At 53.5% G+C, this 54052-nt stretch carries 65 protein-coding genes and 1 pseudogene (2 of these 66 running past the window's edge); 42 read left to right on the forward strand and 24 right to left on the reverse strand.

Annotated elements, in window-relative coordinates:
• The 3 genes in view from L2Y54_RS00940 to L2Y54_RS00950 are tightly spaced (at most 16 nt apart) and all read right to left on the reverse strand, a layout consistent with a single transcriptional unit that may run on beyond the window.
• Positions 1 to 87, reverse strand: partial view of a hypothetical protein gene (locus L2Y54_RS00940; protein WP_236499241.1) — the beginning only. Its footprint begins 213 nt before the window's first position; the window shows 87 of its 300 coding nt (coding positions 1-87); it begins with the start codon at positions 85 to 87; its stop codon lies beyond the left edge, outside the window.
• A gap of 16 nt (positions 88 to 103) precedes the next feature.
• Complete coding sequence (locus L2Y54_RS00945) at positions 104 to 733, reverse strand: hypothetical protein (protein ID WP_236499243.1); 630 nt, start codon at positions 731 to 733, stop codon at positions 104 to 106.
• 11 nt (positions 734 to 744) lie between these two features.
• The gene (locus tag L2Y54_RS00950) at positions 745 to 1737 is read right to left on the reverse strand and encodes a LysR family transcriptional regulator (protein ID WP_236499245.1); all 993 of its coding nucleotides are present in this window, start codon (positions 1735 to 1737) and stop codon (positions 745 to 747) included.
• Between the two features lie 132 nt (positions 1738 to 1869).
• Between L2Y54_RS00950 and L2Y54_RS00955 the strand changes: the two genes are divergently transcribed.
• The 5 genes from L2Y54_RS00955 to L2Y54_RS00975 all read left to right on the forward strand — a co-directional run bounded on the left by L2Y54_RS00955 (position 1870) and on the right by L2Y54_RS00975 (position 4991).
• On the forward strand, positions 1870 to 2814 hold the full coding sequence (locus L2Y54_RS00955) for a sodium-dependent bicarbonate transport family permease (protein ID WP_236499246.1): 945 nt from the start codon (positions 1870 to 1872) through the stop codon (positions 2812 to 2814).
• A 3-nt stretch (positions 2815 to 2817) separates the two neighbouring features.
• Positions 2818 to 3111, forward strand: a complete 294-nt coding sequence (locus L2Y54_RS00960) for a P-II family nitrogen regulator (protein ID WP_236499248.1) — start codon at positions 2818 to 2820, stop codon at positions 3109 to 3111.
• 28 nt (positions 3112 to 3139) lie between these two features.
• Positions 3140 to 3946, forward strand: coding sequence for a CbbQ/NirQ/NorQ/GpvN family protein (locus tag L2Y54_RS00965; RefSeq protein ID WP_236499250.1), 807 nt, complete (start codon positions 3140 to 3142; stop codon positions 3944 to 3946).
• Positions 3947 to 4069: 123 nt separating this feature from the next.
• Complete coding sequence (gene tsaC / locus L2Y54_RS00970; protein ID WP_236499251.1) at positions 4070 to 4633, forward strand: L-threonylcarbamoyladenylate synthase type 1 TsaC; 564 nt, start codon at positions 4070 to 4072, stop codon at positions 4631 to 4633.
• A gap of 106 nt (positions 4634 to 4739) precedes the next feature.
• The gene (locus L2Y54_RS00975) at positions 4740 to 4991 is read left to right on the forward strand and encodes a hypothetical protein (protein WP_236499253.1); all 252 of its coding nucleotides are present in this window, start codon (positions 4740 to 4742) and stop codon (positions 4989 to 4991) included.
• A gap of 47 nt (positions 4992 to 5038) precedes the next feature.
• Here the strand turns inward: L2Y54_RS00975 and L2Y54_RS00980 are convergent, their stop codons facing one another.
• The 5 genes from L2Y54_RS00980 to L2Y54_RS01000 form a co-directional block, all read right to left on the reverse strand.
• Positions 5039 to 5437 carry a diacylglycerol kinase gene (locus L2Y54_RS00980; RefSeq protein ID WP_236499255.1) on the reverse strand — a complete coding sequence of 133 codons (399 nt, stop codon included), beginning with the start codon at positions 5435 to 5437 and terminating at the stop codon, positions 5039 to 5041.
• Positions 5434 to 6030 (reverse strand): phosphatase PAP2 family protein, encoded by a 597-nt coding sequence (locus L2Y54_RS00985; protein ID WP_236499256.1) that lies wholly within the window; start codon positions 6028 to 6030, stop codon positions 5434 to 5436. Before L2Y54_RS00985 ends, L2Y54_RS00980 begins: the two co-directional genes overlap by 4 nt.
• Positions 6031 to 6089: 59 nt before the next feature.
• Positions 6090 to 6365 (reverse strand): hypothetical protein, encoded by a 276-nt coding sequence (locus L2Y54_RS00990; RefSeq protein WP_236499257.1) that lies wholly within the window; start codon positions 6363 to 6365, stop codon positions 6090 to 6092.
• Between the two features lie 129 nt (positions 6366 to 6494).
• The gene (locus L2Y54_RS00995; protein WP_236499259.1) at positions 6495 to 6794 is read right to left on the reverse strand and encodes a DDE-type integrase/transposase/recombinase; all 300 of its coding nucleotides are present in this window, start codon (positions 6792 to 6794) and stop codon (positions 6495 to 6497) included.
• Positions 6727 to 7644, reverse strand: a complete 918-nt coding sequence (locus L2Y54_RS01000; protein ID WP_236499261.1) for a hypothetical protein — start codon at positions 7642 to 7644, stop codon at positions 6727 to 6729. The genes L2Y54_RS00995 and L2Y54_RS01000 overlap by 68 nt, the downstream gene beginning before the upstream one ends.
• 169 nt (positions 7645 to 7813) lie before the next feature.
• Between L2Y54_RS01000 and L2Y54_RS01005 the strand changes: the two genes are divergently transcribed.
• From L2Y54_RS01005 to L2Y54_RS01065, 13 genes are all read left to right on the forward strand, one after another.
• Positions 7814 to 10450 (forward strand): calcium-translocating P-type ATPase, PMCA-type, encoded by a 2637-nt coding sequence (locus L2Y54_RS01005; RefSeq protein WP_236499263.1) that lies wholly within the window; start codon positions 7814 to 7816, stop codon positions 10448 to 10450.
• Positions 10451 to 10598: 148 nt separating this feature from the next.
• A complete protein-coding gene (locus L2Y54_RS01010) occupies positions 10599 to 12017 on the forward strand; it encodes a form I ribulose bisphosphate carboxylase large subunit (RefSeq protein ID WP_236499264.1) in 1419 nt (472 codons plus the stop codon).
• Positions 12018 to 12034: 17 nt separating this feature from the next.
• Positions 12035 to 12364: a ribulose bisphosphate carboxylase small subunit gene (locus L2Y54_RS01015; RefSeq protein ID WP_236499265.1), complete on the forward strand. Its 330-nt coding sequence runs from the start codon at positions 12035 to 12037 to the stop codon at positions 12362 to 12364.
• A gap of 22 nt (positions 12365 to 12386) precedes the next feature.
• Complete coding sequence (locus tag L2Y54_RS01020; protein WP_236499267.1) at positions 12387 to 14948, forward strand: CsoS2 family carboxysome shell protein; 2562 nt, start codon at positions 12387 to 12389, stop codon at positions 14946 to 14948.
• 11 nt (positions 14949 to 14959) lie between these two features.
• The gene (locus tag L2Y54_RS01025) at positions 14960 to 16519 is read left to right on the forward strand and encodes a carboxysome shell carbonic anhydrase (protein ID WP_236499269.1); all 1560 of its coding nucleotides are present in this window, start codon (positions 14960 to 14962) and stop codon (positions 16517 to 16519) included.
• A complete protein-coding gene (locus tag L2Y54_RS01030) occupies positions 16516 to 16767 on the forward strand; it encodes an alpha-carboxysome shell vertex protein CsoS4 (protein ID WP_093066212.1) in 252 nt (83 codons plus the stop codon). Before L2Y54_RS01025 ends, L2Y54_RS01030 begins: the two co-directional genes overlap by 4 nt.
• A gap of 10 nt (positions 16768 to 16777) precedes the next feature.
• The gene (locus L2Y54_RS01035) at positions 16778 to 17023 is read left to right on the forward strand and encodes a carboxysome peptide B (RefSeq protein WP_236499270.1); all 246 of its coding nucleotides are present in this window, start codon (positions 16778 to 16780) and stop codon (positions 17021 to 17023) included.
• Positions 17024 to 17072: 49 nt separating this feature from the next.
• A complete protein-coding gene (locus tag L2Y54_RS01040; RefSeq protein ID WP_210229965.1) occupies positions 17073 to 17390 on the forward strand; it encodes an alpha-carboxysome major shell protein CsoS1 in 318 nt (105 codons plus the stop codon).
• A 42-nt stretch (positions 17391 to 17432) separates the two neighbouring features.
• Entirely contained in the window at positions 17433 to 17723 is a 291-nt protein-coding gene (locus tag L2Y54_RS01045; protein ID WP_210219281.1) for an alpha-carboxysome major shell protein CsoS1, read from the forward strand.
• Between the two features lie 73 nt (positions 17724 to 17796).
• Positions 17797 to 18057 carry a 4a-hydroxytetrahydrobiopterin dehydratase gene (locus L2Y54_RS01050; RefSeq protein ID WP_210219282.1) on the forward strand — a complete coding sequence of 87 codons (261 nt, stop codon included), beginning with the start codon at positions 17797 to 17799 and terminating at the stop codon, positions 18055 to 18057.
• A 26-nt stretch (positions 18058 to 18083) separates the two neighbouring features.
• Positions 18084 to 18314 (forward strand): hypothetical protein, encoded by a 231-nt coding sequence (locus L2Y54_RS01055; RefSeq protein WP_236499272.1) that lies wholly within the window; start codon positions 18084 to 18086, stop codon positions 18312 to 18314.
• A 16-nt stretch (positions 18315 to 18330) separates the two neighbouring features.
• Positions 18331 to 18798, forward strand: coding sequence for an SgcJ/EcaC family oxidoreductase (locus L2Y54_RS01060; RefSeq protein ID WP_210229971.1), 468 nt, complete (start codon positions 18331 to 18333; stop codon positions 18796 to 18798).
• A gap of 67 nt (positions 18799 to 18865) precedes the next feature.
• Positions 18866 to 21199 carry a nitric oxide reductase activation protein NorD gene (locus L2Y54_RS01065; RefSeq protein WP_236499274.1) on the forward strand — a complete coding sequence of 778 codons (2334 nt, stop codon included), beginning with the start codon at positions 18866 to 18868 and terminating at the stop codon, positions 21197 to 21199.
• Positions 21200 to 21206: 7 nt separating this feature from the next.
• Here the strand turns inward: L2Y54_RS01065 and yrfG are convergent, their stop codons facing one another.
• Complete coding sequence (gene yrfG / locus L2Y54_RS01070; protein ID WP_236499275.1) at positions 21207 to 21875, reverse strand: GMP/IMP nucleotidase; 669 nt, start codon at positions 21873 to 21875, stop codon at positions 21207 to 21209.
• Positions 21876 to 21925: 50 nt separating this feature from the next.
• Between yrfG and L2Y54_RS01075 the strand changes: the two genes are divergently transcribed.
• From L2Y54_RS01075 to cysQ, 3 genes are read left to right on the forward strand one after another with little or no spacing between them, the layout of a single operon-like run.
• The gene (locus L2Y54_RS01075) at positions 21926 to 23995 is read left to right on the forward strand and encodes a beta-propeller domain-containing protein (RefSeq protein WP_236499277.1); all 2070 of its coding nucleotides are present in this window, start codon (positions 21926 to 21928) and stop codon (positions 23993 to 23995) included.
• A 14-nt stretch (positions 23996 to 24009) separates the two neighbouring features.
• Positions 24010 to 24558, forward strand: a complete 549-nt coding sequence (nudE, locus tag L2Y54_RS01080) for an ADP compounds hydrolase NudE (protein WP_236499279.1) — start codon at positions 24010 to 24012, stop codon at positions 24556 to 24558.
• A 14-nt stretch (positions 24559 to 24572) separates the two neighbouring features.
• Positions 24573 to 25364: a 3'(2'),5'-bisphosphate nucleotidase CysQ gene (gene cysQ, locus L2Y54_RS01085; RefSeq protein ID WP_236499281.1), complete on the forward strand. Its 792-nt coding sequence runs from the start codon at positions 24573 to 24575 to the stop codon at positions 25362 to 25364.
• Here the strand turns inward: cysQ and L2Y54_RS01090 are convergent.
• On the reverse strand, positions 25356 to 25751 hold the full coding sequence (locus L2Y54_RS01090; protein ID WP_236499283.1) for an SseB family protein: 396 nt from the start codon (positions 25749 to 25751) through the stop codon (positions 25356 to 25358). The two genes, cysQ and L2Y54_RS01090, sit on opposite strands and share 9 nt — an antisense overlap.
• Positions 25752 to 25929: 178 nt before the next feature.
• On the opposite strand from L2Y54_RS01090, the gene L2Y54_RS01095 reads away from it, so the two are divergent.
• Positions 25930 to 27408 (forward strand): S1C family serine protease, encoded by a 1479-nt coding sequence (locus L2Y54_RS01095; RefSeq protein ID WP_236499285.1) that lies wholly within the window; start codon positions 25930 to 25932, stop codon positions 27406 to 27408.
• A 22-nt stretch (positions 27409 to 27430) separates the two neighbouring features.
• Here the strand turns inward: L2Y54_RS01095 and L2Y54_RS01100 are convergent, their stop codons facing one another.
• A complete protein-coding gene (locus L2Y54_RS01100; protein ID WP_236499287.1) occupies positions 27431 to 28696 on the reverse strand; it encodes a serine hydrolase domain-containing protein in 1266 nt (421 codons plus the stop codon).
• A 219-nt stretch (positions 28697 to 28915) separates the two neighbouring features.
• Here L2Y54_RS01100 and L2Y54_RS01105 point away from each other — a divergent pair, with 219 nt between their 5' ends.
• Both L2Y54_RS01105 and L2Y54_RS01110 read left to right on the forward strand, forming a co-directional pair.
• Entirely contained in the window at positions 28916 to 29074 is a 159-nt protein-coding gene (locus tag L2Y54_RS01105) for a hypothetical protein (RefSeq protein WP_236499289.1), read from the forward strand.
• Positions 29075 to 29136: 62 nt separating this feature from the next.
• The gene (locus tag L2Y54_RS01110; RefSeq protein WP_236499291.1) at positions 29137 to 29853 is read left to right on the forward strand and encodes a sulfite exporter TauE/SafE family protein; all 717 of its coding nucleotides are present in this window, start codon (positions 29137 to 29139) and stop codon (positions 29851 to 29853) included.
• A gap of 38 nt (positions 29854 to 29891) precedes the next feature.
• Here the strand turns inward: L2Y54_RS01110 and rsgA are convergent, their stop codons facing one another.
• A complete protein-coding gene (gene rsgA, locus L2Y54_RS01115; protein ID WP_236499292.1) occupies positions 29892 to 30962 on the reverse strand; it encodes a ribosome small subunit-dependent GTPase A in 1071 nt (356 codons plus the stop codon).
• A gap of 195 nt (positions 30963 to 31157) precedes the next feature.
• Positions 31158 to 31598, reverse strand: coding sequence for a hypothetical protein (locus tag L2Y54_RS01120; RefSeq protein WP_236499294.1), 441 nt, complete (start codon positions 31596 to 31598; stop codon positions 31158 to 31160).
• 185 nt (positions 31599 to 31783) lie between these two features.
• On the opposite strand from L2Y54_RS01120, the gene L2Y54_RS01125 reads away from it, so the two are divergent.
• Positions 31784 to 32992 carry a hypothetical protein gene (locus L2Y54_RS01125; RefSeq protein ID WP_236499295.1) on the forward strand — a complete coding sequence of 403 codons (1209 nt, stop codon included), beginning with the start codon at positions 31784 to 31786 and terminating at the stop codon, positions 32990 to 32992.
• A 60-nt stretch (positions 32993 to 33052) separates the two neighbouring features.
• Here the strand turns inward: L2Y54_RS01125 and L2Y54_RS01130 are convergent, their stop codons facing one another.
• Together L2Y54_RS01130 and L2Y54_RS01135 are read right to left on the reverse strand one after the other, a co-directional pair.
• The gene (locus L2Y54_RS01130; protein WP_236499297.1) at positions 33053 to 33388 is read right to left on the reverse strand and encodes a hypothetical protein; all 336 of its coding nucleotides are present in this window, start codon (positions 33386 to 33388) and stop codon (positions 33053 to 33055) included.
• 69 nt (positions 33389 to 33457) lie between these two features.
• Positions 33458 to 33712, reverse strand: a complete 255-nt coding sequence (locus tag L2Y54_RS01135; protein ID WP_236499299.1) for a YdeI/OmpD-associated family protein — start codon at positions 33710 to 33712, stop codon at positions 33458 to 33460.
• 198 nt (positions 33713 to 33910) lie between these two features.
• Between L2Y54_RS01135 and L2Y54_RS01140 the strand changes: the two genes are divergently transcribed.
• From L2Y54_RS01140 to L2Y54_RS01170, 7 genes are all read left to right on the forward strand, one after another.
• Entirely contained in the window at positions 33911 to 34249 is a 339-nt protein-coding gene (locus L2Y54_RS01140; protein ID WP_236499301.1) for an ArsR/SmtB family transcription factor, read from the forward strand.
• On the forward strand, positions 34246 to 34740 hold the full coding sequence (locus tag L2Y54_RS01145; protein ID WP_236499303.1) for an SRPBCC domain-containing protein: 495 nt from the start codon (positions 34246 to 34248) through the stop codon (positions 34738 to 34740). The genes L2Y54_RS01140 and L2Y54_RS01145 overlap by 4 nt, the downstream gene beginning before the upstream one ends.
• Positions 34737 to 35096 carry a DUF1428 domain-containing protein gene (locus L2Y54_RS01150; RefSeq protein ID WP_236499304.1) on the forward strand — a complete coding sequence of 120 codons (360 nt, stop codon included), beginning with the start codon at positions 34737 to 34739 and terminating at the stop codon, positions 35094 to 35096. Before L2Y54_RS01145 ends, L2Y54_RS01150 begins: the two co-directional genes overlap by 4 nt.
• A 13-nt stretch (positions 35097 to 35109) precedes the next feature.
• Positions 35110 to 35583, forward strand: coding sequence for a VOC family protein (locus tag L2Y54_RS01155; RefSeq protein WP_236499305.1), 474 nt, complete (start codon positions 35110 to 35112; stop codon positions 35581 to 35583).
• Positions 35584 to 35602: 19 nt separating this feature from the next.
• Positions 35603 to 35989 (forward strand): VOC family protein, encoded by a 387-nt coding sequence (locus L2Y54_RS01160; protein ID WP_236499307.1) that lies wholly within the window; start codon positions 35603 to 35605, stop codon positions 35987 to 35989.
• A gap of 92 nt (positions 35990 to 36081) precedes the next feature.
• Positions 36082 to 36459: a VOC family protein gene (locus L2Y54_RS01165; RefSeq protein ID WP_236499308.1), complete on the forward strand. Its 378-nt coding sequence runs from the start codon at positions 36082 to 36084 to the stop codon at positions 36457 to 36459.
• Positions 36460 to 36468: 9 nt separating this feature from the next.
• Positions 36469 to 37158: a helix-turn-helix transcriptional regulator gene (locus L2Y54_RS01170; RefSeq protein ID WP_236499310.1), complete on the forward strand. Its 690-nt coding sequence runs from the start codon at positions 36469 to 36471 to the stop codon at positions 37156 to 37158.
• A 1-nt stretch (position 37159) separates the two neighbouring features.
• On the opposite strand, the gene L2Y54_RS01175 is transcribed toward L2Y54_RS01170, so the two are convergent.
• The gene (locus L2Y54_RS01175) at positions 37160 to 37792 is read right to left on the reverse strand and encodes a hypothetical protein (RefSeq protein ID WP_236499312.1); all 633 of its coding nucleotides are present in this window, start codon (positions 37790 to 37792) and stop codon (positions 37160 to 37162) included.
• Positions 37793 to 37984: 192 nt separating this feature from the next.
• Between L2Y54_RS01175 and L2Y54_RS01180 the strand changes: the two genes are divergently transcribed.
• Positions 37985 to 39580 carry an AAA-like domain-containing protein gene (locus L2Y54_RS01180; RefSeq protein ID WP_236499314.1) on the forward strand — a complete coding sequence of 532 codons (1596 nt, stop codon included), beginning with the start codon at positions 37985 to 37987 and terminating at the stop codon, positions 39578 to 39580.
• A 33-nt stretch (positions 39581 to 39613) separates the two neighbouring features.
• Here the strand turns inward: L2Y54_RS01180 and L2Y54_RS01185 are convergent, their stop codons facing one another.
• Together L2Y54_RS01185 and L2Y54_RS01190 are read right to left on the reverse strand one after the other, a co-directional pair.
• Positions 39614 to 40375 carry an arylamine N-acetyltransferase family protein gene (locus L2Y54_RS01185; protein ID WP_236499316.1) on the reverse strand — a complete coding sequence of 254 codons (762 nt, stop codon included), beginning with the start codon at positions 40373 to 40375 and terminating at the stop codon, positions 39614 to 39616.
• A gap of 33 nt (positions 40376 to 40408) precedes the next feature.
• Entirely contained in the window at positions 40409 to 41218 is an 810-nt protein-coding gene (locus tag L2Y54_RS01190) for a PhzF family phenazine biosynthesis protein (protein ID WP_236499318.1), read from the reverse strand.
• A 248-nt stretch (positions 41219 to 41466) separates the two neighbouring features.
• On the opposite strand from L2Y54_RS01190, the pseudogene L2Y54_RS21945 reads away from it, so the two are divergent.
• Positions 41467 to 42335: pseudogene (locus L2Y54_RS21945) on the forward strand (IS982 family transposase).
• 133 nt (positions 42336 to 42468) lie between these two features.
• On the opposite strand, the gene L2Y54_RS01205 reads toward L2Y54_RS21945, so the two are convergent.
• Complete coding sequence (locus L2Y54_RS01205; protein ID WP_236499319.1) at positions 42469 to 43653, reverse strand: hypothetical protein; 1185 nt, start codon at positions 43651 to 43653, stop codon at positions 42469 to 42471.
• Between the two features lie 121 nt (positions 43654 to 43774).
• Between L2Y54_RS01205 and L2Y54_RS01210 the strand changes: the two genes are divergently transcribed.
• A complete protein-coding gene (locus L2Y54_RS01210) occupies positions 43775 to 45226 on the forward strand; it encodes an aminotransferase-like domain-containing protein (protein ID WP_236499321.1) in 1452 nt (483 codons plus the stop codon).
• A gap of 30 nt (positions 45227 to 45256) precedes the next feature.
• Here L2Y54_RS01210 and L2Y54_RS01215 read toward each other — a convergent pair whose 3' ends face one another.
• The 3 genes from L2Y54_RS01215 to L2Y54_RS01225 form a co-directional block, all read right to left on the reverse strand.
• On the reverse strand, positions 45257 to 46456 hold the full coding sequence (locus L2Y54_RS01215) for a methionine gamma-lyase (RefSeq protein ID WP_236499323.1): 1200 nt from the start codon (positions 46454 to 46456) through the stop codon (positions 45257 to 45259).
• Positions 46457 to 46616: 160 nt separating this feature from the next.
• Positions 46617 to 47837 carry a winged helix-turn-helix domain-containing protein gene (locus L2Y54_RS01220; protein WP_236499325.1) on the reverse strand — a complete coding sequence of 407 codons (1221 nt, stop codon included), beginning with the start codon at positions 47835 to 47837 and terminating at the stop codon, positions 46617 to 46619.
• 35 nt (positions 47838 to 47872) lie between these two features.
• Positions 47873 to 48250, reverse strand: a complete 378-nt coding sequence (locus L2Y54_RS01225; RefSeq protein ID WP_236499327.1) for a HopJ type III effector protein — start codon at positions 48248 to 48250, stop codon at positions 47873 to 47875.
• 181 nt (positions 48251 to 48431) lie between these two features.
• On the opposite strand from L2Y54_RS01225, the gene L2Y54_RS01230 reads away from it, so the two are divergent.
• Positions 48432 to 48770 carry a NifB/NifX family molybdenum-iron cluster-binding protein gene (locus L2Y54_RS01230; RefSeq protein WP_236499329.1) on the forward strand — a complete coding sequence of 113 codons (339 nt, stop codon included), beginning with the start codon at positions 48432 to 48434 and terminating at the stop codon, positions 48768 to 48770.
• An 87-nt stretch (positions 48771 to 48857) separates the two neighbouring features.
• Here the strand turns inward: L2Y54_RS01230 and L2Y54_RS01235 are convergent, their stop codons facing one another.
• Positions 48858 to 49730: a DMT family transporter gene (locus L2Y54_RS01235; RefSeq protein ID WP_236499331.1), complete on the reverse strand. Its 873-nt coding sequence runs from the start codon at positions 49728 to 49730 to the stop codon at positions 48858 to 48860.
• Between the two features lie 106 nt (positions 49731 to 49836).
• On the opposite strand from L2Y54_RS01235, the gene L2Y54_RS01240 reads away from it, so the two are divergent.
• The 6 genes from L2Y54_RS01240 (at position 49837) to L2Y54_RS01265 (ending at position 53178) form a co-directional block, all read left to right on the forward strand.
• A complete protein-coding gene (locus L2Y54_RS01240) occupies positions 49837 to 50388 on the forward strand; it encodes a pyridoxamine 5'-phosphate oxidase family protein (protein WP_236499333.1) in 552 nt (183 codons plus the stop codon).
• Positions 50373 to 50945 carry a transglutaminase-like domain-containing protein gene (locus L2Y54_RS01245; RefSeq protein WP_236499334.1) on the forward strand — a complete coding sequence of 191 codons (573 nt, stop codon included), beginning with the start codon at positions 50373 to 50375 and terminating at the stop codon, positions 50943 to 50945. The genes L2Y54_RS01240 and L2Y54_RS01245 overlap by 16 nt, the downstream gene beginning before the upstream one ends.
• Positions 50946 to 50959: 14 nt before the next feature.
• Positions 50960 to 51265, forward strand: coding sequence for a DUF1272 domain-containing protein (locus L2Y54_RS01250; protein ID WP_236499336.1), 306 nt, complete (start codon positions 50960 to 50962; stop codon positions 51263 to 51265).
• A gap of 86 nt (positions 51266 to 51351) precedes the next feature.
• The gene (locus tag L2Y54_RS01255) at positions 51352 to 51954 is read left to right on the forward strand and encodes an FMN-binding negative transcriptional regulator (RefSeq protein WP_236499338.1); all 603 of its coding nucleotides are present in this window, start codon (positions 51352 to 51354) and stop codon (positions 51952 to 51954) included.
• A 37-nt stretch (positions 51955 to 51991) separates the two neighbouring features.
• Positions 51992 to 52678, forward strand: a complete 687-nt coding sequence (locus L2Y54_RS01260; RefSeq protein WP_236499340.1) for a zinc metallopeptidase — start codon at positions 51992 to 51994, stop codon at positions 52676 to 52678.
• Positions 52679 to 52803: 125 nt separating this feature from the next.
• Positions 52804 to 53178: a hypothetical protein gene (locus L2Y54_RS01265; protein ID WP_236499342.1), complete on the forward strand. Its 375-nt coding sequence runs from the start codon at positions 52804 to 52806 to the stop codon at positions 53176 to 53178.
• A gap of 22 nt (positions 53179 to 53200) precedes the next feature.
• Here L2Y54_RS01265 and L2Y54_RS01270 read toward each other — a convergent pair whose 3' ends face one another.
• On the reverse strand, positions 53201 to 54052 hold the 3' portion of the coding sequence (locus tag L2Y54_RS01270) for a DMT family transporter (protein WP_236499344.1). 60 nt of this gene lie beyond the right edge of the window; the window shows 852 of its 912 coding nt (coding positions 61-912); its start codon lies beyond the right edge, outside the window — the gene reads right to left on this strand; it ends in the stop codon at positions 53201 to 53203.

Raw genomic sequence — 54052 nt, forward strand, 5'->3', positions numbered from 1 at the left:
AAACACCCAAGCATCGCGGATCAGCCGCCCGACCGGACTCATGCCAAATTGTGAATCGTTATCCAAACCTTCGTATTTTCCGCTCATGGTATTCCTGCCTGTATTAATTGGTAGCCCGTGCATTGATATTAGCAACGGCTTGTTCCGCTGCGCGTAGGGCTTGCGCCATTTCCGCCTCACTGCCCATCATGATCAGTCGCCCGAATGCGCCATAGGCTTTCACATCGACCAAGGTGACGTGGGCGGCTTTTTCGGCTTCGTTGGCAACGTAAACGATGTAACCGGCGGGTTCGGTTTCAAAAATGAACATGCTCTTGCCCGGTTGTAACATCGAGCCGTGGCGCATTTGCCGGTTGATCAGGGTGGCGTGGTCGGGGGTAATGGCACGGATGATTTCTTTCCAAGCGACGCGGCACGCCATGCGGCTTTCGACATCGGCATAGATTTCACGCAAAACCGCTTCACCCGCCGCGCTGACTTCACTCTGGTTGCGGTAGTGAACTTCCATTGAACCAAAGGCGCGTTCCACTACCTGTTGACCGAGACGTACATTGCTGGCTTTGAGGGCAATGTCGCTAAGACGGTGGACTGCCATGCCCGGTGCGACTTCAATCCACAAACAGGCGTCGCCGGGAATCGGCAAGAACCCCTGTGAAGACGTTCCCAGATAGGAGGCAAGCTGGGGTTGCAGCGAGTCAATGAAGGAATACACACGTAAGGTCACATTATTCATCGGTATCAGGCTCAAGTGTTAGGGTCAGTCAGCGACATCAGGTTCGGGTAATCGGCCGGTAAGTGTAAACGATTACTGTGGTTAGTACTTTCCCAAATTCGCGCACCGTCTTGCACTAGAAAATCGAGAAAGCGCTTGGAGGTATTGGAGAGTTTTTTGCCTCTCAGATGCACGGCATACCATTGGCGCATCATCGGGAAGTGTTGCACATCCAGCACGGTCAGCAAGCCCGCTTCGAGTTCCAGCCGCAGGTTGTGCAATGATAAAACCGAGATGCCCAAGCCTGCCATCACCGCCTGCTTGATGGCTTCGCTACTGCCGAGTTCCATATAAATATTGGTTTCCAAGCCGTGTTCGGCAAACAAACGGATGCGAGCAGCGCGTGTGCCTGAACCTTCCTCCCGTGATAGAAAGCGTTCCTGTGCAATGCGTTCCAGCGTAATATTTTGCTCGCCAGCCAATGGGTGGTTGGGTGGGGCAATCACCACAATGGGATTATGCAGGAAGGACTCTGCGGTCAGGTCGAGGTTATTATTGTTTGGAACAGTACCCATGATCACCAAGTCATCGAGATTGTCTTCCAGACGCCGGATGACATTGGCGCGGTTGGTAATGGTCAGGCGCGGCTCCACCCGTGGGTAATCCTTGAGGAAGGTGCCCAGCAGGTGCGGCATGAAATATTCGGCAGTGGTCGTGGCACAAGCATTCAAGGGGCCTTTGACACCTTCTTCCATGCCAATCATGTCTTCGTTGAGTACCCGCAAGCGATCCAAGACATCGCGTGTTGCCTCAAACAGTTCACGTCCGGCTTCGGTGAGGAACAAACGCTTGCCAATTTGCTCACTCAGGGGGATGCCGACACTTTCCTCCAACCGCTTGATTTGGATAGAGACCGCCGGTTGGGTCAAGTGCAATTCTTCCGCTGCACGGGTAAAGGACAAGTGTTTCCCTACGCTATAAAACAGGCGCAACTGGTGCAAGGTGATATGGCGCAGATTCATCATTAATTCCGTTTTATCGAAGGTATTTACATTTACCTAGGTTAATCCAACTAATATTAACGATTAACTTCAGTTCATTGTCAAGATAATTTATACTCCACCGCAATACTGAAGTTAGCCAAGAGAAGTGCCGTCATGAGCTTAGAACCTGTCGTCCTGTTTTTCGTACTGGGTCTTGCTGCGGGATTATTGCGCTCTGATCTGAAAATTCCCGGCAGTATTTACGACGCCCTTTCCATCTACCTGCTGTTGGCTATTGGGCTGAAAGGCGGGGTCAAACTGGCGGAGCAAGCCACGCCGGGGATGTTGCTAGATGGTGTGTTGATTATCGGTGCAGCCATCTTGATACCCTTGGTGGCTTTTCCGATTTTGCGTTACCTCGGTAAGTTGAAACGTGCGGATGCGGCGTCGCTTGCAGCACATTACGGCTCGGTCAGTGTGGTGACATTCTCTATCGGGGTGGCATTCCTGGCACAAGCTGCGCAAGAATACGAAGGCTACCTGATTGTATTTCTGGTATTACTGGAAGTACCTGCCTTGGTGATCGGGGTGATATTGGCTCGCTATGGCGCAGGGCAGGTGCGTTGGGGGCGGATGTTGCATGAGGTTTTTTTCGGCAAGAGTATTTTTCTGCTGTTAGGTGGGATGATTATTGGCTATGTCGCCGGGCCTCAAGGCATTGAGCCACTGGATAAAGTGTTTTTTGATTTGTTCAAAGGCGCGTTAGCGATCTTTTTGCTGGAAATGGGGTTGGTAGCCGCCGGTAGACTAGCCGATTTACGTGCTTATGGGGTATTTTTAATAGGCTTTGGGATTGTGATGCCGATATTGTCTGCTTCATTAGGCACGGCGGTGGGCTGGATGTTGGGTTTATCGGTCGGTGGTACGATGTTGTTGGCAGCGTTATATGCCAGTGCTTCTTACATTGCCGCACCTGCCGCTATGCGGATTGCTGTCCCTGAGGCGAACCCCGGATTATCTATCGGTGCGGCACTGGGTGTGACCTTTCCGTTCAATATTCTGATAGGAATCCCCTTGTATTACTGGATGGCACAAACCATCCATCAGATTGGAGCGTAAAACGTGCCTGACCAAAATCAACGGTTGCTGACAATTGTGTGTGAATCCATGCTGGAACCTTTCCTACAAGAGGAGTTGCCCCATTTAGGGGCGAGCGGCTATACGGTAACGGATGCTCGTGGCGCGGGTCGACATGGGCGGCGTGGTGGTGCATGGACAAAAGAGAGCAATGTCAAAGTCGATATTGTCTGTGATGCCGAGGTTGCCCAGCGAGTGGTGGAACACATAAACCGCGAGTACAAACAGCATTACGCGCTGGTGATGTATTCGACGGATGCCAAGATGCATTGCGTGTAATTATTTTTGAATTTGAGGAATAAGTGTGATGAGTTTTCAAGCTGAACAATACACTATCAAACGTGAGCCGTTTTATCGCTCTGTCGCCAATGAGGTGGAGTTATTTGATGCAGCATACAGTGCACGGATGCCGGTCATGCTGAAAGGTCCAACAGGTTGTGGCAAGTCCCGCTTTGTGGAATACATGGCATACCGCTTGGGACGACCACTGATTACTGTGGCTTGTAACGAAGACATGACCGCCTCTGATTTGGTCGGGCGTTTCCTATTGGACAAAGACGGCACGAAATGGCAAGACGGCCCGCTAACAATGGCAGCGCGGATGGGCGCAATCTGCTATCTGGATGAAGTGGTCGAAGCCCGTCAGGATACTACCGTGGTTATCCACCCACTCACCGACCATCGCCGCCAGTTGCCGCTGGACAAAAAGGGCGAAATGGTGGAAGCCCACCCCGATTTCCAGATAGTGATTTCCTACAACCCCGGCTACCAAAGCCTGATGAAGGATTTGAAACAATCCACCAAGCAACGTTTTGCCGCACTGGATTTTGACTACCCGGAAGCCGCCACCGAAACCGACATCGTAGCGCGTGAAACCGGCGTGGATACTAAAACGGCGGAAAAGCTGGTACAAATTGCCCACCGTGCACGTAACCTCAAAGGGCACGGCTTGGATGAAGGTATTTCCACCCGCTTGCTGGTATACGCTGGGCAATTGATTGTGAAAGGGGTAAACCCGCTGGCAGCGTGTTCCATGACGCTGGTGCGCCCATTGACCGATGACCCGGATATGCGCGATACCTTGGATGCGGCGGTCAATACTTTCTTTGGTTGAGAAATAACCTTCAGGCAAAAAGGTTTCCTACAAAAACACTAGCGTGCTCCGCAAAATACGGCATTCAGTGGCGGATTCTGCCCCTGAATACTGTTCAGTGTATTGGTTAGGAGAAAGGCAGTGATGAGTGTTGTTGGTTATGATGTTGCTGCTGCCTGTCAGGCAGTGCAACAGGGTAAGGTTATTGCTTACCCAACAGAGGCGGTGTTTGGCTTAGGCTGTGACCCTGCCAATCTTGAGGCTGTACAGCGTATTCTTACGCTTAAACAACGCCCTGCACACAAAGGGCTGATTCTGATTGCTGCTGATTTGCAACAGCTTGCCCCTTGGTTATTACCGCTCGAAGCAGCGTTACTGCAACAAATTTTGCCAACTTGGCCGGGGGCTGTGACTTGGTTGTTACCAGTACGCCCTGAGGTTTCCCCGCTCATTCGGGGTGAACATGACACACTGGCAGTGCGGGTAACGGCTCATCCTGTTTGCCGAGAATTGTGCCTGCGCTTGGGGCATCCGTTGATTTCCACCAGTGCCAACCTGAATGGGCAAGAACCTGCCCGCAGCGTGACAGAAATCCTCCAGCAATTTGACCAGCAATTGGGGTTTGTTTTGGATGCACCCTTGGGTGGTCAATTACAGCCAACCCAAATTCGTGACGGGCGTACTGGGCAGATTATTCGCCCCAGTTAAAAGGACAGTTGAAATAACCTTGTTCTTGAATGTTTTTATTTGTTCAAGACAATATTCCTGATTTACTAAGCACATTCAACGTTCGCTTATTTTAAAAGGAGACCAAATGATGAAATCAACCTTAACCATTACGGGATTATTGTTAGCTGTATCGCTTATGACTGTTGGGTGTGACAAAGCTGAAAAAGATGATGATGATGATAAAGAAAAAGTGACTCAAACAACCGTAGATGATGCTAAAAACAAGAATGAATCAGCCGCCGAAAAACAAGAGAATGATGATGATAAAGAAAATGATGAAGATGATAAAGATGATGACAAAGATAATGATAAAGATAAAAAGGAAGATGACGACTAAACAATAAATATATTTTCGGCATTATCATTCCGATAATGCCGAATTTTCTAATCGGCAATCGGAAAAAAAACAGACAATAACTGCCATAGCTCTAAACTAATCACAATAATCCAGAGAAAAACCGACACCCCGACCGCTGCTGCGGCTATATCCTTAATAACTTTAATTTTCTCATTGTGTTTTTCCTCAATGAAATCGCAAATGGCTTCAATGGCGCTGTTAAACAACTCAGCCATAACCACTAGCGTGGTGGCAACCAAAACTATTAGAAAATCAATCCACCCCCTGAAACCAAATGCCAACGGCAAGATAAGCGCAGAAAGTATGAGTTTGTAAGTAACACTAAAATCGTATAATACCGCATAGCGTAACCCAGAAAACACCGTCGCTATTTTTCGTAGTGGTCGATAACCCGACTCACCTGTTCCAAGAAACTTATTTTTCACTTAATTTCCTTTTTACCCAATAAAAACCACAGACCGATTGCATACCCGCAACCGACGATACAACCGACCAGCACATCACTAAACCAATGGACTTGTAGATAAGGTCGAGACACAGCTACTAATATAATCATTACCAGTGCCGGAGCAATTAACCAAGGGCGCAAATGTCTTGGCAGCATTAACCATAACGCCAAGAAAAAGGCACTGGCTTGGGTTGCATGTCCACTAGGGAAGGACATATCCGGTGGCAACGTCATTAAAGCTTCAAATAATTGTGGACGGTCACGCGCGAACACAGGTTTCAGCAACCAAGTCGTCAGGCTGGCAAGCCCCAGCGTTATCGGCAGGTAAAGGGTATAGCGCCATTCGCTCAGTTGTTGACGTAGGGCTAAACTCGCAGCGATTAACAAACTGAGTGGCAATAACACCCACATTGACCCTAGCCATGTGATAAGCCAGAAGAAAGTGTCAAGAATAGGCGTTCTTGTTGCATTGAAAAAAGTCAGGACAGCCATGTCCCACTGGGCAATGAGCATAAGCATGTTTCGTATGCCGTTAATGATGTTGCCGATAGTGTTACCCAATTCAAACATGATAACTACTAAACCGGAACGTGTCAAGCAAATTGAGACCGGTCTGTTAAAAAATAAAACTACAAACAGGCTTTTTTGGCAGCCGATAATGTAGGGAAATTCACTGCTATGTTTTCATCCGCTTCGTCAGGATGTGCCGGATTAATCCACACTTCCTTGGGCGGCAACTTAACGACGGGCGCACCGTTGATGAACCGTTTTGGGTTGGTTTCATAGGCGGTTTGCAATGCCGTTTGGCGGCAAATAGCCACGTCGCCCACCCGATTCGTGAACACTTGTTCGGGGGTGAAGAAAGCCAAGCCACTGTGTTGGTGGTCGAAGTTGTACCATTCCACGTAGTCGGCAAACCATTCCCGCGCATGGCTGACACTGGCGAAGCGTCCGGGTAATCGGGTTGTTGCTTGCAGGTCTTGAACTGGCTTTCGCTGAACGGGTTGTCGTTGCTGACTCGTGGGCGGCTGTGGCTACAGGTGATCTCCAGTTCTGCCATCAGGTCGAGGTAGCCGTGAGCCGTCATGGGTGCGTCCGGTCTTGGTGCAGGGTGAGTTCCCCAAGCCAATGCGGTAACGGGTGCTGGCTTCTTGCATCAGTTGTTCGGCTAGGTGGCTGTTCTCCTTGCGGGAGACCATCCAGGCGACGATGAAACGGCTGTACAAGTCCAGCACCACGTACAGTGACAGGTAAACACCGCGTTGTTCAGTCGCTAACTTCGTGATGTCCCACGTCCACACTTCGTTGGGGCGCGTGGCTCGCAGGCGCGGCATGGCGTGCGTCTGAGGTTGACGTCGGGATGGCGTTCCCGATTTGCCGAGCTTTGCGCAGCAGGCGGTACATGGTGCTGACGGAGCAGTAATAGATGCCTTCGCTCAGCAAGGTGGCATACACTTCGGCGGGTGGTTGGTCAGCAAAGCGTTCACTGTTGAGTACCGTCAGTACCTGTTCCTGTTCGGCGGCACTTAGAGCATTGTCCGGGATCGGGCGGACGGCAGCAACGGTTTCAACGATAGCAATGGCTTCAACCGCTGCGGTGGTTTCCGCCATCGGTGCCGGTTCATCAGACACCGGCACAGCGTCAGATACTGCGTCGTTTGCCACCACGTCAATGACCGTCTGGTTGCTACTGTAGCGGTAATAGCTGGCACGTGATAGCGCCAAGGCGGCACAACCTGCACGCACGGAGACATCCGGGGGACGGCTTTCCAGTAGGATACTCATGAGCGGCTCACGTTGTTCAGGTGATCCAATAGCGTGAAGGCTTTTTTTGGAGTTCCAATAGCCTTCCGCCACCTGTAGACGTTGTTCCAGCTTGGCGTTTTCGCGTTGGAGGGCATCTATCGCTTTATCTTTGCTGTCTTTTGACGGTTTACGTCCCACCGTGGCGTTCTCCAAGCCCGTTTCGCCTGCGGTTGCCAATTGATTGCGCCATGTTTGCAGTTGAGTGCTGTAAATCTTCTCTCTGCGTAGCAGTTCACCCAATTCACCGTGAGCGCAGGCATCAGCTTCGGCAAGGATGCGTTTCTTGTCTGCTGCACTGAAATAGCGGTAGGTGCGCTTTTCATGGCGTGGGTTTGGCATCACGTGGTTGTCCGGTAATTCACTGGTTGGTTTCGGCATCGTCTTGCTTCCTGTGTCTTGACCCGATTATACATTCATTTCGCTATCGGGGTGGTCTCAGGGTAGCTTGACACATAGGGAAACCTTGCTACAATCTGGTTTTAACTGCCTAGCTCATGATGCGGGCTATCCTAACCGTACTAGCCTGCCAAAAAAAAGAGATAATATTATGCCCAACCCCTCCATTCCGTCTTGGCATACCCTGACGACTGCGGAAGCACTTGCCACCTTGCAGAGTGAGCCGCATCAGGGGTTGGATCAGGCGACAGTATCCGCCCGCCTTGAGCATTACGGTGCAAACCGCCTGCTGGAAGCCAAGCCCCGCCCCGCTTGGCTGAAGTTTCTTGATCAATTCAAAAACTTGCTGGTTATCGTGCTATTGGTCGCTGCGGCACTGGCATGGCTGATCGGCGATTTGAAAGATGCAGTGGTTATCCTTGTGGTCGTGGTATTCAATGCCTCCCTCGGTTTTTATCAGGAACACCGTGCCGAACAAACGCTTGCAGCCCTGAAGCAGATGCTGGCAGCCCAAGCACGGGTAAAGCGTGGCGGGCAAATACTTGATATAGATGCTGCCACCTTAGTACCGGGCGATATTGTGCTATTGGAAGCAGGCGACCGTATTCCTGCCGATGGGCGTTTATTGGCAGCCCATGCGCTGGAAATAGAGGAAGCTGCGCTGACCGGTGAATCGCATCCGGTCAGTAAAGCGACGGATGCCTTGGTAACAGCCGATTTACCCCTCGCCGAACGCATCAATCTGCTGTACATGAACACGGTGGTGACACGTGGGCGGGCAGAATTGCTGGTAACAGCCACCGGCATGGCAACCGAAATGGGCAAGCTGGCGGGCATGATTGCTGCTACCCCGGAAAGTGCCACGCCCCTGCAACGCCAATTGGATACCCTAGGCAAGAAATTGGCGGCGATTGCCGGGGCAGTCGTCCTCGTGATTTTTACGCTGGATTACCTGCGCGGTCTGGATCTGATGCAATCGGCGATGACAGCGGTAGCACTAGCCGTTGCCGCCATTCCCGAAGGTTTACCAGCGGTGGTGACTGTCACCCTTGCCATTGGCATGTGGCGTATGGCACAGCACCGCGCCATCCTCAAAAAACTCGCATCAGTAGAAACGCTTGGCTCGACCAATGTGATTTGTTCCGACAAAACCGGCACACTGACACTCAATCAAATGACGGCACGGGCGGGTTGGTTTACCGGGCAGCGTTTCAGTGTTAGCGGCGAAGGCTATCAGGCGCAAGGGGAAATCAGCGGTATTACGAGTGAGCAAACTGCCTTGCGCCCGTTATTGCTGCCCATGGCATTGTGCAATGAATCGCGGGTGCGTGACGGGGTGCTGATCGGCGACCCTACCGAAGGCGCACTATGGGTATTGGCGCAAAAAGGTGGGCTAGACCCGGAACAGTGCCAACAAACACAACCCCGCCTTGCCGAAATCCCCTTCGATTCCACCTATAAATTCATGGCAACCTTCCACCATGCCGGTGATGCCGTGCAAATGTACATCAAAGGTGCACCGGATGTGTTGCTGGCGCGTTCCACAGCGGATACCGCCACTTGCCAGCAAATCGAGGCTGAAAATAGCTATCTGGCACAGCAGGCATTGCGGGTATTGGCAGTGGCACAGCGTACCATTCCCGCTGCCCAGTTTGACCCCGCTGCGGATCTGATGGTGTGGGCGCAGGATTGGGCATTCGTCGGCTTGGTCGGGTTGATGGATCCGCCCCGCCCTGAAGCTCAACGGGCAGTGGCAGCCTGTAAGCAAGCGGGAATTCAGGTCAAAATGATCACTGGCGATCACCCGTTGACAGCCGCTGCTATTGGGCATGAATTAGGGCTTACGGGGCGGGCAATCAGTGGTACAGAACTGGATAGGCTGGATGATGCTGCCTTCGCGGCACAAATAGATGAAATCAGTGTGTTTGCGCGGGTTTCCCCCGAACACAAAGTCAGGATTGTCAAAGGGCTGCGCAGTCGTGGCTATGTCACCGCCATGACCGGTGACGGGGTAAATGATGCCCCTGCCCTGAAAGCGGCTGACATTGGTGTGGCAATGGGCATTACCGGAACGGCTGTCACTAAGGAAGCGGCTACCTTGGTATTAACCGATGATAATTTCGCCACCATTATCAAAGCGGTGAAAGAAGGGCGGGTTATCTATGACAATATCATCAAGTTTGTGCGTTTCCAGCTTTCCACCAATATTGGCGCAATCCTGACCGTGTTGGTAGCCACTTTATTGAGTATGCCCTCACCGTTTACCGCCATTCAGTTGTTATGGGTCAATATCATTATGGATGGCCCGCCCGCCATGACACTGGGGGTTGAACCCGCGCGTCCGGGCATTATGCGTGACCCGCCGCGTTCACAAACCGCGCAGATACTCACCTTGCCACGGCTGGGACGCTTGTTATTGTACGGCATCACCATGATGGTCGGTACGCTATTCCTGTTTGACTATGCCTTAGCGAACCATTCACAGCAGTATGCTCTGACACTGGCGTTCACCACGTTTGTATTGTTCCAGTTGTTTAATGCCTTTAATGCGCGGGCAGAACACAGCAGCGTGTTCAACCGTAACTTCTTCAGCAATGGTAAATTCTGGCTGGCATTAGCTGGGGTATTGGTTCTGCAAGTGTTGGCAGTCCACTGGACACCCGCGCAAGCCATTTTCGCCACCGTCGATTTGCATTGGCAACACTGGGTAATGGCGGTGTTGACCGCAGCCAGCGTGCTGGTGCTGGATGAGGCCCGCAAAGCCATTCGCACCATTTACTATGGTTAATACTAATCATAAACATATACAATTGTTTATGAAAACAATTTTTACAATTAACTTTAGTTCATCATTCGTCTTGCTTATAGTTGCGGCATCTGGCATAATGCGCAGCCAGAAAGAGATTCCCTAGAGCAACTTCTGCAAGGAGAAGATGATGGCAAAGAAATACGAAGCCGGGGTGAAGGAATACCGGCAAACCTATTGGCAGCCTGATTATATTCCGTTAGATACGGATATTCTGGCCTGCTTCAAGATTACCCCACAAGCGGGTATTGACCGTGAAGAAGCGGCTGCGGCGGTTGCGGCAGAATCTTCCACCGGTACTTGGACTACCGTATGGACAGACTTGCTGACCGACATGGATTACTACCGTGGTCGTGCGTACATGATCGAAGATGTACCGGGCGACGACACCTGCTTCTATGCCTTCATCGCTTACCCAATTGACCTGTTTGAAGAAGGTTCTGTCGTTAACGTCTTCACCTCATTGGTAGGTAACGTATTCGGCTTTAAAGCGATCCGCGCTTTGCGTCTTGAAGACGTGCGCTTCCCGATTGCTTACGTAAAAACCTGTAATGGCCCACCACACGGCATCCAGGTTGAACGTGACAAAATGAACAAGTACGGTCGCCCCATGCTGGGTTGCACCATCAAGCCTAAGCTGGGTTTGTCTGCGAAGAACTACGGTCGTGCGGTATACGAATGCTTGCGCGGTGGTCTGGACTTCACCAAAGACGACGAAAACATCAACTCACAGCCATTCATGCGCTGGCGTGACCGCTTCCTGTTCGTGCAGGACGCGATTGAAACTTCAGAAGCGCAAACCGGCGAACGCAAAGGTCACTACCTGAACGTTACTGCACCTTCTCCTGAAGAAATGTATGAGCGTGCTGAATTTGCCAAAGAAATCGGCTCACCGATTATCATGCACGACTTCCTGACTGGCGGTATGACGGCTAACACCGGTCTGGCACGCTGGTGCCGTAAGAACGGCGTATTGCTGCACATCCACCGTGCGATGCACGCGGTACTCGACCGTAACCCGCACCACGGTATCCACTTCCGCGTGTTGACCAAAGCACTGCGTTTGTCGGGTGGCGACCACCTGCATACCGGTACTGTCGTGGGCAAGCTGGAAGGCGACCGCGCTTCTACACTGGGCTGGATCGACCTGTTACGTGAATCTTACATACCAGAAGACCGTTCACGCGGCATCTTCTTCGACCAAGACTGGGGTTCAATGCCTGGTGCATTCGCGGTCGCATCCGGTGGTATCCACGTCTGGCACATGCCTGCACTGGTAAACATCTTCGGTGATGAATCTGTTCTGCAATTCGGTGGCGGCACACTGGGTCACCCATGGGGCAACGCGGCAGGTGCTGCGGCTAACCGTGTTGCATTGGAAGCGTGCGTTGAAGCGCGTAACCGTGGTGTTGAACTGGAGCGTAACGGTAAGGAAATCCTCACCAAAGCTGCACAGTCTAGCCCTGAACTCAAGATCGCCATGGAAACATGGAAAGAAATCAAGTTCGAGTTCGACACCGTTGACAAACTTGATGTTCAGAACCGCTAATCACAGGAGTTGTAACCATGGCTGATTTTCAGGATTACAAACAAACCGTCAAGTACGAAACCTTTTCTTACTTGCCTGCGCTGACGGCAGACCAAACCCGCCAGCAAATTCAATACATCGTGTCACAGGGCTGGAACCCAGCTATCGAACACGTGGAGCCTGCCAGATCCAGTACGTACTACTGGTTTATGTGGAAGCTGCCCATGTTCGGTGAGCAAAGCGTTGACCGCATCCTGTCAGAACTCGAAGCGTGCCGTCGGGAATACCCCAACCACCACGTGCGTCTGATCGGTTACGACAACTACACCCAAAGCCAAGGCACATCCTTTGTTGTGTATCGCGGCTAATCACTGACAGGGAGGAGGCACTATGCCTGCACAAACTGCAAACAGCGCGGAAAAAGCCCGCGAAGCAGCCGCCGCACGTCGGCGTGCTGCTGCCCAGCGCAGTGCCGGTCAGTCACGCCCGGTAGCTGCTGTTAAAGCAGCACCTGTGGCATCCGCCCAACCTGAAACTGTACAAGCTGCCCCTGCGGCAGCTTATGCAGCCCCGTCTACTCCTGTTGTTGTCAGTAATACCGGTGCAAACAAAGCGCGGGAAGCGGCTGAACGCCGCCGTATCGCCGCCCAACGCAGTGGTGCACAAGCCCGGCAGCGTTCACGTCCGACAGTAGCCCCCGCACCTGCGGTTGCCGCTTACCCCACCAGCACTGCTTTGGAAGACAATCTAGGCAGTCTGTTTGGCAGTGAGCCGGTGACAGAAGAGGCGATGGATGCGCTGTGCGAACTGGTCGAAACTGACCCGAACGCTTTGGGCGTGAGTGGCAACAGTGTCCGCGCCATTTGCCGTAATCGTCGCCAACAACAGGCAACGCAAGGCAAAGCCGCCGCACCACGTCGTCCCGGTAGCCGTCCTGTTGGTCGTAACCCACGCATGGGTGTCGTCCCGCAAGGGCGCGATGCTGCTCGCCAGCACCGTGTACAAGCGGCACGTGGGCAACGTCCTGATGCACCAGCAGCACCACGCCCCACCGGGCGGATGCGTCCACAGCGTGTTCCCCCCAAGGTCGAGATTGACGAGACCCTGTTGGGAAACGCAGTGACCGGTACTCAGGTTAGCCGTATTACTGCTAATACGGTGACTGGGGGCGAAGCCGGTACTTGCCGCGCAGTGACAGGAACGGAATACTTGGGTACTGACCATTTCGATACCATTTGCGGGACACGTCCTGAACCGAATCCGCCGAAAGTCGGGTTAACGGTAACGGGTGGCGGTCTGGCAGTTTCGGGTACCGAAGTCGGTCGTTCCAAGAAAGTGACGGGTGATGAAAGTGGTAGTTGCCGTGCAGTGACGGGTACCGAATACCTAGGGCTTGAGCAATTCTCAGCGTTTTGTGAAAACAAAGGGTTGACGACTCGCGCTCCCAAGGTGGTAGCGGGTACGACGGCACGCAAGCAGTTAACGGTAACGGGTGTGGATGAAGCACGCCTGCAACCTGTCACCGGCAATGAGTCGGGTGCGGGACGCAGCGTTACGGGTTCGCAATACTCGGATGCCGGTGCTTCACGCCTGACGATCAATGGCCCACAGAAAGTTGCCTTAACGCACACCGTCGCCGGTCGTGAAGTAACAGGCACAGAAGTGGGACGTTCGATCAAGGTAACGGGTGATGAATACGGCAGTTGCCGCCCGGTAACGGGTACGGAATACGTGTCCAGCGAGCAATTCCAATCCATTTGCAATACGCAAGCACCAGCGCGTTCTGCCAAAGTCGGAGAGGACAACAGCCAGAAAGGGCAGCGTATTACGGGTAATCTCGTGAATCGTACTGAAAAAGTCACAGGAAACGAGGCAACGGCAGTGGGTAAAGTAACAGGTTCTCAGTACGGCGACAGCCAAGTGCCAAGTCGTGCACCGACCAAAGCCTACCCAATGCAAACCCTTGCGGGTCGTAGCTTGACCGGAAATGCGGTTGACCATAGCCCAAAGCTTACCGGTGATGATCGTGGCGGCTGCTTGCCTGTCACCGGTACTGAATACTACGGCAAGGAACATTTTGCCGGGTATTGTGCAAGCGAACCGCCACCAGCACCTGCCAAAGTGCACGTAGGCATGACCCAGCAAGGACAAACCGTCTCCGGCATTTCGCTGATGACGTCCAAGCATGTCACGGGAAATGAATACGGCGCACAACAACACGTCAGTGGTACACCGTACCTGAGCGTCGTTGAGCAGGCACCACACCACCATGCGCATGGTCACGACCACCATCATGACCATCATGACCATGAACACGGCGAAGGTGAACACGGCTTTTGCTGTGATGAGTGCGCGGCTGACCATTTCGCGAAAGTGAAAGTGGCACAGGCGCGGCGCATGTTGCCACCTCCCCCGGTGATGTGCCACGGCTGTGCAGACAGTGCGGTAGCGGAAATGAAGCAGGTTGCCCAACAAGCGGCAGCAGGTTTCAGCATCCAGTCACCGGCACGGGCAGCATTGGGACGTGTCACCGGCAATGCTTACGAAGGTGCAGGGCGCATTACCGGCCCCGGCAATCGTGGCAACCAGACCGTTTCCGGCACACCGGAATTCCGTTACCAGCAGCCAGCAGCAGCCACTGTTGCCAGCGAACCGGTAGCGGTCAGTGCCGAACCGGCCGCCTCACGAGTGACAGGTGACGGGCGTGACAACCTCCGTATCACCGGTGGTGACTGGGGTCGCAGCCAACGCATGACAGGTACAGAAGGGGCATGGGCGCAAAACCGTAACCCGACTTTACGTGGATCGCAGCAAGCCATGGCAATGGTGAATGCACACGCCAACAAGTCACTGGAACGTCCCGAAGCACCACCTATCGCGAAAGTGACGGGTAGCAGCGGGAACAGTGGCAAGGGTGCGCTGATCACCGTTTCCGGTGGGGCAAGAGGTTAGGAGGCTTATAGGTGAACAGCCGTCAAGCCCAGCAAGCATTGCGTCTGGCAAGCCGAACTCAAGGCAAGCCGCAGACGTTACGCAAGGCAACACGCCAACCAGCTCCGGCTGCCTTGGCGGTGGAGCCGGGTACACGGTTAACACCTGTGGCAAACGGGGCAGCGGTGAGTTATCACCGCCACCCGTTGGCTAACCAACATGCTAATGCCCGTTTGGCGCATTGTGAAGAAAGTGTTAAAGGGCGTTTTGATGCCATTGTCCCTGCCCTGCAAGCCATCGCTGGTTTGCATCTGGGGGAAGGTTTCAGCGCACAGACACAAGCGATTGCACAAGCCCAACTGGGCTACTGCTTGCCGGAACGCATCCTCAACGATGCGTGGGTCAGTGGAGTGGACATGAAAGCCCTGTATGCGTATTGCGCGTTTCAGGCTTTGAAGCTGGCAACCGAACAGTTTGCCAACGATTTACGCCAACAGGTGGAAGCGGTGCAGGATACCCGCAACTTCTTCCTCGACTGCGGCTTTCACGCGGTGGACATCAGCCCCTGTGCCGATGGTCGCCTCAAAGGTTTGATGCGCTACATTTTGCGTCTGCCTTTGACTTCGTTTACCCGGCGCAAGGCGTATGCCGGGGCATTATTCGATGTGGAAACGGACGTGCGCCACTGGATGGCAACCGAGTTACTCCGTTTCCGCGAAGGTGTGCCGACCACCGTCGATGCAGGGACAAGTTACCTGAAAATCGCGGTGTATCACACCAGTAGCAGTTCCCCCTGCCATGAGGGATGTGCTGCCCACGGGAGTAACGACCATCAAGCGGTGGCAGCGGCACTGGATCGCCTAAACCAGTTCCGCCAGGCTATTGAGAATTCGTTCTGTTGTGGTGCCAGCACGGATATTTTGTTGATCGGGGTTGATACTGACACCGATGCCATCCGGGTACATATCCCTGACGGCGAAGGTGAGCTTTCCCCGCAACGTTTTGTGGATAACAAGGTGCTGTTTCATGCCACGCTGGGTTTGTCAGCAGATCAAGCAGGTTTGGCAGTACACGAGGCGGTCGAAGCAGCCGTTAACCAGCATGGCTGGGGAACCGGCAAAGGTGCGCCGCACGACGGGATGCGACGGCTGGTGACTAACCTGCTGATCAACAACCTGTCACAGATGGATTACGTGATGGATTTGCACAACGGGCAATACGCCGACATCGGGCACGCCGAACGCTACATCAGCGTTGGGGATGGCTTCGAGGAAGTGCAAATCCGCAATGTGGCGTATTACGCCCACCTGCACACGCTGGAAGAAGGCGTGGCAGACATGGATGTCGGCATCAAAATTTTCAAAGGCTTGAACGTGAATCACGGTCTGCCTGTGCCGGTAGCGATTCACTACCGTTACGATGCCGGTGTACCGGGGTCACGCGAACGCACAGTGGCGAAAGCCATGCGGGTTGCCGCAGCCATCCGCAGCCGTTACGCGGCATTGGTGGAACAGGGTTTGTTGCTGTGCCATTTGTCAGTGCAGGATACGCCGACAGGTAGCCCGGTCGAAGTCGTGGAGGATGTGGCATGAAGATCATGCGCGTGGAAAAAACGCTGGTATCCACCAACCGCCTTGCCGAACTGGGGCATAAGGGCTTGTTAGTGGTACAGGAAAAAGTCGGCGGAGCGCGGCAAGTGGCAGTGGATGCCATCGGTTGCGTCCCCGGTGACTGGGTGATTTGTGTGGGTTCTTCTGCCGCTCGCGAAGCCGCAGGCAGTAAGGAATACCCTTCCGACCTCACCATCGTCGGCATTATCGACCGATGGAATGGCGAGTAAGGGGTAGCACATGGAAATCATGCGGGTACAGTCTGATTTGGTCGCCACCCAGCGCATACCTGGCTTGAAGAATATGTCCTTGCGGGTTTTGGTGGACAGCAAGGGCGCTCAGAATGTGGCTTGCGATCCGGTGGGCGCACCGCCCGGAGCGTGGGTTTTCACCATCAGCGGATCAGCGGCGCGTTACGCGCTCAAGGATCCCAAGGTGCTAACGGATTTGACCATCGCCGGAATCATCGACCATTGGGAAGAATGACCGACGCGGGGTTAATTAATGACTGATTTTATTACGAGAGGATATTCAAATGGCTGAAGTAACTGGTATTGCATTAGGCATGATTGAAACACGCGGTCTGGTACCGGCTATCGAAGCCGCTGATGCCATGACTAAAGCGGCTGAAGTACGTCTGATTGGTCGCCAGTTCGTTGGTGGCGGTTACGTGACAGTACTGGTACGTGGTGAAACAGGTGCGGTTAACGCTGCTGTCCGTGCAGGTGCTGACGCTTGTGAGCGTGTTGGCGACGGTCTGGTGGCTGCCCACATTATTGCGCGTGTTCACTCTGAAGTGGAAGGCATCCTGCCTAAAGCAGGCGAAACCCCTGACAACGCTGTTATCGGCTAAGTCATTTTGATTGATCGTTAATCGTTTTTAAGGAGAATAAACATGGCACAAGTAACTGGTGTTGCTTTAGGTATGATTGAAACACGCGGCCTCGTTCCTGCTATCGAAGCAGCCGATGCGATGACCAAAGCCGCTGAAGTTAAACTGATCGGTCGTCAATTCGTTGGCGGCGGTTATGTAACTGTTTTGGTTCGTGGCGAAACTGGCGCAGTTAATGCAGCGGTGCGTGCAGGTGCTGACGCTTGTGAGCGCGTGGGTGACGGTTTGGTAGCGGCGCACATCATTGCTCGCGTACACTCCGAAGTCGAAACCATTCTGCCTAAGGCGGAGTAAGAAGGTATTTCCTTCCCCCCATCCCCAACCCTTCCCCCGCAAGGGGTGAAGGGAGCTTAAAGAGGAACTTATCATGACCGCAACCCAACCCAGCAGCGCATGGAATGTCCAGCAACGCCCAGCGGCAATGACCCGCCGTTATGAATTTGCCTCCTACGCTGAAACACGCACGTTTTTGGATCAACTAGCCGCGCTTTCCGAACGCACGGGTTTGCATCCGAACCTGAATTTCGCCCGCAATCACGTGAGCGTGAGCATCAATGCGGAAGGTGACGCATTAACGGATGCGGAGTATGCCTACGCTGCCGAAGCTGATGCTTTCGCCCAACAATAATTTGGTTTAACCACGAGGTTTGGCAGATGCCTACAGCAAAATCCAGCAAACCCAAAGCGGTGAAACCTGCCGCAGCCGCCCCAGTGGTGCTTGAAGCACCCGAAGCAGCGGTAGTACCAGAAGATACCGTTCCAGCCGTTGCTGATGTACCGCAACCGCCGCAAGCACCCACAGTGCCACCAACCGCGCCAGCCGCAGCCGACGACCTGAACCAACCAGGTTTCCCGCTGCACCCTGAGCGTGTTTGGCCTGATTAACCTGCGAGAAGACACCATGACTTCCAGAGTAACCACTTCCGCCTCGATGCAGTCACGCGCTCCGCGTGGTGCTGTCACCGGAGCTTATGTTGGCAATACCACCCCGCCACCCGTGGATGTGGATGCCCTGTTCAAACGTTGGGATGCTGCCTTGCATACCCGCAGTGTCGATGCTGTGGTTGCCTGTTACAGCCATGATGCGGTATTGCTGCCTACGGTTGCCGATGAACCGCACGTTGGGCATAAGTCGATTGCTGACTATTTCAAACATTTCCTCGCTGGTTCACCACGCGGCACTGTCACCGAACGCCATGTGCAAGTCGGCTGGGATATGGCAGTGGATATGGGTACGTATTCCTTCGTGTTTGCTGACGGGCGCAAAGTGACCGCACGTTACACCTTTGTGTATCGCCCGCGTGCCGGAGAATGGCTCATTACCCATCACCATTCGTCCGTTCTGCCAGAACAATTCTGCAAGCTCTGACTTATTCCCTCCACCCCTTGCGGGGGGAGGGTTAGGGAGGGGGGTAATTTGACCAAGGAGTACTTTGATGGCGTTACAACTCAGCGATTATCAGGACATTATTGATGATTTGGGTGATACCACCAAAGAAGTGCTGGAAGCCAACTGGCAAGAAGCCGCACGGGTGTTTTCCCCACGTGGGCTAGATACCTATTTGCGCGGTGCTGCCGGGCTGAAATCGCTGGGGCGCGGTACGGATTTAGTCGAATCCCTCTTGGAAGCTGCTCCGCTGGTTGCCAGAGAAGTGGGCGAACAAGCCGTTTCCGAACTGTTATCCGCAGCCATCCAGATGTTCTCCAAAACCAGTGCCAGTGTCTTGGTGCTGCTGTTTTCCACCGCACCCACAGCGGCAGCGCGGATGGGCGAACTCGAACTGTTCAAAGGCTACCTGAGCCTGTTGAACCATCTGTTAGCACAAGCCCCGCGTGCCTTGCGCCCCATGCTGGAAAAGCTCGATGTGTTGTTGGCGCACCTAACACTGGGCGGGTTGCGCCGCTGGGCAATGTGGGGTATTTCCGCTTACCGCAACGATTTTAACGGACAGGCTGAGTATTTCGGGCTGCAAAACGATGCGGCCATGAACGTGCTGAAAAAAGAACAGCGCGGTGTATTGTTCGTCGATGTGCAACGCCGCCTGATTATGTATTTACGCGCTTTGTGGGGACGCGACTTTTTCCTGCGCCCTACGTCCGGCGACTTTGAAACCCGCGAAGGCTACCGCCCGTATATCGAAGCCAGTTTTATCCACCTGCCGGATGCGTTTGACGATTTCACCCTGCCCAATGGCGAAAAAGCCAAGGGCATGGATGTGTACCGCGCTGCGGCTGCGCATACCGCCGCGCATATCGTGTATTCCCGTTATTATGACGATGCCCAAGGTTTGACCCCGCTACAACAAGCAATGGTTGGGGTAGTGGAAGATGCACGGGTGGAAACACTGGCGGTGAAGGATTTCCCCGGCTTGCTGACCTTGTGGAAAAACCTGTTACCGGCGGATTCGCAAGATAACAGTGCCGCAAGTGTGTTGGGGCGCATGGCGCGTGGCTTGCTGGACAAAGATTACCGTGATTCCCACCCATTGGTGGAAGCAGCAACCAGCTTGTTTGCGCAAAACGCCGAACGTTTAAACGACCAAACCTTGGCGTTGGACATTGGTTTGCAACTGGCGGAACAAGCAAAAGCTTTGGATTTCAAATACAACCCGCGTCAGGATCAGCCCACCAACCCGTACCGCGACGATAACCGCTACTTGTGGCAATCCCCCGACGATGCCGAAAATACTGTGTTATTGCCGGGGCAAACCCAGCAGGTGCGCAAATACGTCAGCATGATGGAAATGGTCATGGGGCTGGACGTGGAATACGCCGGAGATGACGCGCAGGAAATCTGGGTACTGGAAACCGAATTCTTCCATGACGACGGCACCACCCTCAATGAAAAAGAGGGCAAACAGCCGGTGGCATCACCCGTGCATTACCCCGAATGGGATTACCAGACGCAACTGGAACGCCCCAACTGGGTAACAGTGCTGGAAAAACGCCCGAAACGCGGTGATCACACCGTGCTGGAAGCGGCGATTGAAAAGCACAAGCCACTGGTGCGGCGCATTAAAAACCTGATCGAATCCATCCAACCGCAAGGCATGATCCGCCAACGCAATCAGGAAGACGGCGATACGTTGGACTTGAATGCCGCCATCCACGCGATGGTGGATATTCGCCGAGGTATTCAACCCAGCCCCCGCATCAATATCCGCACGCACTTACAAATTCGCGACCTGTCGGTGCTGTTGCTGGTGGATTTGTCCGAATCCACCAACGATCAGGTTCGGGGTGCAGAGGAAGGCGTAACGGTACTGGATATGGCACGCGAGGCAACGGCACTGTTGGCGGAAGCTTTGGTAAAAATCGGCGACCCGTTTGCGATTCACGGCTTCGACTCCAATGGGCGGCACGACGTGGAATATTACCGTTTCAAGGACTTTGACGCGCCCTATAACGAGACCGTCAAAGGGCGGCTGGAAGCCATGAAGGGCAAGCTGTCTACCCGCATGGGTGCAGCATTACGCCATGCCGGTTCGTTGCTGTCACGGCGTGCCAGCCAGAAAAAACTGATTTTGTTGCTGACCGATGGTGAACCGGCGGACAACGATGTGCGTGACCCGCAATACTTACGCCAAGACACCAAAAAAGCAGTGGAAGAATTGGCACGACAAGGCATTCAAACCTTCTGCCTGACGCTTGACCCGTATGCGGATGAATACGTATCACGCATTTTCGGGCATAAGTATTATTTGATTCTCGATCAAGTTAGCCGTTTACCCGAAAAGCTGGCGACGCTTTATATTGGGATGACGAAGTAAGGATCGCTTAGTCCAGCAACTGCGTGTAACACTCCACCGCCGTGAATTCCTGTGTGTCTTTCGGCGGTTGTTGCGAATCCGGCTGGTGAATTGCCAGCAAATGCTTCACGCCATGTGCTTTTGCAGCCCGCAAAACGTGCAAGTTGTCATCAATGAACAAAGAATGTGCCGGATCAAACACCTCCACCTCACTCAATTTCTGCCAGAAATCGGGATGCTCTTTCGGCAAACCCAAGGAGTGTGAGGTAATAATGTGATCGAAATAGTGTTCCAACACCACATAGCCGAATTTCAAGCCCATGCTTTTCTGGTGCGCATTGGTAAGCAACACTACTCGCTTGCCACGCTCGCGCAGGGATTCGAGAAAACGCTCCACATGCGCCCGAATCGCAATCCGATCCGCGATTTCGTGTTTCATCGCTACCAAATCCGCCTCCAGATGATTTTGCCAATAATCAAGGCAATACCAATCCAAGGTGCCTTCCATTTCGGTGTAACGGGCGTGCAAGTAAGCGCGGACTTCCTCCGGCGTTGTACCGCGCTGTTCTGCCAAACGTACCGGCAAATGTTCCAGCCAGAAATGGTTATCGAAATGCAAATCCAATAGCGTGCCATCCATGTCCAAAAACACGGTGTTAATCTCATGCCAATTTAAATTGATTGCGCTATAATTCATTTTATGGGCTTCCACATACCACTAAAAATCGCATCATACCGGAGGGTATTATGAAAAATCTGCATTCATTGGGGTTAAGTATTTCCATCGCGTTGTTACTCAGCGCCTGTGGCGGCGGCGGTTCCAGCACTACCGTCAGTACCAATCCCTCGACACCCGTGACACCAACGACCAACGCCAATAAACCTGCGTTGAAACAAGCCGCGAACAACACCGAACTCGAAACGCTGATCAAGCAGCAAATGCTGGAAATCTACGGCACGGTGCGCCCTGAAATATACCCTTGTGGCAGGGGTGGCATAGTGTGCGTAGCGGAGCCATCAATGACAACAAACGCACCTTCTGCTGTTGCCGACACCGCCAAAAACGTTTCCAGCACCAATACGCAGGAAACCAATGTCGACGAAGCCGACCGTCTGAAGACCGATGGTGAATACCTTTACGCTGCGGAATTAAACACGCCCAGCCTGAATATTTTCAAAGCGAATCAAGCCAGCGCCCCCTTTGTCTCGAAAATAACACTGGGTACTGACAGCAACGCTCGCCTGAGCGGTCTGTATCTGGATACTGCGAATAAAACACTCGTCGCCCTTGCCGAAGAACAACAGATGTACGGTATCTGGAGCCGCTGGTTCATCCCCAGCTACTGGCAAAACCAACAAACGCAAATGTACCTGTTGAACGTTGCTAACCCCGCAAATCCTGTGCAAACCGCCAAACTCACGGTGGATGGGCAAGCCATCAGCAGCCGCCGCATCGGTTCGACGATGTACGTTGCCACTCGCCACAGCCCCACCCTGCCCGGCTTGGAACAATACCCAAGCACCGAAGCAGCAGCAGCGGCAAACCGCACCCTCATCAACAATGCCAAATTGGCGGATTTCCTGCCCGATTACCAACTCAATGGCGGCAGCAAAACCGACATTTTCAGCGGTAATGATTGTTTCATGACACAATACACCGACAAGAAAAGCTACCAAACCAGCATCGTCAGCTTGCTGGCAATTGATCTGAACGACGCCACGCCCACCCCGCAAGGCAAGTGTTTCGCGGGTGATACCGAGACGTTGTACGCCTCCACCGAAGCCATTTATCTGGCGACCACCAGTTACAATTATTCCAATGATGCACTGACATCCACAGTAGTAAGCAATGACACGGCGGTTAGCACCAGCATCGCCTATGCACCGAATATCAGTACTGACCTGCACAAGTTTTCACTGGCAGGCGGCATCAACTACAAGGGTTCGGGTCGCGTAGAGGGGCATTTGGGCTGGCAACAGGAAATGAAACCGTTCCGCCTGAGCGAACATAACGACGTATTGCGTTTGATCACCTACGTGGGCGAAACACCTTCCACCAACCCTACTCCGGCACGGCTGTATACATTGCAGGAAAACGCCGCGAACAAATCGCTGGACATTCTCGCCAAACTGCCCAACGCTACCCGCCCCGCACCATTAGGCAAACCGGGCGAACAAATCTACGCCACCCGCTTCCTTGGTGATCGGGGTTATCTGGTAACATTCCGCGCAACTGACCCGCTGTATGCCCTAGACTTAAGTAAACCGGCTGATCCGGTAATGCTTGGCGAGTTAGAAATCGACGGTTACTCTGACTACTTACATCCGGTAGGCGAACATTACTTACTAGGCATTGGCAAAGATGCCGTGCCTGACACAACATCGAACTGGGGTGATGGGCGTGGCGCATGGGTGCAAGGGGTGAAAGTGGCGCTGATTGATGTCACTGACCCTACCAATCCCCGCGAACAGGACAAGATCATTATCGGCAAGCGCGGCACAGACACAGCAGTTTCCCAAAGCCATCACGCTCTCACTAGCCTGCAACGGGGGAACAATCTGCAAGTGGCGTTTCCGGTCAGTTTGCATGAAGGCGATACTGACTACCCACCCGGTCCAAGCGTCTACTACAACTGGAGTCGCGACCAACTTTACCGCCTGAACATTAACACCCAAACCGGTGCAATGCAGGCATTGCCCCCGCTGGTCAGCAACAGCGCCACTCAGGATTACCTATGGCCGTATGACCGTTCCGTGATGATTGATAATTATGTGTACTACCTGCACGGCGACAAGGTGCTAAGTCAGGCCTGGTAGGTTAGAATCGGGGGATGCAAAAACCACCCACGATACACGCCATACACCCCGTCACCAGCAGCCGCTTGTTCCATGTGGAAGAACTCCACTTGGAATTTAGCAACGGTGAACGCCGCATTTACGAGCGCCTTGCCAGCCGTGGCAATGGCGCTGTATTGATCGTTCCGCTGCTGGATGACGACACCCTGCTCCTAATCCGCGAATACTCAGCGGGAACAGGTCGCTACGAACTCGGCTTCCCCAAAGGCAAAGTGGAACGCGGCGAAGATGTCCTCGACGCTGCCAACCGCGAAATCATGGAAGAAGTCGGCTACGGCGCACGCGATTTGCACGTATTGCGGCGCGTCAGCCTTTCCCCCGGCTATATGCAACACCACACCCACCTGATTCTTGCCCGCGACCTTTACCCACATCGCGTCGACGGTGACGAACCTGAGCCGCTGGAAGTCGTGCCCTGGAAATTGTCTGATGCAGCAGAATTGCTGTTGCAAGATGATTTCACCGAAGGGCGCAGCTTGCTGGCACTGTATTTGGCGCAAGACTGGCTCAAACAACACGCATAGACTTAAGGATTTTCATGGACTTGCCTAACCTCCTCCACGCCACCGTGCGCATTGCTCAAACAGCAGGCGCTAAAATCATGGCAGTCTACAACGCCCCCGACTTTGCGGTGGAACACAAAGCCGATGATTCCCCGCTCACGGCGGCAGATATGGCATCCCACCACCACATTGTCGATGCCTTAACCGCACTCACCCCGCAATATCCGGTACTGTCCGAAGAATCCGCCAGCCTGCCCTTTAGCGAGCGCAGCCAATGGCAAACCTACTGGCTGGTTGATCCGCTGGATGGAACCCGCGAATTCGTCAAACGCAATGGCGAATTCAGCACCCTGATTGCATTGATACACAATCACGCCCCCATTCTCGGTGTGGTTCACGCCCCCGCATTAAACGAAACGTGGTTTGCGCACCAAGGCGGTGGCGCATTCAAGTACATGCACGGAGAAACTTTCCCGATTAGCACTCGTGCGACTGGCAGGCCACTCAAAGTCATGGGCAGCAAATCGCACCGTGACCCAATCATGCCACAGTTTCTGGAACGCATCGGTGAACACGAATACGCGGTAATGGGCAGCATCCTCAAAGCTTGCCGCGTTGCCGAAGGTTCGGCGGACATTTACCCGCGCCTCGGTTTAACGTCGGAATGGGACACCGCCGCTGCGCAAATCATTGTGGAAGAAGCCGGTGGGCATTTCACCCGCACCGATATGCAACCGCTGCGCTACAACACCAAAGAATCCATGCTGAACCCGCATTTCTTCGTGTTCGGCAAGGATTATCACGACTGGTCGCAATATTTAGTGTAGGTTTTGCAACATCCCCACTTCCAGATCAATCCCCATCTCGTGATCGGGATTGATCGAAATGCTGTAACCCACCCCGACTTTCTCAATAATCCACTTAAATTCCGCCAGCAAGCCGCCGCCGTAGCCGGGGAAATCGCGCACAAAGGCTTTGGCACGATCCGGGCTGGTGAACAAAATCAAGATTTTATTGCCCGCATCATCATCCAGTGTCAGCGGCACTGCCTGATCGCTGGTGGTCGGTTGTAAACCGCCAATCTGGTGCTTTTCGTAAATCGGCATAAAGAGCGTGACTTCCATCAATTGCTGAATGAAAGTGTCGCCCTCCAATTCGCCCGCTAAGGCTTTTACTAACAGCTCTTCGGCTTCGTTCATGGTTTGTGGAGTCATGTTGGTATCCTATTATGGGTAATGCCCTAGAGGGTAATCAATCGCCCCGCCCTGCACAATGACCCGCAAGAAGTATAATGGCAAACCCAAAACCGTTTATTTATGCATGGAAAGTCGCCATTTGTGTTGATTTTACACTACAATACCGTGTCATCTATTGCTTGCTTGGGCCAAACTTATGCGAATCTTGTTTCAAACCCTCCGTCACACCAGCCTTTACTGGCTGACCAGTTTACTCCTGCTATTGTCACTGCCTGCCTTGGCGAATGAAACCGCCGCGAAAGACATACTGGAAGATTCCATCGTTAAAATTTACGTCACCAGCAAATCCCAAAACAGTTATTCCCCTTGGAATGCCGACAGCCTCGCCTCCAGCGGCTCTGGTTTTATCATTGCGGACAACCGCATCCTCACCAACGCGCATGTCGTTGCTGATCATATTTTCGTTGAAATCCAACGCGATGGCACACCGAAACGCTACCAAGCCACGGTCGAATTCGTTTCACACGAAATGGATATTGCGGTACTCAAAGTCAAAGACGAGACCTTTTTTGCCAAAAGCAAGCCACTCGCCCTAGGTGAATTGCCTGACATTCACCAAGAAATCATGGTGCATGGCTTCCCCATTGGCGGCGACACGCTCAGTACCACACGCGGCATTGTGTCACGCATCGAATACATGCCGTATGTGCACAGCGGCTTGTCTTACCAAGTCATCCAAATTGATGCCGCCATCAACCCCGGCAACAGCGGTGGCCCTGCGATTATTAACGGCAAAGTCGCGGGCATGGTCATGCAAAAGTCCGACGAAAGTGCTGAAAATATCGGTTACATCATCCCCACCGTGATGATCAACCGCTTTCTCGCCGACGTAGCCGATGGCAAATACGACGGTTTCCCCACCTTTTCAGTAGAAACCCAAAATCTGCTCAGCCCCAGCCTGAAACAAAAACACCAACTGAAAGAAGACCAAAGCGGCGTTTTGGTCAGCAAAGTGTGTGCCAACACCTCTGCCGAAAAAGTCCTGCAAGAAAACGATGTTATCACCCACATTGACGGCAAAAAGATTGACGACGACGGCACGACCGCTCTAACTGCCCGCAAGACCATCAACTTCCGGCATTACCTCGATCTGCATCAAATCGGTGACACGCTTACCCTCGATATTGTCCGCGATGGCACACCCCAACAGATCAAGCTACCATTGGATAAGGCGGACGAAAGCAACTATACCTATGACAAAGAACCGCGCTACGTCATCTACGGCGGCTTTGTGTTCGTCGCCACCGACGCTTACGAAGGCTGCCAAACCCGTGAAGACTACGATGAGCGCAAAGACAAAGAGAAAAAAGATGATATTAGCGTCACGCAAGTGCTGGCAGCTTCCGGCAATTTAGGGTTTCATGACCTGTCATCGCTCGGTGTCGAAAAACTCAATGGTGAACGTTTCAACACCTTTGAAGAATTCTACCAACGCTTACGCACCTCCACCGAACCCTTCGTGATTTTGGAAGATTACGCCGGTTACGAAGTGGCAATTGACCGCCAACTCGCGGACACTGAACACACTGACATTCTGGAACAATACAGCATCCACAAAGACCGTTCCAAAGAAGTCAGCACTTGGGATAAGGCACTGGCGCAAGCCAAACCGTAAGTACTGCGCCAGCACCTGCCACTCAGAACCCGGCGTTTTGGGTGGCAGTCAACACCCCCGTCGCTTCCTTATACATATCGCGGTTGGCTTGATTCACGCTCATGACCAGATACGCATCCTTCGCCGGGTCATACAACATCAGCGTTCCCCAAAACCCGGCATGACCCCAGACTTCACGCCCATTCACCACTGCCCGTTGCAAGCCCAAGCCATAGTTGGGGCTGGCGGCACTGGCTTGCCGCATCTGCTGCAAGGTCGCTCGTTCACGGAACAATTCCCCTTGCATCAAGGCACGGAAAAACCGCAACAAATCATCGCCCGTCGACACCAAAGCACCGCTTGCCCATGCCCCCGACATGCTTAAAGGTGTCGCCGTAATATCAAGATAATTGCCTGCGGAAAGCGTATAGAAATGGTGTGCGATGGCACCACGCCCGGTTTCAAAGCTTTCATGCCAAGTATGCGCCATGCCTAAGCGGTTAAAAATGCGGGCGCGGTATTGGCTGGTCAACGACTGCCCGGTAGCACGTTCCACCACCAAACCTAACAGTAAGTAATGGGTATCGCTGTATTCAAACTGCCGCCCCGGTGCAGCCAGCGCATTGCGCCCCAAGCCGGTGCTCAGGTAATGCGCCAATAATGCCCGCCCATCCCACTGACGTGATGCCAACCCACGTCCGCTATTGCTGACTACCTCACTGAGCATTTGCGCAAATAAGCCGTTACCGTCCTGCACCGTGGGAGTATCAGCGAGGTAATCCCGCAAGCCTGCCGTGTGTTGCAGCAATTGGCGCACCGTAATACGACCACCGGATTTTACCCCGTTGATAACATGCAAATCATCCAGCGTATACCCCGGCGGTAACAGCGTATTATCCAGCAAGCGTGACAACGGCGTATCCAAGCTGAAATAACCCTCTTCCACCAACTGCAACACCACCGTGGCGGTAAATATTTTGGAAATACTGGCAACCCGGAACGGATACGCACTGGTCAATGCCTCACCGGTTTGCGGATTTGCCAAACCTTGCGCCCCTGCATAATGGAGTTGCTCACGCGGCATATCAAACAATAGCGTGGCACTTACCACATCCGGTTCCGCCACGGTTTCGGCAACCCAGCGATCCAGATTGCTCGTCAAACGATTAGCCAATGCGGGTTCTGCAACAACACGCGGAATCACGCTGAGTTGCGATTGCGCCACACCACTGCCGCCACATCCTGCTAATAACAATATCAACACTCCCATACCGACCACCGCAACGCTGTGTCCTGCTCGCTGTACCATGCTTTTTCCCACCCATTGACTGCATTAAACATGGGAGGGGTATAGATCAAGGTTAGCAACACTAAGGTCGCGGGCAGCGGTGACGGCTCAAAGCCACCGATAAACGGTAATAATGAAAAACAGACAAACACTTATATAAAAAACATTCCCCTAAGCGAGCATGTCAGGGCAATCTTCACTTACAATGCATCAATTGACCTTAATTGACGGAGTTTGCAAATGAAAAACACCAATTTCTGGCTAGGCAACGGTTTGCTGGCACTAGCCTTATTGATCTTGGTTTTTATGGGAACACTCTCGGAAATGTTCGGCATCGGCGCGGTTATCGCCTGGATGGGGGTCGCCGCCGCTGGCACCTATTTCATCATGAAAAGCTGAGTCGGGTAAGCACATTTCTCACCTTTCTCATCGACGAATAGCCACAGCCCTGGAGCAAACTCATGGGAGTTGAACTGTTACTGATGCTGTTTGCGTTCCTCACCTCCATCCTGACGGCAGTCATGGGCTTGGGTGGTGGCCTGATCCTGATTGCGCTAATGCCGGGGCTGTTACCGCCGGTTGCCATCATTCCGGTACACGCGGCAACTCAACTGGTTTCCAATACTAGCCGGGCGTTGTTTGCGTGGCGCGACATCCGCTGGGAATTCATGTTGGCATTTGTCATCGGCTCGCTCGCGGGTGGCTTGCTGGCTGCCAAAATCGCTACCCTGCTCAATCTGGAATACCTGCCGCTGCTGATTGCGGCTTTCATCCTGTTCAACGTGTGGGGTCGTGGCATCACCTTCAACAACAGCCCGAAAGGTGAATTCCTGACCATTGGTTTCGTGCAAACCGGCATGGGCATGTTATCGGGCACGACCGGACCGCTGGCGCAATCAACGCTGGTGCGCAAAGGGCTGGAGCGGGATGCCATCGTCGCCACTTCCGCTGTATTCATGAGCATCTCGCACCTGATCAAGCTGGCACTGTTTGGGTTTATCGGCTTCAGTTTCGCGGAATACTGGGCGGTGATGCTGGCAATGATCGCGGCGGTGATTGCCGGAACGTGGGTGGGAACACGGCTGCGACACCGTGTCCCGAATGAGGCTTTCAGGCTTGCACTCAAGTGGCTGCTGACGTTGCTGGCGGTGCGGATTATTGTGCAAACACTGTGGTAGCGATTACTCAAGCACGACGGATAAAGTATCCGCGCAACCTAACCCCGTGATTTAAAGCGTTTGGCAGAGGCTTTCGCCTGCTTGTAAAAACGCCCTAACGCCCGATCCTGCTCGCGCCGTTGCGCAACCGAGCCACTATTGCGGGCCTGTTCTTCCCGCAACTTGTGGTAATTGTCCAGCCGCCGTTGTTCCAGCTTGCCAGCCTCGACAGCTTGCCTGACGGCACACCCCGGTTCAGCCAGATGCTGGCAGTCATGGAAGTGACATTGCCCGGCAAATGCTTCAATGTCAGCGAAAGTAGACTGAATCCCCTCCTCACAATCCACCAGTTGCAGTTCGCGCATTCCCGGTGTGTCCAGCAGGATGCCGCCACCCTGCAAACGGTGCAGGCTGCGGGAAGTGGTGGTGTGGCGACCTTTGCTGTCCTTGGCGCGGATGGGCGTAGTAACTTGGGCGAAATCCCCTTGCAAGCTGTTGGTCAGGGTGGATTTGCCAACTCCGGATGAACCCAGCAGGGCAACGGTTTGCCCGCTGGCGCACCAGATCCCCAAGGTTGCCACGTCCTGCGCATCGGTGGCATTGACGACCTCAATTGGCAGCGTGGGGTAAGACTTGCGGATGGCATCCACATACACCGAGGTATCCGCGCACAGGTCTTTTTTGGTCAGCACCACCACCGCATCAATCGCGGTTTCTGCCGCCAGAGTCAGATAACGTTCAATCCGGTTGAGGTTAAATTCCTCATTGCAGGAAGTCACCACAAACAGCGTGTCGATATTGGCAGCAATCAGTTGCAGTACGGCTTCACTGCCTGCGCTGCGGCGCTTGATTAGCGTTTTGCGTTCTAGCAGGCGCAGCGGCTGCAACTCCCTGTCCAGCAGTAACCAGTCGCCGACGGTGGGGTGGTTTTCAGGCGGTTCGTGCCGCCACGGGTAGGTGGAAAGCGGGACGGATTGCGCTTGCCCCAGCGCATTCAGCCCCACGCATTCAATCAGGTTGCGTTGCACGCCCGTGACTCGGAACGGCAAGCTGGTTTCAAGGGCTTCCAGTGTCAGTTGTGACTGAAAAAAATGCTTCCACCCCAGTTCATGGAGATGTGTAATTTGCATGGCTGTATTCCCAATAAGCGAAATCAAGGCACACGCCTATCGCTAAGCGCGGAATTATTGGGGGATTCGGCAGAATCCCGGCACAGACCGGGACAGGATCAGACGATCAGCGTTGGGCGGCCTGTGCAGTGTGGCAAACAATCATCGGAATCTCCTTCTGCTAGTGATGGGAATAGGGTTAAGTATAGCAGCATTCTAGCCCAGCAGTTCCAGATGGAAAGTATGCCCCTGCCCGGCTGCTGCTTGCAGCAGTTCAATAATTTCATCCAGTTCCGCAGCCAGCATATCAATTTCGTCAGGCTCCAGCTCAAAGCTGTCTGGTGCGTTACTCAAGCGGGCTTGCAGGGCTTGGAAGGTATCCAGCCCGCTATTGGCTTCACACCAGCGCATTTCGTCTAGTGGGTACGGGCGTTTGCCTTCATCATAAAATTCGTCTTCATCGTCAGGCAGGTCAAATTCATCGTCGTATTCCATGCTCATTTCAGTGCTGTCGACAAATTCGCTGACTGCCAGCAACCCAATTTCCAGACACATTTTATCCAACGCATCCGTCAGCTTGCAGGTAGCAGACAGGTCGTTTTCTTCGCTTTCAATCATGTCGCCGTCGCGCACATTCAGCCAGTAAGTCATGCCCATGATAGTTCACCGCTAACAGTTGGTTGTAGGATCGTTGGATGGTGGCACGCAGTTTCGCAAATAACAATGACAGGTAGGTTAAAGCTCAATCACGGACGGAGGACTCCATATCATTGGAAGACTTTATCATCCATGTTTAGAAACTGTGCTACTTTCATACCTCCCCAACTTGCAGGAGAGTATTGATGCGTATTACCGCCAAAGCCTTGTTTATCGGTCTGTTTATTGTGTTGATGCACGGCTGTGCCACCATAGAACAGACTACCACCAAACCCAGTTTCCCCTCTTCCCAAACAACCCAGACCGATTGCCACATCGTCTATGACGCAGGCAGCAGTGGTACACGCCTGTACATTTATCAGCAACAAGGTGAGGCATGGGTGGAACATGCAGGCCCCAAGGTCAGTGCGCTGGCTGACCCGGTGCGTTCCATCCGGGGCAAAAGTCCCCGTGACTTGGATGCGGTCACTACCGAAGTCGTTGCCGCACTGGACAGTATCCAGCAGGATGGGCCGCTGAAAGATGGCAAACCCAAATGGCAGGCGTTTGACTGGAGCAAGCAATGCCGTCCGGTTTCTGCCAATGTGTTTGCCACTGCTGGGATGCGTATTGCCGAACAAGAAAACCGCGCAGTCAGTGCCACCTTGTGGAGTAACCTGAAACAAAAGTTGCAAGCCAAGGTAGGCAACAACGTGGCAGTGAATGCACGCACACTGACCGGCTTTGAAGAAGGCTTGTATGCCTGGCTGGCAGCCCGCTCAGAACAAAAGAACAACCAGTTTGGCATTGTCGAAATGGGCGGGGCGTCGACCCAGATTGCCTTCCCCTGCACCCAGTGCAATGCCGCTGATGAAGCGGTGAAAACCGTGCTGGTGGACGGCAAGCCGCTGCAAATGTACAGCTACTCCTTCCTCGGACTGGGGCAGGATGAAGCGCCGAAATCATTGGGTTTAACTTCCGCCTGTGCATACGGTGTCAAAAGCGTCATGCCAACTTGGCAGGAAAACATGTGCGCACAAAGCATTCGCCTGACCGACAAGCTGGGCATCCGTGACCCTTACAACTTCGCAGGCAATCAGCGTGGGGCGCACGAACAGGTTCCCAGCCACTTGGCGGATGCCGGAAAATGGTATCTGACCGGAGCATTCAACTACATGGATGATAAAAATATCGACACCTGTTGCGGTGGCACGGACAAGTGCTTTGAAGAACAGACATCCTGCTTCCGTGCCGTTTACCTGAAGGAATACCTGCGCAATCTGGACGTGCCTGCCGACTCGGTAAAAATGGATGTCAGTTGGACACGGGGTGCGGTGCAATGCACGGCGGATGATTGCCTGCAACAAGCCAAACCACCTGCCTGTGACTGGACAAACAAAGGATGCCTGCAATAGGCATACAGCCTCAGGGGATGCGCTTTGCCGCATCCTCTTTTCGCCCACAAATACGCCGGTTTAGCCCGGAATCTGGGGAATCGTCACTCTTGCGTCAGTATCACTGGCAAAACTGCTGATTTGCACCGTAATCGGGTATTCGGCAGTAGTTTCCAGCGTATTCACATCAGGCAAACTCGCCGTATCCACTTTCAAGCCAAGGTCACTCAACGCTGATACCAGCGTCATGAGCCTGTCTGCAAAGATTTCGGCACGGATTACCAATGCTTTGTTACCCAACTGCTGCATATCATCCAGCCCGCCACAGATGCGGCTGACAACCGTGCGAGCGTCGTACATCACGGCACGGAGCGGTTTTTCTGTCATGGCTTGGAGTTGGATTAATCGTCTGTACATGATGCCTCCTCAACTGCTATGCACATAGTACTGCAATTGGACAACGCTTCATTAGGCTGGTTTCCTGACTCATGACCGGGAAGATGCGGGATGCTTCATCTTCATGTAAATGCCGCCTGTTTCCAGTTCATTCAGCATTTGAGTTAGCCGTTTCAGTTTGGTTTCTTCGCGTTGCGCTTTTTCAATCCAGCCGATGTAATCGTTCTGCTGATAGGCGGGGCGGGCGTGGTAAGCCTCCATCAAACCGCGTTCAAGCAGGGCTGCTTGCACGAAATCGGGCATGGGGTGTTTTGGGCGTTTCAGGTTAGAAAAACTACTTTCCATCTTACATAATTTTATTCATAAAAAAGCTCGCGACTGAATGGCAAATAACATTGTACGGTTAGTATGTTACAAGCCACAAGAAAGAATGTATTGAATAAAAATAAAGCAATCGTCATTGCACCTACAATACCCCTAAATTGGCAATGATTTCCTGTTTCTTCTATATTTAACCAATCGGTTAATTACAAGGAGCCGCCATTGCCACCCGACACCCTCAGCCTCACCTTCGCCGCACTCGCCGACCCCACGCGCCGCGCCATCCTCGCCCGTCTGAGCAGCGGGGAGGCATCCGCCACAGAACTGGCGGAACCCTTCCATATCAGCGCCCCCGCCATCACCAAACACTTGAAAGTGCTGGAACGCGCCGGGCTGATTTCGCGCAGTAAACAGGCGCAGTTCCGCCCCTGCAAGCTGGAGCCGCAAGCCTTGCAGCAAGCCAGCGATTTTCTGGAACAATACCGCCGTTTCTGGGAACAAAGCTTTGACCGGCTGGAAGATTATTTGCAGGAACTGCAAACCAAAGGATCAGCTACATGACGACCACCACTACAGATCAGGAAATCACCATCACTCGCCTGTTCAACGCGCCACGCGAACTGGTGTGGAAAGTCTGGACAGACCCGTATCACCTGCAACGCTGGTGGGGGCCGCACGGCTTCGTCAACACCGATTGCGGCATCCAGTTACAGGTCGGTGGCATGATGCGTCTGAACATGCACGCGCCGGATGGCAAGGTTTACCCCTGCCAAGGCACGTTTCGCGAAATTATCGCCCCCGAACGGCTGGTGTACGACGGCGACCCGACTGCGGAACACGCTTGTGGAGCCGGTTTGCCGCCTAACGCCACCGTCACGATTACGTTTGCCGAACGGGGCGACCAGACTCTGCTCACCTTACACACCCGTTTCGCCACCGCCGAACGTTTGCAGGCAGCGGCAGAAGCAGGCTTTATCATCGGCTGGGAAACCACGCTGGAAGCCCTCGCCGATTACTTCATTTCCCAAAACCACCAAGGAGACACCCCATGAGTTACATCGACGGATTTGTATTACCCGTTCCTGAAAACAAGCTGGAAGCCTACCGCGTGATGGCGCAAGCCGCAGGCGAAGTCTGGATGGAACACGGCGCACTCGCCTACAAGGAATGCGTGGGCGAAGACCTGCACTCCGAATTTACCAATGGCTCTTTCCCGCGCATCGCCGGGGCGCATGAAGGTGAAACCGTTATTTTCGCCTTCATCATCTTCCAATCCCGCGAACACCGCGATGAAGTAAATGCCAAAGTCCACCAAGATCCACGGATGCAATGCGGCGATATGAAAGATTTGCCGTTCGACTGCAACCGCATGAATTACGGTGGTTTCACCACGCTGGTGGATTTGTAACAGGAGTAACACCATGCAAAAGCTCGTTACCTCACTTTGGTTCACGGATTGCGCGGAAGAAGCCGTGAATTTTTACGTATCCATCTTCAACAACTCCAGCATCAAGCAAATCGTGCGCTATGGCGAAGCCGGGCCGGAAGCAGTCGGCAAGGTCATGACCATTGACTTTCAGTTGGCAGGGCAGGACTTTCTCGCTATCAATAGCAGTGTGCAATTCCCGTTTTCCCCAGCGATTTCGATCGTGGTCAACTGCGCCGATCAAGCAGAAATGGATGAGGTGTGGAACAAGCTGGCAGCAGACCCTGATAACGGTCAATGTGGCTGGCTTCAGGACAAATACGGCTTGTCTTGGCAAATCGTTACCCCCAAAGCCGTGAATCTGATCGCCAGCCCTGACCCGGCAAAAGCAGCAGCAGTAACCCGTGCTATGTTCAGCATGAAAAAGCTGGACGAAGCCGTCTTGCAGCAAGCGCATGACGAAGCCTGAAAATCTGGGAGTTTTCACTATGTCAGTCAATTACAAACCGGACAATTACAGTACCGTTTCACCCTACCTGATTGTAGATGGCGCAAGTGACACGATCGCGTTTTTGGAAACGGTTTTTGATGCCATTGAACTGCGCCGCTTTCCCAATGACGAGGGCAAGCTGCTGCATTCCGAAGTGCGTTTGGGTGACAGCGTGCTAATGATTGCCGACCGGGGCGATGACTGGGAAGCCGTTCCCGCGCATGTACACATTTACGTGCCCGATGTGGATGCCACTTACCAATGGGCATTAGCAGCCGGGGCAACTGCCGTGCAAGCACCAGTAAAAAAGGATGATCCCGACAAGCGTGGCGGAGTCAAAGATGCAGGCGGTACAACTTGGTGGATTGCCACCCGACAGGAATAACATCCATAAAACCCTCCTGACACAATGCTGTCAGGAGGCAGCATCTATACTACAAAAACCAATCAACAATGACCCACCAAAGGAGTAATACCATGAAAGCAAACCCAGTCGGCTGGTTTGAAATCTACGTGCAGGATATGCCCCGCGCCGCCGCCTTCTACGAAGCCGTGTTTGAGGGTGCATTAGAACCCATGCGCAAACCGGAGACGCCCGATATGGACATGATGCTGTTTCCCATGACCGAGGAATACGGTGCAACTGGCGCACTGGTGAAAATGCCCGACTGCCCATCGGGTGGTATGGGTACGCTGGTGTATTTCAGTTGCGAAGATTGCGCGGTGGAAGCCGCCCGTGCCGCCGCCAACGGTGGCAGTATTTTCAAGGAAAAAATGTCGATCGACGAACACGGTTTCATCGCGTTGGTGTTTGATACCGAAGGCAATATGATCGGCTTGCACTCAATGGCGTAAGGCTACCCCATGCGCCGTGCCGACCGTTTATTCCAGCTTGTGCAAATCTTGCGTAACAAGCGCTTGGTGACGGCGCGTGAACTTGCCGAACGTTTGGAAGTTTCCGAACGCACCATTTACCGCGACATCCAAGACTTGAGCCTGTCTGGCGTACCGGTGGAAGGTGAGGCGGGGGTTGGCTATCACTTGCGCTATTCGCTGGATATTCCGCCGCTAATGTTTACCGCCGCTGAAATCGAAGCCCTTGTGGTCGGGGCGCGAATGCTGAAAGCGTGGGGCGGTAGCGAATTGGGTAGCAGTGCGCAATCCGTCCTCGACAAAATCCACGCCGTGATTCCTGTCGAATTGCACCGCCATCTGGAAGAAAGCCGCCTGTTCGCCATGCGTTTCGGGGTGCGCGAAGACCTTGAAACCACCCTCGACACTTGTCGCCATGCGATTGCGCAACGCCGTTACTTGCGGCTCGATTACCAACGCGCTGACCACGAATTCAGCCAGCGCGAAGTCAAACCGCTGGGGCTGTTTTTCTGGGGCAATGTGTGGACGCTGACCGCCTGGTGCGAATTGCGCAACGATTTCCGCACGTTTCGTCTTGACCGCATCCGCTGGCTGGACACGCTGGAACGTGGCTTTGAGGAATTGCCGGGGCAAACCTTGGGCGATTTCGTCAGGCTAATGCGGCAGTCAGAGTGCTATTAACCTAAATCGTCCACGAACCGTGCGCTAGCCCGACCAACGTCCATTGGTTGCCGCCACCTGCATCTTTCAAGATTACCATCAGGCTCGTCCAGTCCATGCCGTTGTAGGCCGGGTTTGTGCCGAGTTGGTGGTATTCGACGATGCGGTATTGCGCCACTGGGTAGCTTGCCAGCAGGTTGTTGATCAGGTTGCCTTGTGATTGGAAATCGCTATTGGTGTTGATCAATGTGACCGTGGCATTGCTGTGGTAGGGGTGATCCCACACATAGCGCCCGAAATAATCGCGGATGTGCAGCACGATCGGGTCGCCAGAACCATCCTGAGTTCCCCAGTTGCGGGTCGGTGGGTTTTGCAGGATGAAATCACTTTCAAACGCCGTCGCCGTCAGGATCTGGTCGCTGGCTTCCGTCCGGTAATACGGCATGAAACGCACGCCAGCCGGATCAAACAGGTCAGTGAAAGGTTGTAATCCGCCCGTGCCATTTTGCAAGCCATTGATCGCTTGCACCACAGTATTCGCGGCTTGCAAAGCTGTGCCATTGATGACTTGCGGGGAATTGGGCGTGGTGGAACCCGTGCCGGAACAGGCGCTGAGGAAGCTGGTGAGCAGCAAAGCCAAGAGTATGCGTAACATGCCGATGCCTCCTGTGATGCGTGGGGCAGAAATCCACCCCTTGCATTCAACTATAGCGTAAATAATCCAGTAGTTCAGGAGACTTAAACCAACAATGTTCCGTTGAATGTGGGCAGTAGCCAGCCTAGCATGAGATTTGTGATACGCCCAGCGTGCTATACTGCCCCTATCCCTTATCACCAGACTACTGCCATGCAGAAACATTTCAATACCGCAGGTCCTGTCCATGCCAACCAGCATTACTGCATCGACCCTGTATCGCGGGTGGATTGGGAGGAAATTCAATACCTGATTCAAGCGGGTAAATTCTTCGTGCTGCACGCGCCACGCCAGACGGGCAAAACCAGCACGCTGTTTGCACTTGCTGACAAGCTCAATCAAGCGGGTGATTACGCCGCGCTCTACATCAATGTCGAAGCCGCGCAAGCTGCCCGCAATGATGTGGAACAGGGAATGCGCACCATCGCCAGCCGCGTAGTGGAAGGCGCACAATACCGCCTTCATGACTTACGCTTACAAGATTGGCTGGAAGACGCATGGCGCACAGGTGAAACATCTGTCCTGCAAACCCTGCTCACTCGCTGGGCAGCCGAATCCAGCAAACCCATCGTGCTCATGATTGATGAAGTCGATGCGTTGGTCGGCGACACGCTCATTTCTTTGCTGCGTCAATTGCGCGAAGGCTATATCGGGCGGCCTGATGTCCCCTTCCCTCAAAGTGTGATCCTCTGCGGGGTGCGCGATGTACGCGATTACCGCATCACGCAAGGTAATCAGGAAGTGATTACCGGTGGAAGTGCCTTCAATATCAAATCCGCATCGTTGCGCATGGGCAGTTTCACCCTGACTGAAGTGCAAACGCTCTACGCCCAACACACCCAAGCTACGGGACAGGTATTTGATGCAGCCATTTTCCCCGCACTCTGGGAAGACACCCGTGGGCAACCGTGGTTGGTGAATGCCCTCGGTCACGCCATGACGTGGGAATACAAACCCGCCCGCGACCGTACTCAGCCCATTACGCTGGAACAATACCGTGCGGCCCGCGAACGTCTGATTTACTCCCGCGCTACCCACCTCGACCAGTTGGCGGATAAGCTTAAAGAACCACGTGTGCATTCCGTCATCAGTGCGCTGCTGGCAGGCAAAACCACGGATGACACCCTGCCGCAAGACGATGTGCAATACGTCGCCGACTTGGGGCTAATCGAAGCACACCCGCAATTGCGCATTGCCAACCGCATTTATCAAGAAGTGATCCCACGCGAACTGACCTGGACGAAGCAAATCACCATCGCCTACGAACAAGCGTGGTATCTGACCCCGCAACGTCATCTCGACATGCCCAAGCTGTTGGAAGCCTTCCAGCAATTTTTCCGCGAAAATGCCGATGCGTGGATTGAACGCTTTGACTACAAAGAAGCAGGGCCGCAATTGCTGCTGCAAGCCTTCCTGCAACGCATTATCAACGGCGGCGGGCGCATCAACCGCGAATACGGGCTGGGCAGAAAGCGCACCGACCTGTACATCGAATGGCCTATCGACGAAGAACAGGGCTTTTACGGCGAGGTACAACGCATCGTGTTGGAACTCAAAATCCTCTACAAATCGCGCGAAACCACAGTGGCAGAAGGTATCCAGCAAACCGCAGGCTATGCCGATCAATGCGGCGCGGCGGAAGCGCATTTGATCATTTTCGACCGCCGCCCCGACGTGATGTGGGATGACAAGGTTTGGCAGGAGACGGCTACCACCAACGGGCGCACGATCGGTTTATGGGGAATGTAGCCGGAATCCAGCATCATCGAATGTGCCACGCGGTCAGTGTTTGATACCGAAATGTTCCGCCAATACCGCCGCTTGTTCGTGTGGGGCAAGAGTGCATTGCGTGGTCATACCTTCCTTCACCTGCTTGAAACTGTCACCAAACAGAATATTGCGTCCGTTTGCGGTGAAGCGTACCACCAACGGTTTCTGGGTAAACACCGCGTCAGGATGGGTAGAGTTCAACCAGTTTGCCGGGGCAAAATCAATCCACTCAACTGGGCAACGATTAAAGCCGTATTGCTTCACCCATGCACCCTCCACTTGCGCTTTGAGGACAATATCACCACCTTCCTCACTCAGCATGAAAGTGTCACAGCCTTGTGAGATGGGTGTTTCCAGCACATCCAAGCGCAGCGGTGCGCGGATGCCGTAACTGCCAAAACCCAAATCACACAGCCATTCCACTCCGTCCAACGTGACCAGCAACGCCATGTGGGTACGCGGGCGTTTCATGGGGTAAAACATCGGGCGGGCGGCAACGAATTGATAAGGAATTTGCAACGCTTGCAGTGCCATTGCAAACAGCCCGTTGACTTCGTAGCAGTAGCCGCCGCGCTGCTTGCCAACGATTTTCGCCACGATGTCGGCGGGGTTGAGGGAAATGGGTTTGCCTGCCAATACATCCAGATTTTCAAAGGGTACACTGCGCAACTGGTGTTGCATCAAGGCTTGCACGGTGGCAAGGTCGGGGCGTAATTCACCCGTGTAGCCGATGCGCTGGCAGTAAGCGGTGAGGTTAAATATTGCTGATTCCATGCTTCTTTCCTTCCAATATTTGGTTTTTTAAACTCAAACCCACAATGTTCCGCTGAATACCGTCACGGATGAACCCGCCAGCAATACCCGTTCACCCAACCATTCGACCAATACTTCACCGCCACGGGCGGATGCTTGATACGCTTGCAGGCTGTTTTTACCCAAACGCTCCGCCCAAAAAGGGGCAAGTGTGCAATGCGCCGAGCCTGTTACCGGGTCTTCGTCGATGCCTGCTGCGGGGGCAAAAAAGCGTGACACGAAATCGTATTCCGTGCCGTGCGCCGCAGCCGTCACTATGATGCCGCGTGTGACTTGGCAGGCTTTGAGGGCGGCAAAATCCACTTGTATCCGCCGTACTTCGGCTTCACTCTCCAGCAGCACCAAATAATCGACATGGTTGGAAAATACCGTCGCGTCCGTCACGCCCAAGGCTGCCAACAGCCCGGTGGGTGCTGATGCTGTTGTCGCCGGTGTCGCGGGAAAATCCAGCACAATCCGCTTGCCGACGAGTTGCGCCGTCAGAACACCGCTGCGGGTATAAAAACGGGCGGTTGCGTCGCTGGCTAACCAACCTTCCTGCCAAAGAATGTGGGCAGTAGCCAGCGTGGCATGTCCGCACAAATCAACTTCAACCGTTGGGGTAAACCAGCGTAATGCAAAACCGTCGGCCTCGCGCCAGACGAACGCGGTTTCGCTCAGGTTCATTTCCGCCCCGACTGCTTGCATCCAATGCGCATCGGCGGCCTTATCCAACAGACACACGGCGGCTGGATTGCCGGAAAAGGGTTGGCTGGTGAAGGCATCAACTTGAAACACGGGAATATTGAAAGTCTCGGCAATCATGGGTACTCCTCAAAATCTTGTTGTGGACGCATGAAATAGACGCATTCTGTCTTGATCTAGGATTCAAGGATGGGCAGGATCGGCGTAGTTTCTTGCTGAATAAACAGTTTAAGGAATAGCAGGAGAGCAATACAGATTCAGATTCTTTTTAATTTAACCTGAGTTCGGGATAAGGTAAGGCGCAGCCTTTCATGGGAGAATGTGAGTAACCACACACAACATTGACCCCACCAAAGGCTGCTACTGAGATGCTAACACGGTTATTCTGTGCCATTGACGATTTTTGTCAGGACTTTCATCCCGAATGGAACAAAACGTTATTGACCCCGAAAGGCGGGCATCGTCGTCGCCACAGTGGTCTTGGCGATAGTGAAATCATGACGATTTTGGTGCATTACCACCAAGTGGGGTATCGTACTTTCAAGTGGTATTATGAGCGTCATGTCAAAGTATTTCTTAAGGGTCATTTCCCGCAACTCCCTAGTTATCAACGTTTTATTGAGTTAATGCCGCGTGTTCTTTTGCCACTAACCCTGTTTATGCAGCAACGCTGTGAAACGGGGCGAGGTATTGCCTTCATAGACTCTACCCCTTGAAAGTCTGTGAAAATTTGCGTATTCCACGTCATCACACCTTTCGCAAAGACGCAGGGCGGGGTAAATCGTCAACAGGCTGGTTTTATGGGTTCAAACTTCATTTGGTCGTGGATGACTGCGGCAATATTTTATCGTTTGCCATTACTTCGGGTAATACCGATGACCGTAAGCCCGTTCCCACGTTGCTGAAAAAAGTGGTCGGCAAAGTCTTTGGTGATCGTGGCTACATTTCCAAGGCATTGACAGAATCGTTGGCAGAGCAAGGGGTTGAATGGATTACCTCGCTGAAGAAAAACATGAAACCCGTGGCGCGTGACACGTTCGATACACTGATGTTGCGTAAACGGAGCATCATCGAAACCATCAATGATCAGTTGAAAAATATTTCACAAATTGAGCATTCACGCCACCGTTCACTCACTAACTATATGATTAACATCATTGCTGGCTTGGTGTCATATGCCTATCAAGATAAAAAACCAGCACTGGATTTAAAAACATCAGCATTGGTTGTGATCTAAATTGAGGGATGGCTTATCCCGAACTCAGGTTAATTTACCAGTACAGTTTCCCAGTTAAGAGGATCTGCGGCCTAATCAGGCAGGAGAAACTGTATCGTTTCTCCTGCCTATCCCAGCCAATTAGGTGCTGACCTCAGTCCTTCCGGTTAATCGTCCCATCTGGTGCGACCTCCAGTGTGACGTAGCTGGTAGGGAATTGAGGCGGGGGAGTACCTCCAAACGCACCATTGAAGGAGCCGAGTGCAACATCACCAGTATTCAGCGTTCCCGAACCATCACGGTCGAATACTGCTTCAAAGCGTTCAGCAGGCGTATTCAGGGCATCCCGAAGTGGCTGTTTCCCGTCCTCATTTAGCGGTAACAGGGAGCCAAACTTCCCATTGATCAAGGCAGCATCATTTGCGTTGAGCGTTCTTTCAAAATCAGTGATCTGGGCAGTCTCTGGGATATAGGTGGCTTTGAACAAATCTCCTTCACTCACCGTACCAGAAGCATCCCGATCCAGAATCGAGACATTATCGGCGTTAACAAAACCAATACCCGCATTGATATTGTCCCGTTGCAAGGAAGAAAGCGTGAGAGGCTGATTGGATGGTGGTGTGAGGCTTGCAGGTGGATAAATGCCAGCATCTTTCAGTGACTGCATGTTGGCAGCAGTAAGGGTGTAATAGCTTGGCGTACCCTGTCCGCCGGGGTCACGGCTAACCGACTTGATAATATCGCCTGCACTCAGGTTGCCGGAACCATCCTGATCATGGAAGCTCCCGCCACCGGGAAGGCCAAGATGATTTTTGATACTTGTGCTGACGCTGACGCCACCCGTGCCTACCATGTTCATGTCCAGTGGTGTGCCCAATTTACCGTTGATGTCGAGCGCAAACCCCTCATCTACCGTGCGCGTCAATGTTTCTGTACCGCCAGTGTCGGTAGTGAAACTGGCCTTGATCTGGTCGCCTGCTGAAACCGTGCCATCCTTGTTGCTATCTGCCACGCTGATGCTGTCAGCATTGACTCCCAATGTGAAAGCAATATTTTGCCGCTGGTTATCGGTCAGTTGGATGCCTTGTGGGTTATTTTGTGGTGGGCAGTTAGGGTTGTCGCCTGATGGCTTGTCCCGTTTGGGCTGAATCTGCTGCACCAGATGCTGTACAAGCTGTTTCAGGGCGGATAACAGGTCGCTGTTCTGAAAAGGGGAACTACTTGTTTTTGACTGATTACCCCGGTCACGGCTGGAACGGTTGTTGGTTGCATCCGTGCGGCTATTCTGTCTGGTGTAACTGGTCGGGTTTGTATAAGTATTGGGGTTGATGACGTTCATGGCCTACTCTCCTTGTAATAATATGTAAATCACTATTTTCACTTTATTAGTCGAAATATTATGGCGATTGACTAAGAAGGAGATGACAGGCAGGGAGTTTGCGATGAAAGGGGGCTGCTGCTTGCTAACACAGCCATACAGCCTTAGATTATCCGCCATGACCCTCTACGACGATATTGCCAGCAAACTCAGCGCCCACATCGACAACGGCATCTACCCACAAGGCTCACGCCTGCCCGGTGTGCGCCGCCTCAGCCAGCAGTTCGGTGTGAGTATTTCCACTATTGTGCAAGCGCAACGCCAGCTCGAAAACCTTGGGCTGATCGAAGCCCGCCCGCGTTCCGGTTATTACATCCGCCTGCGCCCCCGGCTCAAATCTGCCTTGCCCACCACCTCGCAACCCACCCCCAAACCTACGCCCGTGGCGGGGCAGGAACTGGTGTTACAACTCGCACAAGTCACCAGCCGCGCCGATTTCGTGCAACTCGGTGCTGCCGTGCCGGATGAATCGTTCATGCCAATGCGAACCTTCCAGCGCAGCCTCGCCAACACCGTGCGGCACTACGGCAAACGCGCCGCCAACTACGCCTTCCCGCCCGGTTTACCCGAATTGCAGCACCAACTTGCGCGGCGGATGCACTTGTGTGGCAGCCCCGTTGCTGCCAATCGCATCCTCATCACCAACGGCTGTCAGGAAGCCCTTTCCCTCGCCTTGCAAACCGTTGCCAGTGCAGGCGACATCATCGCTATCGAATCGCCGACCTTCTACGGCTTGCTGCAAGTCATTGAAGCACTGGGCATGAAGGCGCTGGAAATCCCTACCGATCCGCAAACAGGTATCAGCCTGCCCGCGCTCGAACTCGCTTTGGAACAATGGTCAGTAAAAGCGTGCGTGCTGATCCCCAATTTCAGTAACCCGCTCGGTAGCTTGATGCCAGTGGAGCGCAAGCAACAATTGGTCGTCCTCGCCCACCGTCACAACCTGCTGCTGATCGAAGATGACATTTACGGCGATCTCGGTTTCAACGGCGCACGCCCGCCCAATTTGCTCAGTGTCGAGCCAGACCCCGCCAACGGCAACGTGATTTACTGTGCATCGTTTTCCAAAACCGTGGCGCAAGGCTTGCGGATTGGCTGGATGGTATTGCCGGAACGCTTTTTCCGCCGCGCCGAATACCTCAAATACGTCGCCAACCTTGCTGCACCGACCTTGCCCCAATTGGCTCTGGCGGATTTCCTTGCGCACGGCGGCTACGAACGTTATTTGCGCCAAGTACAAACCCGCTACGCCCGCCAAGTCGATTTATTCAGCCACGCCATTAGCCAGCATTTCCCCACAGACACGCGGGTGACGCAACCCAAAGGCGGCTTCGTTTTGTGGGTGGAGTTGGCGGAAGGCACGGATACCTTGCTGATGACGCAAGACTTGCTCAAACAAGGGATTAGCATCGCACCGGGGCAAATCTTTTCCGCCACGCAAAAATACCGGAATTGCCTCCGCCTCAGTTGTGCGCAACCGTGGACGGCGGAGGTGGAACAAGCCTTGGTGATGGTCGGTCAACGGGCGGGTTAAGGTCAGAATCGTGTTCTGACCACGATTTTTTCAAGCAAACGCCAACGCCTGCTCAACATCCCGCAGCAAATCCGCCACATCCTCCAACCCCGCCGACAACCTGACCAACCCTTCGCTGATCATGTGTTCCGCCCGCTCTTCCGGCGTATAGGTGGAATGGGTCATGCTGGCAGGGTGTTGCGCCAAACTTTCCGCATCGCCCAAACTCACCGCACGGGTAATCAGGTTCAAGGCATTCATGAAACGACAACCCGCTGCAAAGCCGCCCTTGAGTTCAAACGCCACCATGCCGCCAGGTTGCGCCATTTGCCGCTGTGCCAAGGCGTATTGCGGGAAACTTTCCAGACCGGGGTAATGGCAGACTTCCACCTTGGGGTGATTGGCAAGGAATGTCGCAATCGCTTGCGCATTCTGGCAGTGCCGATCCATCCGCAGCGCGAGGGTTTTCAAGCCGCGTAATACCAGAAACGCATCCTGCGATGACATTACCGCGCCGGTCATATCCTTGATGCCGTAAAAGCGCACTTGGGTCAGCGTTTCCGCATCGCCAACAATGGCTCCAGCAATCAGGTCGCCGTGCCCGCCGAGGTATTTGGTGGCGGAATGCACCACGTAATCCGCGCCCAATTCCAGCGGGCGTTGCAAGTACGGTGTGCAATAAGTGTTATCGACCACCACTTTGCAGTTGTCGTGTTGGTGGGTAATGGCTACAACCGCCGGAATATCCACCAGTCGCATATTCGGGTTGGCAGGCGATTCAAAGAATACGATGCGGGTTTTCGCACTAATCGCAGCCGCAAGATTGGCGGGGTCAGCCATATCGACGTGAGTAATGGTTACGCCGAACTTCGCCAGCCCGTGATTGAAAAACGCATAGGTGCAACCGTACAGCGTTTTGTCGGCAATAATTTCATCGCCCGGTTTGAGCAATGTCCACAGCAAGGCGGCGGTTGCGCCCATGCCGGAGGCTGTGACCAACGCCGCTTCCCCGCCTTCCAAATCGGCGAGGCGTTGTTCCAGCAACACCGTGGTAGGGTTGCCGACGCGAGAATACACGAAACCTTGCTGTTCACCCGCAAACCGTGCGCTGCCGTCTTCCACCGTGGGGAAAGTGTAGGTCGAACTCAGGTGTATGGGCGGATTCAAGTCGCCTGTGCCTGCGTAAGCATCGTAGGCGTGGTGGATGGCACGGGTGGAAAAGCCTGCTTTCTCGTGGGTGGGTTTGCTCATGGATTCCTCAGCTTAGCGTTATTTAGTGAATTCACTCTACCACCTTTCCCAAACGTTCCCAACGAATCACACCATCACCACGGGAAAACCAAATCTGCCGCGCCTTACCTACTACATTCTGCCTATGTTACACATTCGTAGCACTGTCTTGAGTTTGGCTTCACCCTAGGGGTTTTAGCGCACTGTGCAAACGTTGGGTGAGATGTTTGGAGTGGGTTTTAGTCAAAGATACGGAGTCACATTGTTGAAACTGGCAGAATTGGGTAATGGCATCTACAAAAGCCGTCATAACCAAATCCTCATCAATATTGTGTTGTTCCCAATGGAGGGATTTGATTTCTAAATGGCTGATTTTTCGATGGGCTTTACAATCCATCCGCCCAATAAACGCATCGCGGTAAAGTAGCGGTAGGCAAAAGTAGCCATACTGACGTTTGGCTTCGGGTACATAACATTCCATCTGATAATTGAATTGAAACAGTGCTTTGAGCCGTTCGCGCTGAATAACACTGTTGTCGAATGGGGAAAGAATCAACATTCGGTCATCTAACTGGGGCAAGGTACATTCTAGTGAGCCGGTTTCCACTATAAATATTTCGCCACTGCTCACTTGTACTTGTTCCAAAGTGCGCTGCGCCAGCCTTTCATTGACCAAAGCTTTCACCGCCTTGCGCAGTTCAGTATCGCGACGCTGGTAAGTCAGTCCTTTGAGGGAAACAATCCCATGACAGCGTAACTGTTGATCAAGCATGTGCGTCGCAAATTCTTCCATGCTGGGCATTTGTGTATTGACGTGAGGTGGCAGTACCCGCTCGGTTAGATCATAGGTTTTTTGAAAACCTTTGCGGTCACTGACCATGAGATCACCCTCCATATACATCTGTTCAAGCGCCTGTTTGGCAGGCTTCCAATCCCACCAGCCTGCACGTTTTGTAGTATTCGTTTCTACATCGCGAGATCGTATCGGGCCATCTGAACGTATACGAGCCAACAGTTCATCCATGAGCTTCTTGTCAAGGGTCTTATACCAATGGGTTTGACCGCTCTTAATGGCGTGTTTGTAGGGCAAAGAAAAGCGAAAATCAGCAATGGGTAGAAAAGCGGCGGCGTGCGACCAATACTCAAAAATATCACCCTTAAGCAACATTTGGTTGGTCATGGCTGGTTTAAAATCAGGCACTCTGGAGTAAAAAACATGATGGTGCGCCCGCTCCACTACCGATAGGGTATCGATCTGCACATAGCCTATGTGATTAATCGCTTTGCGTGCTCCCTCCAAACCACGCCCATAAGGTTGAGTTTGTAGCAAGCCCTGTGCAGCCAAGGCAAGGCGGCGCAAACGTGCCAGCTCTTGTGGATATTTAATTTCAATCACGGTCATGCTTTCCTAACGTTAAAGCATTTTGTGTAAATGGCTTAGGCAGAATTTTTAGCCGCCTCCGCCTCCAACGCCACACCGTCAAAGCGGATACCCGCCCAGCCGTGACGTAGGAAAGTACGGATATTGGCATGGTCAGTGTCATCCGGTGTTGCCAAGACCTTGCGGTAATGTTCGGCAAAACAGGTCAGGGTTTGCGCCTCAGAAAGCCCTTGCAGTTGCCCGAAAGCGAACACTTTGCACGAGCCTGCATTCGTCCCCGCCGGGCTGGTGACGCAATCGTCGCCGTTACCGTTGTGGAAGGTTTGCGGCGTGTAGTGGTAATGCGCGTCGATGCTGGCAATCACGCTGGCGAAATCGAGGGCTTCGGGCTGGGTGTCGAGTTGGCGGAGTAGCGCGGGGATGGTTAATGGCATGGTTTTCTCTCTCATGAATAATCTGGGCAGGATAATAGCATTGCCACCCGTCAAATCGCCTTATGAACTTTTGTAGCCATCACTGTGTTTCCTCCATGCACTCCACAAGGTGGGCGATCTTTCGATCATTGTACTGTACCATTACGCAAGACAAACCTTATCACGTCACAGAGCCACTATTATGAAAATCGGCGTTACCAGCCAAAATTTGCGTACCGTTACCGGACACGCCAGCAAAGCCCGCAGCTTTTTGATGTACGAATGGAGTGCCGAGCAAGCAGTGCAACCCCTTGATTCGTTGGAGTTGTCGATGGAAATGTCGATCCATGCATGGGACAAGCGCGGCGATCACCCGTTGTTGGCGTTGGATTATTTGATCACCGGCCCGTGCGGGAAAAGTTTTATCAATCAGATGAAGCAATACGGCGTGCGGGTTAGAACTACTAACGAAACAGACCCGCTGCTGGCAGTGCAGCAGTTAGTGACGGCCGTTGTGCCCTGGGCGCGTAAGCCCGCCTGATTAGGCTTTTTCACTCTTAGGTTGGTCGGGTTGCCAGAAATGCCTGCTGGATTTCTGCTACCCAATGCACCAGCCAAGTGGCGGATATCAACGGGCAGGCAAACGCAACACCCCAGTCGCCAGTGCCGTTCCCAAAACAATTACCGCCCCACCGACCAGCATCGGCGTACTGACGGTTTCGCCCAGAAACAGGCTCCCCCACAGCACTCCAAATACCGGGATCAGGAACGTGACTGCCACCGCCCGCGATGCGCCGACTTCCGCCAGCAGCCGGAAAAACAGCACGAATGCCAGCGCCGTACACCCCACGCCCAACCCGATCACCGCCAGCCATGCCTTCAGGTCTGGCATGACCGCAGGCCAGAACCAATATGCGAACGGCAACAACACAATCGCTGCCGCCAACTGCGCCCCGGTCGCCGTCACCAGCGACGGAATACCCGCCAGCTTGTGCCGGATGTAATGGGTCACGATGCCATAACACAAGGTTGCAACCAGCATCGCCACAATCGCCCAACCGGAACCACCCGGTTTAAAATCGGCTTTGTCCGCCGCCAGCAGCAACACCCCGCCAAACCCAATCAGCAAGCCCAACATCTGCGACTTGCTGAGCTTCTCCTTCAGCCACAACACGCCAATCAGCGCAGTAAAAATCGGCGTAATCGCATTCAGGATAGAAGCCAGCCCGGAGGTAATCGACAGCACCGCCCACGCAATCAGCACAAACGGCACAGTAGAATTAAGCAAACCCACCACCAGCATTGCCCCGGCGTTCTGCCACAACTGCCCGCTTTGCCCGTGCCACCACAGCAATGGCAACAGGCACGCCGCCGCAATCGCCACCCGCAGCCAGATCAGCGGAATCGCCCCGAATGCCGGAGCTGCATAGCGCATGAACAGGAATGACCCGCCCCAAAGGGCAGCCAGCAGGATTAGGTCAAACAGGTTACGGGGCGTCATACTGAGATGACAAGGAGGGAGATGGGGTAAGTGTTTCTGTGGTACATGGTTTGGTGGTTATGGTATCTGCTAAAGTCATGCTTTCTATAGTGACGGATTCACCTTCATGGCACAACGCTTCGACACCTTGAACGAACGGCTAACCCATTTCATCGCCGAACAGAAAATCTTTTTTGTCAGCACTGCCCCCGCCGACGGGCGCGTAAACCTTTCCCCCAAAGGCATGGATTCGCTGCGGGTGCTGGACGACTCCACCGTTGCATGGTTAAACATGACCGGTAGCGGCAATGAAACGGCAGCGCATGTGCAGAAAAACGGGCGCATGACGCTGATGTTCTGCGCGTTTGAGGGCAATCCGCTGATCTTGCGTTTGTATGGCACTGCCACGGTTTACCACCAACACGATGCAGAATGGGCGCAATGGTACGGCAAATTTGAGCCGATTCCAGGGGCACGGCAGGTTTTCGTGCTGAACATCGAAATTGTGCAAACCTCGTGCGGCATGGCAGTCCCCTTGTTCGACTATCAGGGCGAACGTGAGCTGTTACGCGATTGGGCAGCGAAGAAAGGCGACGCCGGTATTCGTGCGTATTGGGAAGAGAAAAATCAGCTTACGCTGGATGGCAAACCGACAGGGGTGTTATGCAAACCTACTTAGCCAGCAGCTATTACATCGACTGGCAGCATCCGCACGTATTGGCGCAAGCCCAAGCGTTAGCGGCAGGTTGCACTACCCCCGAAACCATTGCCAAAGCCTGCTTTGAATTCGTGCGCGATGCCATCAAGCACAGTTGGGATTACCGCCTCAATCCGGTGACGTGCAAAGCGTCGGAGGTGTTGCAACACGGCACGGGCTATTGCTACGCCAAAAGTCATTTGCTGGCTGCGTTGTTGCGGGCGAATGGCATTCCTGCGGGCTTGTGTTACCAGCGTTTGACCATTACCGATGAGCCGCCGTTTTGCCTGCACGGGTTGAATGCGCTCTACCTGCCAGACTACGGTTGGTATCGGGTGGATGCGCGGGGCAATAAGCCGGGTGTGGCTGCTGAATTTTGCCCGCCTACCGAACAACTGGCGTTTCCGCTGTTGAATCCGCAGGAACAGGATTTACCGGGAATTTTTGCCGAACCGCTGCCCGTTGTAGTAAAGGTGTTGGAAAGCAGTGCAACGGTTGAACAGGTATATGCCAATCTGCCCGATGTTGAACTCGTTTGAGAAGGAAACACCCCATGCTTGAATTGCGCCCTACTTGCGAAAACTGCAACAAACCACTGCCACCTCATGCTACCGATGCGATGATTTGCAGCTTTGAATGTACCTTTTGCAGCGATTGCGTCAGCTTGCTCAGTAACACTTGCCCGAATTGTGGCGGAGGTTTTGTTCCGCGCCCGATACGTCCTGTGACCAACTGGAAGGGGGATAATTACCTTGGGGAATATCCTGCCGCGACAATCGTTAAGCTTCGTCCGGTGGATTGGGAAGCGCATCGGCACTTGTTGCTAAGGTTGCAGGGGATACCGCCGGAAAAACGTTGATAGTCTGCCCGACTCCGATGTTCGCTATTTGCGAATAGCGAATTAATTCAGCTAATAGCTATAAAGTTAAAACAGGAGTAACGCCCATGTACATCCCCAAACACTTTGCCGAACACGACCAAGCCGAAATCTTGCGTTTCATCGCCGCCCACGCTTTCGGCACGTTGGTCACGGTTGAGGCTGGTGCTCCCTACGCCAGCCACATCCCGTTTCTGCTGGAACAGGGCGAACCACTCACACTTTCCGGGCATCTTGCCAAAGCCAACCCGCAATGGCAGCACTTGGCAGCAAACCCGCAGGTGTTGGCAATCTTCCAAGGCGCACACGCCTATGTTTCACCCACATGGTACGCAGGCGCAGGCGTACCCACTTGGAATTACACCGCCGTGCATGTTTATGGCAAGGTGCGCGTCATCCACGAGGCAGAATGGTTGCGGGAAAAAGTCGAACGCCTGAGTGCGCAATACGAAGGCAGCCGTGAAACCGCTTGGATTCCCGCCTACCCCGCCAAAATGCTGGAAGCGATTGTTGGCTTTGAAATCAGCATCGAATCACTGCAAGCCAAATACAAACTCAGCCAGAACCGCAGTGCGGCAGACCAGCACCATGTCAGGCAAGCCCTTGAAGCCAGCGGCGGGGAAAACGAGCGTGGTGTGGCGGCATTGATGGCGAAGCGTCAGGGGGAGTAAGCTGAACACAATGCGTCGTTGCCGAAGGTGAGCCACTATGTCTGTGTTGATAGTACTGATGCTGCTGTTTGCCGCCCTGATTTACGCGCCGCAATGGTGGGTGAAGCAGGTCATGCGCCGCCACGCTGCGGAGTTGCCCGATATGCCCGGTACGGGCGGTGAATTAGCACAACATTTGATCGAGCGTTTCAAACTGGATGGTATCCGCGTTGAAATGACCGAGGAAAATAACGACCATTTTGACCCAGAAGCGCAAATGGTGCGCCTCAGCCCCAGCAACTTCAACGGGCGTTCCCTCACCGCCGTGGCGATTGCCGCGCATGAAGTTGGTCACGCCATCCAGTTCCACCGCCGCGAACCCATTTTTGAGCGTCGCGCCCGTTATATTCCCTTGGCAATAAAAATTCAGCGCAGTGGCTCAATGGCATTATGGCTTGCGCCGCTGTTTGGTTTATTGAGCCGTTCCCCAGTAGCCATGTTATTACCCATCCTCATCAGTGCGGCATTGCACATTGTCGGGGCACTCACCTACCTGATTGTGCTGCCCGAAGAATGGGATGCCAGTTTTGAGAAAGCCTTACCGATTTTGGAGGAAGGCTACCTGCCTCCCGAACACCTGCCCGCTGCCCGTCAGGTGCTGACAGCAGCGGCATTAACCTATTTTGCAGCGGCACTTTCCAGCCTGTTGAGTTTGGGGTATTTGCTGTTGGTATTACGGCGTTAAGGTGCTGGCAGGGCGTATTCCACCACTTCGTCATCTTTGTCACGACACATCTGTCTTTGAAAGTGTTGTCGATGGCGTAGCGACACCCGTTCAGCAACCGACGACATGTAATGAGGAACATCACCATGCAACTGACACCCCCGCATTTATACCTGTTAGCGTTGGCAACCTGTCTCAGCGGCTGTTCCAGTCCGGGCAGCCCCAGCCACTTGCCGACGGTATGGGACATCCCCTCCCTGATCGGCGGCACGTTTACGGAAGCGGCATATGATGCTCGCCGCCAGCGCGTCAGTGCTTATGTGCAGGCGCATTATTCCGCCTTGCGCGAAGAAACCTTACGTGGCGGCGGCAGCCATTTGGATGAAGCCATGCGTATTGCCCAAGTCAAACCTGAAAACGTGGCGACCGTGAAACAGGAGTTTCAAAGCCGCCATGCGGAATATTTCCGGGCAGATGCTGACAAGGATATGGTGGTAGTGGTGTTGATGGTGAATTCATAACCAAAAACGTCACCATCACATCTTATTTCTTCCCCAACAACCCCACACCCACCATCACCAGCACTATCCCTGCCAAGTGAAACCAGCCAAACGGTTCGCCCAGTAACGCCACTGCCAGCAAAATCGTGATGATCGGCCCGGCTGTCCCCACAATGCTGGTACGTGCTGCCCCAATCCGCGCAATCGCTTCGCTGACCATGAAACTCGGCAACACTGTGCTGAAAATCCCCAACAGCACCGCATAACCCCACGCCGTCGGGCTAACCCACAAATCCTCAACCTGATGGGTCAATAGGAAATGGATGCACACAAACACCGTCGACACCAACATCGCCAGACTGGTGAACAAACGGCTGCCCAGCCTGCCGATCAGTCGCTTGCTCCACACCACGTAAAACGCAAAGGATAACGCCGACATCGCCACCAACATGACGCCAAAACTGACATCACTACCGCCGAAGCTCGCTTCGTGCAAATACAGCACCATCACCCCGCTGTAGGTCAACACCAATGCCAACAAAACACGCAGGGTAATTACTTCACGCAACCACAACCAACCCAACACCGTCGTCATAATCGGGTAGGTATACAGCGTCAGGCGTTCCAATTGCGCCGACACGTAGTTCAAGCCCTGCATATCCAGCCACGATGACAAGTAATAGCCCATGAAACCCAAGCCCATAATCGCGGCAAATTCCAACGGCAACGGCTTCACCGTGCGCGGTTCACGCAGCAACCAAGCCAGCATCACCGCATAAAACGGCAGCGCAACCAGCATCCGCAAGGTCAGCAAGGTCGTCGTATCCACCCCTTCCGCGTAAGCCAGCTTGATGAAAATGGATTTGAGTGCGAACAACGCCGTGCCGCCCACTGC

Source organism: Thiothrix winogradskyi (genome assembly GCF_021650935.1).
In the GTDB taxonomy this organism is placed as follows: Bacteria; Pseudomonadota; Gammaproteobacteria; order Thiotrichales; family Thiotrichaceae; genus Thiothrix; species Thiothrix winogradskyi.

Excerpts from the sequence above, each read along its gene's own strand:
- L2Y54_RS00945 (WP_236499243.1), bottom strand. The coding sequence starts at position 733 with ATGAATAATGTGACCTTACGTGTGTATTCCTTCATTGACTCGCTGCAA.
- L2Y54_RS00950 (WP_236499245.1), bottom strand. The coding sequence starts at position 1,737 with ATGATGAATCTGCGCCATATCACCTTGCACCAGTTGCGCCTGTTTTAT.
- L2Y54_RS00955 (WP_236499246.1), top strand. The coding sequence starts at position 1,870 with ATGAGCTTAGAACCTGTCGTCCTGTTTTTCGTACTGGGTCTTGCTGCG.
- L2Y54_RS00965 (WP_236499250.1), top strand. The coding sequence starts at position 3,140 with ATGAGTTTTCAAGCTGAACAATACACTATCAAACGTGAGCCGTTTTAT.
- tsaC (WP_236499251.1), top strand. The coding sequence starts at position 4,070 with ATGAGTGTTGTTGGTTATGATGTTGCTGCTGCCTGTCAGGCAGTGCAA.
- L2Y54_RS00975 (WP_236499253.1), top strand. The coding sequence starts at position 4,740 with ATGATGAAATCAACCTTAACCATTACGGGATTATTGTTAGCTGTATCG.
- L2Y54_RS00985 (WP_236499256.1), bottom strand. The coding sequence starts at position 6,030 with ATGTTTGAATTGGGTAACACTATCGGCAACATCATTAACGGCATACGA.
- L2Y54_RS00995 (WP_236499259.1), bottom strand. The coding sequence starts at position 6,794 with ATGCCGCGCCTGCGAGCCACGCGCCCCAACGAAGTGTGGACGTGGGAC.
- L2Y54_RS01000 (WP_236499261.1), bottom strand. The coding sequence starts at position 7,644 with ATGCCGAAACCAACCAGTGAATTACCGGACAACCACGTGATGCCAAAC.
- L2Y54_RS01005 (WP_236499263.1), top strand. The coding sequence starts at position 7,814 with ATGCCCAACCCCTCCATTCCGTCTTGGCATACCCTGACGACTGCGGAA.
- L2Y54_RS01010 (WP_236499264.1), top strand. The coding sequence starts at position 10,599 with ATGGCAAAGAAATACGAAGCCGGGGTGAAGGAATACCGGCAAACCTAT.
- L2Y54_RS01015 (WP_236499265.1), top strand. The coding sequence starts at position 12,035 with ATGGCTGATTTTCAGGATTACAAACAAACCGTCAAGTACGAAACCTTT.
- L2Y54_RS01020 (WP_236499267.1), top strand. The coding sequence starts at position 12,387 with ATGCCTGCACAAACTGCAAACAGCGCGGAAAAAGCCCGCGAAGCAGCC.
- L2Y54_RS01030 (WP_093066212.1), top strand. The coding sequence starts at position 16,516 with ATGAAGATCATGCGCGTGGAAAAAACGCTGGTATCCACCAACCGCCTT.
- L2Y54_RS01035 (WP_236499270.1), top strand. The coding sequence starts at position 16,778 with ATGGAAATCATGCGGGTACAGTCTGATTTGGTCGCCACCCAGCGCATA.
- L2Y54_RS01040 (WP_210229965.1), top strand. The coding sequence starts at position 17,073 with ATGGCTGAAGTAACTGGTATTGCATTAGGCATGATTGAAACACGCGGT.
- L2Y54_RS01045 (WP_210219281.1), top strand. The coding sequence starts at position 17,433 with ATGGCACAAGTAACTGGTGTTGCTTTAGGTATGATTGAAACACGCGGC.
- L2Y54_RS01050 (WP_210219282.1), top strand. The coding sequence starts at position 17,797 with ATGACCGCAACCCAACCCAGCAGCGCATGGAATGTCCAGCAACGCCCA.
- L2Y54_RS01055 (WP_236499272.1), top strand. The coding sequence starts at position 18,084 with ATGCCTACAGCAAAATCCAGCAAACCCAAAGCGGTGAAACCTGCCGCA.
- L2Y54_RS01060 (WP_210229971.1), top strand. The coding sequence starts at position 18,331 with ATGACTTCCAGAGTAACCACTTCCGCCTCGATGCAGTCACGCGCTCCG.
- L2Y54_RS01065 (WP_236499274.1), top strand. The coding sequence starts at position 18,866 with ATGGCGTTACAACTCAGCGATTATCAGGACATTATTGATGATTTGGGT.
- yrfG (WP_236499275.1), bottom strand. The coding sequence starts at position 21,875 with ATGAATTATAGCGCAATCAATTTAAATTGGCATGAGATTAACACCGTG.
- L2Y54_RS01075 (WP_236499277.1), top strand. The coding sequence starts at position 21,926 with ATGAAAAATCTGCATTCATTGGGGTTAAGTATTTCCATCGCGTTGTTA.
- nudE (WP_236499279.1), top strand. The coding sequence starts at position 24,010 with ATGCAAAAACCACCCACGATACACGCCATACACCCCGTCACCAGCAGC.
- cysQ (WP_236499281.1), top strand. The coding sequence starts at position 24,573 with ATGGACTTGCCTAACCTCCTCCACGCCACCGTGCGCATTGCTCAAACA.
- L2Y54_RS01090 (WP_236499283.1), bottom strand. The coding sequence starts at position 25,751 with ATGACTCCACAAACCATGAACGAAGCCGAAGAGCTGTTAGTAAAAGCC.
- L2Y54_RS01095 (WP_236499285.1), top strand. The coding sequence starts at position 25,930 with ATGCGAATCTTGTTTCAAACCCTCCGTCACACCAGCCTTTACTGGCTG.
- L2Y54_RS01100 (WP_236499287.1), bottom strand. The coding sequence starts at position 28,696 with ATGGTACAGCGAGCAGGACACAGCGTTGCGGTGGTCGGTATGGGAGTG.
- L2Y54_RS01105 (WP_236499289.1), top strand. The coding sequence starts at position 28,916 with ATGAAAAACACCAATTTCTGGCTAGGCAACGGTTTGCTGGCACTAGCC.
- L2Y54_RS01110 (WP_236499291.1), top strand. The coding sequence starts at position 29,137 with ATGGGAGTTGAACTGTTACTGATGCTGTTTGCGTTCCTCACCTCCATC.
- rsgA (WP_236499292.1), bottom strand. The coding sequence starts at position 30,962 with ATGCAAATTACACATCTCCATGAACTGGGGTGGAAGCATTTTTTTCAG.
- L2Y54_RS01120 (WP_236499294.1), bottom strand. The coding sequence starts at position 31,598 with ATGGGCATGACTTACTGGCTGAATGTGCGCGACGGCGACATGATTGAA.
- L2Y54_RS01125 (WP_236499295.1), top strand. The coding sequence starts at position 31,784 with ATGCGTATTACCGCCAAAGCCTTGTTTATCGGTCTGTTTATTGTGTTG.
- L2Y54_RS01130 (WP_236499297.1), bottom strand. The coding sequence starts at position 33,388 with ATGTACAGACGATTAATCCAACTCCAAGCCATGACAGAAAAACCGCTC.
- L2Y54_RS01135 (WP_236499299.1), bottom strand. The coding sequence starts at position 33,712 with ATGGAAAGTAGTTTTTCTAACCTGAAACGCCCAAAACACCCCATGCCC.
- L2Y54_RS01145 (WP_236499303.1), top strand. The coding sequence starts at position 34,246 with ATGACGACCACCACTACAGATCAGGAAATCACCATCACTCGCCTGTTC.
- L2Y54_RS01150 (WP_236499304.1), top strand. The coding sequence starts at position 34,737 with ATGAGTTACATCGACGGATTTGTATTACCCGTTCCTGAAAACAAGCTG.
- L2Y54_RS01155 (WP_236499305.1), top strand. The coding sequence starts at position 35,110 with ATGCAAAAGCTCGTTACCTCACTTTGGTTCACGGATTGCGCGGAAGAA.
- L2Y54_RS01160 (WP_236499307.1), top strand. The coding sequence starts at position 35,603 with ATGTCAGTCAATTACAAACCGGACAATTACAGTACCGTTTCACCCTAC.
- L2Y54_RS01165 (WP_236499308.1), top strand. The coding sequence starts at position 36,082 with ATGAAAGCAAACCCAGTCGGCTGGTTTGAAATCTACGTGCAGGATATG.
- L2Y54_RS01170 (WP_236499310.1), top strand. The coding sequence starts at position 36,469 with ATGCGCCGTGCCGACCGTTTATTCCAGCTTGTGCAAATCTTGCGTAAC.
- L2Y54_RS01175 (WP_236499312.1), bottom strand. The coding sequence starts at position 37,792 with ATGTTACGCATACTCTTGGCTTTGCTGCTCACCAGCTTCCTCAGCGCC.
- L2Y54_RS01180 (WP_236499314.1), top strand. The coding sequence starts at position 37,985 with ATGCAGAAACATTTCAATACCGCAGGTCCTGTCCATGCCAACCAGCAT.
- L2Y54_RS01185 (WP_236499316.1), bottom strand. The coding sequence starts at position 40,375 with ATGGAATCAGCAATATTTAACCTCACCGCTTACTGCCAGCGCATCGGC.
- L2Y54_RS01190 (WP_236499318.1), bottom strand. The coding sequence starts at position 41,218 with ATGATTGCCGAGACTTTCAATATTCCCGTGTTTCAAGTTGATGCCTTC.
- L2Y54_RS01205 (WP_236499319.1), bottom strand. The coding sequence starts at position 43,653 with ATGAACGTCATCAACCCCAATACTTATACAAACCCGACCAGTTACACC.
- L2Y54_RS01215 (WP_236499323.1), bottom strand. The coding sequence starts at position 46,456 with ATGAGCAAACCCACCCACGAGAAAGCAGGCTTTTCCACCCGTGCCATC.
- L2Y54_RS01220 (WP_236499325.1), bottom strand. The coding sequence starts at position 47,837 with ATGACCGTGATTGAAATTAAATATCCACAAGAGCTGGCACGTTTGCGC.
- L2Y54_RS01225 (WP_236499327.1), bottom strand. The coding sequence starts at position 48,250 with ATGCCATTAACCATCCCCGCGCTACTCCGCCAACTCGACACCCAGCCC.
- L2Y54_RS01230 (WP_236499329.1), top strand. The coding sequence starts at position 48,432 with ATGAAAATCGGCGTTACCAGCCAAAATTTGCGTACCGTTACCGGACAC.
- L2Y54_RS01235 (WP_236499331.1), bottom strand. The coding sequence starts at position 49,730 with ATGACGCCCCGTAACCTGTTTGACCTAATCCTGCTGGCTGCCCTTTGG.
- L2Y54_RS01240 (WP_236499333.1), top strand. The coding sequence starts at position 49,837 with ATGGCACAACGCTTCGACACCTTGAACGAACGGCTAACCCATTTCATC.
- L2Y54_RS01245 (WP_236499334.1), top strand. The coding sequence starts at position 50,373 with ATGCAAACCTACTTAGCCAGCAGCTATTACATCGACTGGCAGCATCCG.
- L2Y54_RS01250 (WP_236499336.1), top strand. The coding sequence starts at position 50,960 with ATGCTTGAATTGCGCCCTACTTGCGAAAACTGCAACAAACCACTGCCA.
- L2Y54_RS01255 (WP_236499338.1), top strand. The coding sequence starts at position 51,352 with ATGTACATCCCCAAACACTTTGCCGAACACGACCAAGCCGAAATCTTG.
- L2Y54_RS01260 (WP_236499340.1), top strand. The coding sequence starts at position 51,992 with ATGTCTGTGTTGATAGTACTGATGCTGCTGTTTGCCGCCCTGATTTAC.
- L2Y54_RS01265 (WP_236499342.1), top strand. The coding sequence starts at position 52,804 with ATGCAACTGACACCCCCGCATTTATACCTGTTAGCGTTGGCAACCTGT.